Source organism: Pseudomonas sp. S2_A10, assembly GCF_054668465.1.
Map to the genome: position 1 here is coordinate 3,301,506 of NZ_CP162773.1, position 57,300 is coordinate 3,358,805.

The window sequence follows — 57,300 nt, forward strand, 5'->3', positions numbered from 1 at the left end:
TACGTGTTCGACGAAGGTCACCATTTGCCGGACAAGGCCATCGGCCACTTCGCTCACTACACGCGCCTGCGTTCCACCGCCGACTGGCTGGAAACCACCGCCAAGAACCTGACCAAGCTGCTGGCCCAGCATCCGTTGCCGGGCGATCTCGGCAAGCTGATCGAGCAGGTGCCCGAGCTGGCGCGGGAGATCAAGACGCAGCAGCAGTTCATGTTCACCGCCTGCGAGCAGATCGCCGATTTCAAACCGGGCGAAGACGTCGAAGGCCGCGAGCGCCCGCGTCATCGCTTTGTCGGCGGGGTGATTCCCGAGGACATGCGCGAGATGGGCATCGAGCTGAAAAAAGGCTATTCGCGCCTAAACGACCTGTTTCAACGCCTGACCGACCTGCTCAAGGAAGGCATGGACGGCGAGGTCAACATCGGTATCGCCAGCAATCAGGCCGAAGAATGGTATCCGCTGTTCGGCAGCCTGCTGTCCCGCGCTTCCGGCAACTGGGAATTGTGGACCGCGTTCACCGCCGAAGACCCGGAAGACAGCCCGCCCATGGCACGCTGGCTGACCCTGGCCGAAAGCGGCTCGCTGTTCGACATCGAGGTCAACGCCAGCCCGATTCTGGCGGCGGAAACCTTGCGTCGCAGTTTGTGGAACGTCGCTTACGGCTGCTTGGTGACGTCGGCGACGCTGACGGCGCTGGGCACCTTCGACCGTTTCCGCATGCGCGCCGGTCTGCCGAAAAAAGCCGTCACCGCCGTAGTGCCGAGCCCGTTCCATCATGCCGATGCCGGCGTGTTGCGTGTGCCGGACCTGAAGGCCGACCCGCGCGATGCCGCTGCTCACACGGCGGCGATCATTCGCGAACTGCCGGATCTGGTCGACGGTTCCCGTGGCACGCTGGTGCTGTTCTCCTCGCGCAAGCAAATGCAGGACGTATTCGACGGTCTCGACCGCGACTGGCGCAAGCAAGTGTTCATTCAGGGCAACCTGTCGAAACAGGAGACCCTCAACAAGCACAAGGCGCGGGTCGACGGCGGTGATTCCAGCGTGCTGTTCGGGCTGGCCAGTTTTGCCGAAGGTGTCGATTTGCCGGGGGCCTACTGCGAGCACGTGGTGATCGCCAAGATTCCGTTCTCGGTGCCCGATGATCCGGTTGAGGCCGCGTTGTCGGAGTGGATCGAGGCGCGCGGTGGCAATCCGTTCATGGAAATCTCCGTGCCCGATGCCTCGCTGAAACTGGTTCAGGCCTGCGGCCGTCTGCTGCGCACCGAAGAAGACCGCGGCACCATCACCTTGCTCGACCGGCGTCTGGTCACCCAGCGCTACGGCAAGGCGATCCTCAATGCGTTGCCTCCTTTCCGTCGTGAAATATCCTGAGACACGGGTGGGCCGATTGGCCCGCCGCGTTGTCTATCTCTCTGCCACCGCTTTTCCACTGGCCTTGACTGGTCGTTAGGGAGAACTCCGTTCTTATGATCCGCCGTTCGTTGCCCGCTGTTTTCGCCTTGATCTTTGCCGCGCCGTTGCTGGCTGCGCCCGCCGGTCAGCAGACGCTGTTCAACTTCGTACGCCCGGCCGACGTGGTCAAGGTCGCCACGGAAAACGCCGACCTGCCGCAGGCCAATGCCGAACAGACCGCGGAAGGCGAAGTGCTGCGCCGGGTGACGTTCAACCCGGTCGCCCGGCCGACCTTGCGCCTGACCCCGCAGACCGGCGCTTGGGACTGGTCGCAGTCCGACATGATGACCCTGCGTCTGCAGAGTGCGATGAACTGGGCGGTGACGGTTTATGTGCAGATCCAGAGCAACGATGGCCGCACTCTGGTCAGCCGCGTCGATCTGCCGGCCGGCCCCGCGCAGACCTTGCTGGTGCCGCTGGTGGCGTCGACGCCACTGAGCCAGGGCATGAAAGCCGGGCCACCGATGCCGATGACCGTCGATGGCCAACGCATCCTGCTGGCCAGCAGCACGGGCGAGATCGACCGCAGCCAGGTGGTTTCGGTGAGTCTGTCGATGGATCAGCCGAAAGTTGCGCAGAGCCTGTTGCTCGAGCGGTTCGGCGTGCAGGACGGCGAATCGGTGACGCGGGCGGTGTACGGCAATCTGGTCGACGCCTACGGTCAGTCAACCCGTAGTAAATGGCCGGAAAAAGTCAGCAGCGACGAACAACTGAAAAGCGCCGCCAGCAAAGAGCAGCAACAGCTGAATACGTGGCTGGCCGAGCGTGAAAAGGCTTCGCTGGACAAGTTCGGCGGCTGGAACAAAGGCCCGGCGTTCAAGGCCAGCGGCTTCTTCCGCACGGAAAAACGTGATGGCCGCTGGTATCTGGTGACCCCTGAAGGCCACCCGTTCTATTCGCTGGGCGTCAACACCGTCAGCCCGCAAGTCAACCAGACCTACGTGGCTGGTCGTGAGTACATGTTCGAATCGTTGCCGAAGAACGACGACCCGCTGGCCGCGCATTTTGGCGAGGGTGACAACCGTGGCGGCAATGGCGCCGACCAGGGGCGTGGCTACGGCAACGGCCGCTGGTACGACTTCTATGGGGCCAATCTGCAACGCCTGTACGGCGAACCGTGCAAGGCAGACAGCGACAACAAGGCCGGGATTGCCGAAGCGGCGAAGGCGGGGGCGGCTGAGGCCGGCTCGGTGCAGGCTGCTGAAACCGCAGCGGTGCCTGCCGAGCCGAAATCCGGTATTGCCGAAGCGGCGCAGACCGATGCGGTGCAAGCGTCCAGCGAGGAAACCGCTCCGTGCAAAGCCACTATTGATGAAGAACGCTGGACCCGGCACACCCTCGATCGGCTGCAAGCCTGGGGCTTCAACACAGTGGGCAACTGGAGCGCGGCGTCGCTGGCGGATGCTGAGCGCGTACCGTACACCTTGCCGCTGTCGATCGTCGGCGATTACACCAGCATCAGCACCGGCAGCGATTGGTGGGGCGGCATGCCGGATCCGTTCGATCCGCGTTTCGCCATGGCCACCGAGCGCGCCGTGGCCATTGCCGCCCGCGATCACCGTGACGATCCGTGGCTGATCGGTTATTACGCCGACAACGAACTGGCCTGGGCTGGCCCTGGCGACGATCCGAAAGCTCGCTACGCGCTGGCCTACGGCACGTTGAAAATGACCACCGACGTGCCGGCCAAACGCGCCTTTCTCAAGCAATTGCGCGACAAGTACCGCAATCAGGCCGGACTGTCCAAGGCCTGGGGCATTGAGTTGCCGGCGTGGGAGTTGATGGAAGATCCGGGCTTCGTGCCGCCATTGCCGAACCCGGAGCATCCGGAGATCGAAGCGGATTTCAAATACTTCCAGAAGGTCTTCGCCGATACCTATTTCAAGACCATTTCCGATTCGCTGAAATGGCACGCGCCGAACCAGATGCTGCTTGGCGGCCGCTTCGCTATCAGTACGCCTGAAGCCGTGGCGTCCTGCGCGCAGTACTGCGATGTGTTGAGCTTCAACATGTACACGCTCAAGCCGCAGGACGGTTACGACTTCGCCGCACTGGCGGCGCTGGACAAACCGGTGCTGATCACCGAATTCAACTTCGGCTCGGCTGACCGAGGTCCGTTCTGGGGCGGCGTGACGCAGCTGGCCAAGGAGGAAGATCGCGGCCCGGCCTATGCCAACTTCCTCAAACAGGCGCTGAGCGAACCGTCGATTGTCGGCGTGCATTGGTTCCAGTATCTCGACCAACCGGTGACCGGGCGTTTGCTCGACGGCGAGAATGGCCATTTCGGTCTGGTCGGTGTGACCGATCTGCCGTATCAGGGCTTTGTCGAGGCGGTGCGCAAAAGCAATCTGCAGGCGCTGGAGCAACTGGGCAAGGAGGCGCAGAAAACCCCGGCTGCGGAAGTTGAAGGCGGGCGCAAGGCCGAGGCTGGCAAAGCTGCGGAGGCTGCACAGGCGGGTGGGCATTCGGGGAATGGTCACTAGGTTTCAGACCGCGTTATCGTTCTTCGCGAGCAGGCTCGCTCCCACAGGGGAACTGCGCTGCTGTTGAGATCCAGTGTGGGAGCGAGCCTGCTCGCGAAGGGATCACCACAAATTGCCGATCAACCGTCTGGCCCGCGCCTGTTCCCAAATCCCTCAAGGGCTGGAACAATGCGGACCACTTTGTAGAGCGTTTTCGCGGGGGAGTTGCGGGTGCAGATTCAGGGACATTACGAGCTTCAATTCGAAGCGGTGCGCGAGGCTTTCGCCGCACTGTTCGACGATCCCCAGGAACGCGGCGCAGCCCTGTGCATCCAGGTCGGTGGAGAAACCGTCCTCGACCTCTGGTCCGGTACTGCCGACAAGGACGGCGCCGAAGCCTGGCACAGCGATACCATCGCCAACCTGTTTTCCTGCACCAAGACCTTCACCGCCGTTACCGCGCTGCAACTGGTGGCTGAAGGCAAGTTGCAACTCGATGCCCCGGTTGCCCGCTACTGGCCGGAATTCGCCGCTGCCGGCAAAGAATCCGTCACCCTGCGCCAATTGCTTTGCCATCAGGCCGGCTTGCCGGCGCTGCGCGAACTGCTCGCCCCTGAAGCCCTTTACGATTGGCAAACCATGGTCGACGCCCTCGCGGCCGAAGCGCCATGGTGGGCGCCGGGCATCGGTCACGGTTATGCCGCGATCACCTACGGTTGGCTGGTCGGCGAATTGCTGCGCCGCGCTGACGGGCGTGGGCCGGGCGAATCGATCGTCGCTCGGATCGCCAAACCGTTGGGCCTGGATTTCCATGTGGGCCTGGCCGACGAAGAATTTCATCGGGTAGCGCACATCGCCCGTGGCAAGGGCAACGCCGGCGACGCTGCGGCGCAGCGCCTGCTGCAAGTGACCATGCGCGAACCGACGGCCATGACTACCCGCGCGTTCACCAATCCGCCGTCAGTGCTGACCAGCACCAACAAGCCGGAATGGCGCCGCATGCAGCAACCGGCGGCCAACGGCCACGGCAACGCGCGCAGTCTCGCCGGGTTCTATGCCGGCCTGCTCGATGGCAGCCTGCTCGAGAGCGAGATGCTCGAAGAGCTGACCCGCGAGCACAGCCTCGGCGACGACAAGACCTTGCTCACCCGCACCCGTTTCGGCCTCGGCTGCATGCTCGATCAACCGGACGTGCCCAACGCCACCTACGGCCTCGGACCACGCGCGTTCGGTCATCCGGGAGCGGGCGGCTCGATCGGTTTTGCTGATCCGGAGCACGATGTGGCTTTCGGTTTCGTGACAAATACCCTGGGGCCTTACGTTTTGATGGATCCGCGTGCACAAAAGCTGGCGCGGGTGCTTGCCACTTGTCTGTAAAGCTTCAACTGAGGTTCCAGGGTCGGAACCTCGAAGGGATTTTCGTTTCAAAACGGCTGTTTATCCGGGCGAAAGTGCTCTGATTTTTCATTACTTCATTTTGTGGATTTTCAATGTCATCTAAAAAGACCCTCGCCCTGGCCCTGTGTGTAGCGATCACCGGTTGCGCACAGACTCCGAAAAACGATGCAGACGGCGGCAGTTGGTGGCCGTTCGGTTCTCCCGACAAAGTCGCGGCCAAAGATTCGGCCCCGGCTCCGGCTCCTTTGAAACCTGCGGCGACTGCGCCAGTGGCCAAGGCCGAGAGCAGCAACCCGTGGTACTGGCCGTTCGGTTCCAGCGATGAAGCGGTCAAGGCTGATCTGAAAGCCGAGGTTAAACCTGAAGCCAAACCGGTCGAGGTGGCCAAAGCCGAGGCGCAGTCCAATGGCAAATGGTGGTGGCCGTTCGGCGGCAAGGATCAGCCAACCGCCAAAGCCGTGCCGATGCCCGATCCGAAGGTGACTCAGGCCTGGCTGGATGACTACGAACCGCGTCTGCGTGAAGCGGTGAAGGACAGCAATCTGCAACTCGAACGTCGCGACAATGTGCTGGTAGTGACGGCGCCGGTCGAAGGCTCGTTCAACCCGGATCGCCCGGCGATGCTGCTGCCGGTCACCCTTGGCCCGTTCACTCGCGTGGCGAAAATCCTTGAAGCCGATCCGAAAACCGCAGTGCTGGTGCTTGGTCACAGTGATACCAGCGGTGCCGCACCGGCCAACGTCAAGCTGAGCCAGGAACGTGCGCAATCGGTGGCAGCGATCTTCCGCCTCAGCGGCTTGCAGCGTGATCGCCTGATGCTGCGCGGCATGGGTTCCGAAGCGCCGCGTGCGGCCAACGACAGCGTTGAAGGCCGCGCCTTGAACCGTCGTGTCGAGCTGCTGGTGACTCCGCAAAACACCATGGTTGCGCTGCTGAGCAAATACAACATGCCAGCACCGAAGCCTGTAACGATGGTTGCTGCGCAAGACGTCAAGCCAGTGGCCAAACCGGTTACCCCGGCGCCTGCGGCGAAAAAAGCCGCTGTGCCGGCGGCGAAAAAGGCGCCAGCCAAGAAAACCGCCGCCAAGGCTCCTGCGAAGAAGGCCCCGGCCAAGGCTCCAGCGAAAAAAACTGCACCAGCCAAAGCCGCCGCGACCGACAAGAAAGTCGCCGCAGCCGACGCTGCCAAGAAGTGATCCGCTAACGAAAAGGAATCCGCCATGACCCAGGCTCTGGCCGATATGCGTCGCGACTACACCCGTGACGGTTTGACCGAGGCGCAAGCCCCGGCCGAGCCGTTTGCGCTGTTTCACCAGTGGTTCGCCGATGCGGTGAAAACCGAGCAGGCGCCGGTGGAAGCCAATGCCATGACCCTGGCCACGGTCGATGCCGACGGTCGTCCGCATTGCCGCATTCTGTTGCTCAAGGGCCTGGACGAGCAGGGCTTCACCTTCTTCACCAACTACGACAGCGCCAAGGGCCAGCATCTGGCGGCCAACCCGTTTGCCGCCATGACCTTCTTCTGGCCAACCCTGGAGCGCCAGGTGCGCATCGAAGGGCGGGTGGTCAAGGTCACGGCGCAAGAGTCCGACGCGTATTATCAGGTGCGTCCGCTGGGTAGCCGCCTCGGCGCCTGGGCCTCGCCGCAGAGCCGGGTCATCAACGGTCGTGGCGAACTGGAGGATTTGCTCAAGGCCACCGAGCAACGCTTCAGCGACAGCCAGCCGCATTGCCCGGAACACTGGGGCGGTTACCGCTTGTTGCCCGAGCGCATCGAGTTCTGGCAAGGCAGGCCGAGCCGCCTGCACGATCGCCTCAACTACCGCCTCCAGGGCGCCGAATGGATTCTGGAACGTCTGGCACCCTGAGCAGTCTACCGAGCGAGATAAACGCGGATGGCGCAGGATCGTTGATTTGACGCTACCTTGAGTGGACGCACGCGGGCATCTGTACCAGGCCTGAATGGAAGCCAATTTTATCCGGATGGTGTCGTGACAGGCGCCAGGCCACGGGGTTTAATGAACACATGTTCTTTTGGAGTTGATGCTATGCGTAAGTCTGTTCTGCTGGTTGCTTCCTTTTCGACGATGGCGATGTTGCTGACCGGCTGCCAATCGAGCCTCACCGGCGACTCCTACTCCCGTGACGAAGCGCGTCGTGTGCAGACGATTCGCATGGGCACCATCGAATCCCTGCGACCGGTAAAAATCGAAGGCACCAAGACCCCGATCGGCGGCGCAGCAGGCGCAGTGGTCGGCGGCGTCGGCGGCAGCGCTATCGGCGGCGGCAAGGGCAGCATTGTGGCTGCGGTCATCGGCGCAGTGGCCGGCGGCCTGCTTGGCTCGGCCACCGAAGAAGGCCTGACCCGCACCCAAGGCGTGGAAATCACCGTCCGCGAAGACGACGGCAGCATGCGCGCCTATGTGCAGCAGGTTCAGGAGAATGAAGTCTTCCGCGTTGGCGAGCGGGTACGGATCTCCACCGTTGGCGGAACCAGCCGCGTTTCGCACTAAGCGAGAAGCTGGGCAAATGAAAACCCCGATCAGGTGACTGGTCGGGGTTTTTCTTTGTTTGTGAATTGCTCATTCAGTATGTGGCGCAGGTGCCCATGAAGTATTCGAGGCCCTTTGGAAAACTGACGTTGAGCAGGTTTTCCAATGCGGTTACCTGATCCTGAGTCAACAACAGCTCGCCGGGTTCCACCTCATCCAAGGGCTTTGATTCAATGAGCTGAGCCACTTTTTCATTCATCTCGCTGCCTGTGATATCCAGCTCGAATTGCAAGGAGTCGTCTTGGGCTTCGTCAGGGAAAAAACCGGTAATTAAAAGAAAGTGCATGGAGCTAATACTTCCGGGGCTGTTAGCCGTAGTCAAACGAAATTTGATAGTCGTGAACTCTCAAATCGATTTGATGTTGAAAATACGGCTGAATGGTGGCGAGCCAATTTTGAGCGACGTTGAAACTGCCATTGTTGATGTTGTCCGCGGCGGGAATCCCCAAGGCGTTTAACACTGACTCGTCACCACCCAGGTCTTTTGACGACTCTTCCCCCTGAAACTCCAAGGTTGCTGTGTCGTACCATTCCAATCTCAGTTCCAGTCCCATCTACCATTGATCCCGGTAAACGAACGATACCTGATAGTCGTAAGAAGAAAATTGAATGGAATGCTGGAAGTGGGGCTGGAGAGTCTTGATCCAATCGGCTTTTACATCAAATCCGCCGTTATTGAAGCTTTTCGACGGTAGGCCTAATGCTTCCATTAATGAGCCGTCCTCGCCAAAGTCTTTCGACAGTTCCTCCCCCTCACCCAGTTCGGTTTGTTGGTCGTACCATTCGAGTCTGGCTTTGAGTCCCATGTAATCCTCATAAATATTTTTTAATACTACGGTTTTTTTTGGGTGGATCTATCTGTTCACCAGTTCTGTGGTCGTAAGAGCCTAAATGGCTGCCATCACTTGCGCGGTAGCCTTCAAGCTCGCCGTGTAAATAGTCCCATTCATAAATTATTCGGCCTTTTGCATTGATCCAGCGATCCCGGAGCCCACCGTTGAACGGCGTTTTCTTTTTTGCTCTTCTTAAATCGGGAAAGGCTGTGATATCCGACGTTTCGGGAGCGGGGTGATAGGTATGTCCCGCTTCAGCGGTGCCTTTCGCAGAGCTGACAACGATGTAAATCGGTTTTACACCCGAGTCTGTGGGAAACACCAGAATGAAATCTTTGTACTCCGGCGGATAAAGCGGATTCACCAGTATCCCGTCCGCCGCCTTCGTCGGTGGATACACCCAGATATGCGGTGCCTGCGGTGCGGCCTCCAGTGCTGGAATGCCGAGAATGTCCGAGCCATCCACCGCCGGGGTCCAGAGCAGTTCGACGCCTTCACCCAGATCGGCAACGAACCGGTCGCCACGCGCAATGAACTGCACGACATCGACCATTTCCCAATCGCGGTTCTTACCGGTGTAGAAACCGTAACCCTTGAGGCTGCCATCGGCCTGTTGCTCGACGCGCAGGCGCACGCGGGTTCGGGCTTGTTTGAGTGTGCTCAGTTGCTCATCGGTGTAGAGCGCGCTGTCGCCCAGGCTGGATGGCATCAAAAGCGCAATCAGCCCCACCAAAGTCGCAGCCGCCGCAGGGGAGGCGAGCGCCGGTAGCACTTCAAAAGCCGAGCCTGCCAAGGCCAGACTGCCGAACCCGACCGGGATGGTGTTGGCGCTGATTTTCTTGAGAGGAATGCCGCCGCTTGCGTCGGCTTCGCGAGCGCCGAGCAGGATCAGCTCGCCGTAATCCTTCAGGCTGTCGGTCGGCACCATGCCGGAAGGATTGCTGTAATCGATAATCGCATCCGGCAACTTGCAGGACTTGGCGAATACACAGCCGGCACGCACGGCTTCAGGTTTTTTCGCAGCCACTTCACGGCTGCGCTCGAACGCCTCCTGCCGCGCCAGCATCGCGTCGTAAGCGTTTTGCCCGGCTTCGCGCTCGGCCAGTTCTGCGGCCGTCATATACCGCCAGGTAACGTGATGCCCGTCGCCCTGCGGTGGGTTTTGCACCCGGGGAATGTCCTTGTTCCGCGCCACTGATCATCCCTTCGTTCATCATCGACAGCCCCTCGGAAAGGGGCTGCAGGACGTTATCGAAGCGGAGAAAGTGTGGCTGTAGGACGGGTCGCTAATGACGTGGGGATTGTTCGCTGCGTAACTGTCAGGCGAGGAATCTGTGGCGAGGGCCAAGCTCCCTCGCCACAGGGGTCATTGCAGTTGTGAATTCTTGCGACTCGCCGCCGCCGTCACCGCATAACCAATCACCGCCGCGAGAATCGAGCCGGTGAGGATGCCCATGCGATCCATGCCGGCGTAATCACTCACGCCGGGTTCGAAGGCCAGCGAGCCGACGAACAGGCTCATGGTGAAGCCGATGCCGCAGAGGATTGCCACGCCGAGGACCTGGCCCCAGTTGGCGCCTTGGGGCAGGGCGGCGATGCCGATCTTGACCGCCAGCCAGGTCAGGCCGAACACGCCGACGGTCTTGCCCAACAGCAGGCCGATGGCGATGCCCATCGGTACGTCGTGGGTGAAGCTTTCGACGGTGACGCCGCTCAGTGACAGGCCGGCGTTGGCGAAGGCGAACAGCGGCAGGATGCCGTAGGCGACCCAGGGGTGCAGCGCGTGTTCGAGGGTCAGCAGCGGCGACGACTCGGCGTTTTTCGTGCGCAGGGGAATGCAGAAAGCCAGGGTCACGCCGGCCAGTGTCGCGTGGACACCGCTTTTGAGCACGCAGACCCAGAGGATCAGGCCGATGATCATGTACGGCCCGAGCTTGACCACGCCGAGCCGGTTCATCGCCACCAGCGCGGCAATGCACGCAGCCGCCAGGCCAAGGGACAGGGTCGAGAGTTCGCCGGAATAGAAGATTGCGATGATGACGATGGCGCCCAGGTCATCGATGATCGCCAGGGTCATCAGGAACAGTTTCAGCGACACCGGAACGCGTTTGCCAAGCAGGGCCAATACGCCGAGGGCGAAGGCGATGTCGGTGGCGGTCGGAATGGCCCAGCCACTCAGGGCGGCGGGGTTGTCGCGGTTGAGGAACCAGTAGATCAGCGCCGGCACCAGCATGCCGCCGATCGCCGCTGCGCCGGGCAGGACGATCTGCGAAGGCTTGGACAATTGGCCGTCGAGCACTTCGCGTTTGACTTCCAGACCGATCAGCAGGAAGAACATCGCCATCAGGCCGTCATTGATCCACAGCAGCAGAGGTTTGGCGATTTTCAACGCGCCGATCTGCGCCACCACCGGGGTGTCGAGCAGGCCGGTGTACAGCCACGACAGCGGTGAGTTGTTGATGATCAGCGCGAGAACGGCTGCGGCGATCAATAGCAGACCGCTGGCGGCTTCCAACTGAAAGAAACGCGTGAAAGTGCTACGCAGAGGCAAGGTCGCTCTCCATCGAATCAAGAAAAAGGTGAAACACCCTAACCCGTACCGTTAGTTGTTAAAACAAAAGTTATATTCTTTTTTGTTATATGTCGTTACAGGCTGTCTGGCTCGGGCAGCACTGAGCCTAGCAGTTGCCCGACACATTGAGACTCAGCTGTATCTTTGCCGTCTGCGGTATTTTTCCTAAGCTTGCGCCAGACCTTTTTCAGGAGACCGATCTCCTGGCTGATTCAATGAGAACCGAGACCATGAGCGACAACCGACAGTGGGCACGCGAAGCCATCCGCATCATCGAGGCGGACTTCCAGCGCAGCGCCGACACCCACCTGATCCCTTTGCCGCTGCCCGGTTTTGCCGGCATCGAGTTGTATTTCAAGGACGAATCCAGCCACCCGACCGGCAGCCTCAAGCATCGCCTGGCCCGTTCGCTGTTCCTTTACGCGCTGTGCAACGGCTGGCTGAAACCCGGCGCGCCGGTGATCGAAGCGTCCAGTGGGTCGACGGCGATTTCCGAAGCGTATTTCGCGCGCATGCTCGGTTTGCCGTTTATCGCAGTAATGCCGGCGACGACTTCGAAAGAGAAGATTGCCCAGATTGCTTTTTACGGCGGGCAGAGCCATCTGGTGCAGGATCCGACGCAGATCTACGCCGAATCCGAGCGCCTGGCCCGCGAGCATGGCGGTCACTTCATCGATCAGTTCACCTACGCCGAACGTGCCACCGACTGGCGAGCGAACAACAACATCGCCGAGTCGATCTTCCAGCAGATGCGCTACGAAAAGCACCCTGAGCCGACGTGGCTGATTTCCAGCCCCGGCACTGGCGGGACTACAGCGACCCTTGGTCGATACGTGCGTTATCGCCAGCACTGCACCCGCGTGTTGTGTGCCGATGCCGAGCGTTCGGTGTTCTTCGATTTCTATCAGAGCGGTGATGCCAGCCTGCGTCTGGACTGCGGCTCGCGCATCGAGGGCATTGGTCGACCTAGGGTGGAAGCGTCGTTCCTGCCCAAGGTGATCGATGCGATGGTCAAGGTGCCGGACGCCCTGTCGCTGGCGGCCATGCATTATCTGGCGCAGCGTTTGGGGCGGCATGTCGGCGGGTCGAGCGGGACCAATCTGATCGGTGCGCTGATGGCGGCGCAACAGATGAAAGCGGCGAGGCAGTCGGGGTCGATCGTGGCGATCCTGTGCGATGGCGGCGAGCGTTATGCCGACACGTATTACGATCAGCAATGGCTGAAGGCGCAGGGCTATGAACTGGGTGATTTGATTGCAGCGGTGGCGGCGAGTGCCGAGCGCGGGGAGGCGCTGCCGACCTCGGTGCTGCGCGCCAACATCTGAAGAAACGCAAAAACCAATGTGGGAGCGAGCCTGCTCGCGAAGGCGGAATCACATTCAACAACTTCGTTGAGTGACAGACCGCTTTCGCGAGCAGGCTCGCTCCCACAGGGTTTTGTGTTGGGTCAGTTGATGCTGATCAGGCTTCCAGTCCGAGGATATCGCGAGCCACTGCCTCGGCAATGCGAATCCCGTCAACACCCGCCGAGAGAATCCCGCCGGCATAGCCCGCGCCTTCACCGGCCGGGAACAGGCCTTTGACGTTCATGCTCTGCAGCGACTCGTTGCGGGTGATGCGCAGCGGCGATGAAGTGCGCGTCTCGATTCCGGTCAGCACGGCGTCGTGCAGAGAATAACCGCGAATCTGCTTCTCGAACGCTGGCAAGGCTTCACGGATCGCCTCAATGGCAAAGTCCGGCAGCGCCAAGGCCAGATCGCCCAGCGCCACGCCCGGCTTGTACGACGGCTCGACTTCGCCCAGTTCGGTCGATGGAATGTCGTTGATGAAGTCGCCAACCAGTTGCGCCGGAGCCTTGTAGTCGCTGCCGCCAAGGATGAACGCGTGGGATTCCAGGCGCTCCTGCAACTCGATACCGGCGAGCGGGCCGCCCGGATAATCGACTTCCGGGGTAATGCCGACGACGATGCCGGAGTTGGCATTGCGCTCGTTACGCGAGTACTGGCTCATGCCATTGGTGACCACGCGATTGGGCTCGGAGGTCGCCGCGACCACGGTGCCGCCCGGGCACATGCAGAAGCTGTACACCGAACGGCCATTCTTGGCGTGGTGCACCAGTTTGTAATCGGCCGCGCCAAGTTTCGGGTGGCCGGCGTACTTGCCCAGGCGCGCGCGGTCGATCAGCGACTGCGGATGTTCGATGCGGAAACCCACCGAGAACGGCTTGGCTTCCATGAACACGCCACGGCTATGGAGCATGCGGAAGGTGTCGCGGGCGCTGTGGCCGAGGGCCAGAACCACGTGTTTGGAATGCAGGGTTTCGCCGCTGGCCAGTTGCACCCCCACCAGTTGGCCGTCTTCGATCAGCACGTCGCTGACGCGCTCCTGGAAGCGCACTTCACCGCCCAGTTCGCGTATCTGCTCGCGCATGTTTTCGACCATACCGGTCAGGCGGAACGTACCGATGTGCGGCTTGCTGACGTAGAGGATTTCTTCCGGCGCGCCGGCCTTGACGAACTCGTGCAGGACTTTGCGGCCGAGGAATTTCGGGTCCTTGATCTGGCTATACAGCTTGCCGTCGGAGAACGTGCCCGCGCCGCCTTCGCCAAACTGTACGTTGGACTCGGGATTGAGCACGCTTTTGCGCCACAGGCCCCAGGTGTCCTTGGTGCGCTGACGGACTTCGGTGCCGCGTTCGAGAATGATCGGTTTGAAGCCCATCTGCGCCAGCAGCAGGCCGGCGAAGATGCCGCACGGGCCGAAACCGACGACGATCGGCCGCTGACCGAGATCGCTCGGTGCCTGGCCGACGAATTTGTAGCTGACATCCGGCGCCACGTTGACGTTACGGTCGTCGGCGAACTTGCCCAACACTCTGGCCTCGTCGCGTACGTTGAGGTCGATGGTGTAGATGAAGCACAGTTCGGAGGACTTTTTGCGCGCGTCATAGCTGCGCTTGAACAAGGTGAAATCGAGCAGATCATCGCTGGCGATGCCCAGACGCTGCACGATTGCGGCGCGCAGGTCTTCTTCGGGATGGTCGATTGGCAGCTTGAGTTCAGTGATTCGTAACATGGCGGGGATCCGGATTCGCGGGGCGCACAACTGCGCCAGGGCGTTTGAAGGCGGCGATTATAAGCCGCCGCGAGCGGATCCGTGGGGGAAAAACGATCAGTCGTTACGCGCGCCGCCGAAATAGCCGCAGCCGCGCTGGACCTGGCCGTCGATACGCAACTCGGCGCTCATATGCTGCACGCTGCCGGTGCTGCTGTCGACGCAGCGCTGTGGCGCAACCCACAATTCGATGCGCTGGTTGTTGGCTTCGCTGCTGAGATTGAAGCGGCCGTCGCCCAGTTGCTCTTCCACATACGGCACGGCGAGTGGAGCCTGGCCGTCGCGCTCGATGACCATGCCTTTGCCGCTGACCTTGACGTTCCATTCCGGGCCATGGCCGGCAGCGCGCAGGATCAGCAGTTTGAAATTCGGATCGTCGCAGGCCGTGCCCGAGCGCTCGACGCGATACAACTGGCCGAGGTCGAGACGGTCGCCGGAGACCTTGCCGCGCACATCGGCAAACAGCTTGCCCTGCTCGTCGGCAAGGGTGGCGGCCTCTTGCAGGACGCTGGTGCCGCCGATGTCGTTGACCACCAGTTGCCGCTGCTCCTGGCACGGCTGGAACACCAGTTTGCCGTCGGCGGCGGTCAGTTGCCCCTGCATGCGCGTCTGTCCGGCATGGGACACACTTTCACGCTGGCCGTCGAACAACTGGCAGGCGGCAAACATCGGCAGCAGGGCAACGAGGACGAACGAACGGGCAACACGCATCTTTGGCTCTCCAGACAAGTGCTGCCACGTTACGCAGGCTGAGTGCCTATCACAAGGTCTGGTCTGCCACTATTGAGTCGGGCGTGGGAGCATCGCATAGTCTCTTGCACGTTTTTTGATAGATCAGGGAGTGTTAAATGAGATGGAAAATTGCGCTGTTGCTGTTGGCATCTGCAAGCGCTGTCAGCGTCCAGGCAGCCGATTTGGCTTTCTCTTCAGGGGTTGATTTCACAAAGATGGTAATGCTGCTCAAGGATGATCAGGGGCCTAATCCGGATCTTGTCGAACTATCCCTGGTGTTGACACCCGTAGCCACTGCGAGGGCTAAGGCAATCAGTCATGAGGCGATGGGCCAGCCATTGAGTCTTTCGATCAACGGCCAGCACATTTCCACGGCGACAGTGCGATCCGAGCTGGGCGGGGAGTTCAGGATCTCTATGTCGCGGTCTGTCGCCAAACGGCTTTTACCTACCTTGATCGATTAATCATTCAGGCCACGTGAAACGTCTGCCCTGTTTGCAATCCTTCGACACTTTTCGCGTAGGCCAATGCCACTTCCGCAGCAGGAACCGGCTTGAAGCCACGGAAGTAGGGCGCGTATTTGCCCAGGGCTTCGGTCAGTACGGTCGGGCTCACCGAGTTCACCCGCAGGCCACGCGGCAGTTCGATGGCGGCGGCGCGGACGAAGCTGTCGATGGCGCCGTTGACCAGCGCTGCCGAGGCACCGCTGCGAATCGGGTCGTGGCTGAGCACGCCGGTGGTAAACGTGAACGAAGCGCCATCGTTGGCGTACTCGCGGCCGATCAGCAGCAGATTGACCTGACCCATCAGTTTGTCTTTCAGGCCGAGGGCGAAGCTGTCCTCAGTCATGTCGTCCAGCGCTGCAAACGTCACGTTGCCCGCCGCGCAGATCAGCGCATCGAACTTGCCGGTCTGTTCGAACAGCTTGCGGATCGAGGCGCTGTCGCTGATATCCACTTGCAAGTCACCGCTGTTACGACCGATACGAATGACCTCGTGGCGTTGCGACAATTCTTTGTCCACCGCTGAGCCGATGGTGCCGCCTGCGCCTATCAACAGAATTTTCATCGAGCTGTACCCCATGTGTGTGAATGAGGTTTCAGTCTAGGGTGGTTTTTTCAGCGGATAAGCGCACTAATAGGCAACCTTTGGTTTTCAATTGGAAACAATCCATGAGCGAAATGGATGATCTCGCTGCGTTCGCCGTACTGAGCGAGGCCGGCAGTTTTACCCTTGCGGCGCAGCAGTTGGGCTGCAGCAAGGGCCAGTTGTCCAAACGCATCAGCCAGCTCGAAGCGCAGTTCGGTGTGGTATTGCTGCAACGCACCACCCGGCGCTTGAGCCTGACGGCGGCGGGGGCGGCGCTGCTGCCGCAGGCACAGGCGCTGGTGGTCCAGGTCGAACGCGCACGGCAGGCTTTGGCGCGGTTGAAGGACGACATGGCCGGCCCCGTGCGCATGACGGTTCCGGTGTCGCTCGGCGAGACCTTTTTCGATGGCTTGCTGCTGGAGTTTTCCGGGCAATACCCGGAGGTGCAGATCGAGCTGGAGCTGAACAACAGCTATCGCGATCTGTCGCGCGATGGCTTTGATCTGGCGATTCGCGCCGAAGTGGCCAATGACGATCGGCTGGTGGCCAAGCCGTTGTTGGCGTGGCACGAAATGACCTGCGCCAGCCCGGCCTACCTCGAGCGCTTCGGCGAGCCGGCGACGCCCCATGCCTTGGCCGAGCATCGTTGTCTGCTCAACAGCCATTACAGCGGTCGCGAAGAATGGCTGTATCACCAGCAGCACGAGTTGTTGCGGGTGCGGGTATCCGGTCCATTTGCCAGTAATCATTACAGCCTGTTGAAGAAAGCAGCGCTGTCCGGCGCCGGCATCGCCCGTTTGCCTTCGTATCTGCTGCAAGCGGAACTGGCGGACGGCCGCTTGCGCTGGTTGCTGCGCGATTACCAGACCCGACGGATGCCGATGTATCTGGTGCACCCGTATCAGGGTGGTTTGCCCAAGCGCACGCAGGTGTTGGCGGATTATTTGATGGGCTGGTTCAAGCGCAGTGGCGAGGCGCTGGATCGACTCCAGCGCTGACACCGAACCTTTGTAGGAGCTGCCGAAGGCTGCGATCTTTTGATTTTTAGAAGCAAGATCAAAAGATCGCAGCCTTCGGCAGCTCCTACTGTTTCAAGTCAGCCTTGGCATCGGCGGGCAATCAGCTGATCGATCGACAATTTGCCCGGCCCGGTCGCCATCAGGTACAGCAACACCGCCGCCCAGGTGCCGTGGGTCGGGTAGGCATCCGGGTAGACGAACAGTTGGATAGTCAACGTCATGCCGAGCAATGCCAGCGCCGAAAACCGTGTGGCGAAGCCGAGCAGGATCAGTAGCGGAAACACATGCTCGGCAAACGCCGCCAGATGCGCGGCAATTTCCGGCGACAGCAGCGGCAGGTTGTACTCGCTCTGAAACAGCGGAATCGTCGAATCGGCCAAACGTGGCCAGCCCAGTTCAAAAGTGCCGTCAATCAAATCGACGGCCAGTCCTTCGACCTTGGTTTGCCCGGATTTCCAGAACACCGCAGCGATGGAAAAACGCGCGATGAAGGCAATCAGGCTGTGGGGGATTTTTTCCAACAGCGCGATGACGCGCGGGATAAAAGCGTTCATGGCAACTCCTTGTAATTCAGCTGGGTGATCGCGTTATGCGCAATCAGTAAAGCGAGGGTTTGGGCGAGATCGAACGGCGGGCTGTTTTCTGCCGCCGCGAGCAGTGGCGAGCCCTGGAGCAGATGACCAATGAACACGCTCGCACCCGCCTCAAGAGCGAACACCTCAACGTCGAGACCGTTGCGCAGCACCAGGGCATGCTGGCCTTGATGGAGGCCAATGCCCGCCAGACTTGGCTCCTGCTGATGCGCGGCCCAGATCGCCACCACCGCGAAAGCAGAGTCGAGCAGGTGCAGCGAGGGATGCAGTTCGAAACACAGTTCACTCAGCGACTGCGGATCGGCCAGCGCGGCACTGACTTGTTCAGGCCGGATCGGCTGCGCATCGGCGGCGTGGTAGGCAACAGTACGCAAGTGCTCCAGTCGCGCGACGTCTGCGACATAAGGCACGCCGGCAATGGGTTCGAATTGTGCGATGAAGTCGGCGAAGTCCTCGCCATAGAGGCTCATCAACGGACTGTGAGGCGGCTGACTCTGGACGAAAATCGCCGCCATGGCGCGGAAGAATTCCTCGCCGACCAATTGCAGCACCACCGGATAACTGTCGGCCAGGGCATTGATCAGCGAGCTTTGCACGTTGTTGCGATAGACCGCGAAACGCCGCGACGGATCAGCGCCATTGCGGCTGCACAGGCCCTTGGGATGCGGCAGTTGCGCATTGAGCAGGGCGGCGGCGAAGTCCGCTTGCGTGCTCATGCCGCACGCTCCGCGCGGCGCAACAGCGTCTCGGCTTGCTGCGCTTCGGCGAGCAAGACGTCGAAGGCCGGCACCTGATTATCGCGTTCGATCAACGTCGCCACCGGGCCGATACGTTGCAGCACTTGCCGGTACAGATCCCAGACGGCCTGATCAACCGGCGCGCCGTGATCGTCAATCAGCAAGCGGTCGCCAAGGTTGTCGCAATCTTCAGCGAAGCCGGCCAGATGAATCTCGCCGACCGCGTGCAGCGGTAACGCGTCGAGATAGGCCAAAGGATCGCGCTGATGATTGATGCACGACACGTAGACATTGTTGACGTCGAACAACAAGCCGCAGCCGCTGCGGCGGATCACTTCGGCGATGAACTCGGCCTCGTCGATCGTCGAGTGCTCAAATCCCAGATAGGTCGCCGGGTTCTCCAACAGCATCGGTCGTTTCAGAGTGTTCTGCACCTGGTCGATGTGCGCACAGACGCGGCTCAGTGTCGGCGTGTCGTAAGCCAGTGGCAGCAGGTCATTGAGGAACACCGGGCCGTGGCTCGACCACGCCAGATGTTCGGAAAAGGCTTGCGGTTGATAGCGCTCGATCAGCTCGGCGAGGCGTTTGAGGTGCTGGCTGTCCAGCGCGCCTTCGCCACCGATCGACAGCCCCACGCCGTGCAATGACAGCGGGTACTGTTCGCGAATCAGACCGAGAAAATGATGAAACGGGCCGCCGGCCACCATGTAGTTTTCGGCGTGGACTTCGAAGAAGCCGAGGTCAGGTACGGAGCCGAGCACTTCGAGGAAGTGCCCGGTCTTGAGCCCCAGCCCGGCGCGGGCAGGGAGCTCGGTGCGAGCTGCCTGAGTGCGCGGCAGGGACGGTTCGTGATGACTGAACATGGGCGTCACTCAGGCAGGACGTGGATCAGGACTTGGCTTTGAAGGCTTCGAGCTGACCGAAACCGGTCGGCGAGGTTTTGCTTTCGGTGGTGGCGCAGGTGCCTTTCGGAACGAGCTTCCAGGCGTTGGCCTGATAGTCCATTTTCGCCGTGCCGGCGCAGGTAGTCCCGGCACCTGCGGCGCAATCGTTCTTGCCCTTCATGGCCACGCCGAAGCATTTTTCCATGTTGGCATCGGCGGCCTGGGCGGTGGAGACAGTGGCGATGCTCAGAGCGGAACCGAGGGCCAGAACCAGGGCGGTAGCGGACAGGGTACGGGTAGTCGCAGTCATGATGTTTCTCCAGGTTTATCAGGGTTTCTGCAAGTGCTGTTGCGCTTGCTTGTCCCTCTAGAGAACGGGTGGGGGGATGCGTTACAGGTGGGGCGAGAAATTTATTAAAAATTTCGGATTCAGCAGTATCCCTGTGGTAGCGAGCCTGCTCGCGAAGGCGGTGTGTCAGGCACCATTAACGTCGAATGACAGACCGTTTTCGCGAGCAGGCTCGCTCCCACAGGGTTACCTTGGTGGTGCTCAGGAAACAAAAAACGGCCCGAAGGCCGTTTTTCTGTGCAGCGATAACACTCAACCGCCGAGGTACGCCTCGCGCACTTTCGGATCGGTCAGCAGCGCTTCACCGGTGCCTTGCATGACCACGCGGCCGTTCTCCAGAACGTAGGCGCGGTCAGCGATTTTCAGTGCCTGGTTGGCGTTCTGCTCGACCAGGAACACCGTCACACCGTCCTTGCGCAGCTGTTCGATGATGTCGAAGATCTGCTGGATGATGATCGGCGCCAGACCCAGCGACGGCTCGTCGAGCAGCAGCAGCTTGGGCTTGCTCATCAGTGCACGGCCGATGGCGAGCATCTGCTGTTCACCGCCGGACATGGTGCCGCCGCGCTGGTTGAAACGCTCTTTCAGGCGTGGGAAAAGTCCGAGGACCTTGTCCATCTGTTCCTGATAGTCGCCCTTGTCGGTGAAAAATCCGCCCATCGACAGGTTTTCTTCCACGGTCAGACGGGCAAACACTCGACGACCTTCCGGGACCACGGCGATGCTCTTGCGCATGATCTGCGACGAGTCCTGGCCGACCAGTTCCTCACCCATGTAGCGGATGCTGCCGCTGTGCGCCTGCGGCGAACCGCAGAGTGTCATCAGCAGCGTGGATTTGCCGGCACCGTTGGCGCCGATCAGCGTCACGATCTCGCCCTGACGGACTTCGACGTTGACGCTGTGCAGGGCCTGGATCTTGCCGTAGAAGGTGGAAACGTTTTCGAACTGCAGCATTTACGCTTCCCCCAGGTAGGCTTTGATCACTTCAGGATTGTCGCGGATCTGTTCCGGCGTGCCGTCGGCCAGCGGTGTGCCCTGGTTGATCACGACGATGTGGTCGGAAATGCTCATGACCAGTTTCATGTCGTGTTCAATCAGCAGCACGGTGACGTTGTGCTCTTCGCGCAACACACCGATCAGCGCCTTGAGGTCTTCGGTTTCCTTCGGGTTCAGGCCGGCGGCCGGTTCGTCGAGCATGAGGATCCGTGGGCGGGTCATCATGCAGCGGGCGATTTCCAGACGCCGTTGCTGGCCGTAGGCGAGGGTACCGGCGGTGCGGTTGGCGAACTCTTTGAGGTTGACCTTTTCCAGCCAGTACTCGGCAAATTCCATCGCCTCGCGCTCGCTTTTGCGGAAGGCGGGGGTCTTGAACAGGCCGGACAGGAAGTTGGTGTTCAGATGACGGTGCTGGGCGATCAACAGGTTTTCGACCGCAGTCATGTCCTTGAACAAACGCACGTTCTGGAAGGTCCGCACCACGCCTTTGAGGGCGATCTTGTGGCCCGGCAGGCCTTGGATCGGCTCGCCGTCGAGCAGGATGCTGCCGCCGGTAGGCTGATAGAAGCCGGTCAGGCAGTTGAACACGGTGGTCTTGCCGGCGCCGTTCGGGCCGATCAGGGCAACCACCTGTTTTTCCTTGACGGTCAGCGCCACGCCGTTGACCGCCAGCAAGCCGCCGAAGCGCATGCTCAGATTTTCGACTTTAAGGATCTCCCGGCTCATTTGCGCAACTCCATGTGTGGGCGTTGCATCGGCAGCAGACCTTGTGGACGCCAGATCATCATCAGCACCATCAGCGCACCGAACATCAACATGCGGTACTCGCTGAACTCACGCATCATTTCCGGCAACAGGATCATCACGATCGCCGCCAGAATCACACCCAATTGCGAGCCCATGCCACCCAATACGACGATGGCAAGGATGATCGCCGACTCGATGAAGGTGAACGACTCCGGCGTTACCAGCCCCTGACGTGCAGCGAAGAAGCTGCCGGCGAAACCGGCGAACGCAGCGCCCAGGGTGAAGGCGGAGAGCTTGATCACGGTCGGGTTCAGGCCCAACGCGCGGCAGGCGATTTCGTCTTCACGCAGTGCTTCCCACGCACGGCCGATCGGCATGCGCAGCAGACGGTTGATCACGAACAGCGCGGCCAGTGCGAGCAACAGCGCAACCAGGTAAAGGAAGATCACCTTGTTGATCGAGTTGTATTGCAGGCCGAAATACTCGTGGAACGTCTGCAGGCCTTCGGCGGCTTTGCGCTCGAAGGTCAGGCCGAAGAACGTCGGTTTTTCGATGTTGCTGATGCCGTTCGGGCCACCGGTGATGTCGGTCAGGTTACGCAGGAACAGACGGATGATTTCGCCGAAACCCAAGGTCACGATCGCCAGATAGTCGCCGCGCAGACGCAACACCGGGAAGCCCAGCAGGAAGCCGAACGTCGCCGCCATCAGGCCGGCAATCGGCAGGCAGATCCAGAAGCTCAAACCGTAGTAATGCGACAGCAGCGCGTAGCTGTAGGCGCCGACGGCGTAGAAACCGACGTAACCGAGGTCAAGCAGACCGGCCAAACCGACGACGATGTTCAGGCCCAGGCCGAGCATCACGTAGATCAGGATCAGCGTTGCGATATCCACCGCGCCACGGGAGCCGAAGAACGGCCAGACCAGGGCGATCAGAATCAGCGCAATGATGAAATAGCGCTGGGTGGTTGGCAGGGTCAGAAAGTTGCTGGCCTTGGCCGGGATCAGCGGCATGCCCGGCGAGGAGCGCCAGGCCTTGCTGATCTGCTGGTTGAACAGCACGCGCAAGAACATCAGCACCGAGCAGATCGCGATGGTCGCGAGTACCGCAGGGCTGGTGTTGTGCACTTCCAGATTGATGCCGACGATGGTCAGTTTCAGACCCAGTACCGGGTAGGCCACCGCCCACACCAGCAAGGCACTGAACAGTGCCTGTTTAAGATTCCTAGTCATACTTTCTCAACCTCCGGACGGCCCAGAATGCCGGTCGGACGGAACAACAGCACCAGAACCAGCAGGCCGAACGCAACGACGTCCTTGTACTGGTCGCCGAAGATATCGGCACCGAACGCTTCCGCTACACCGAGCACCAAGCCGCCGAGCATTGCCCCGGGGATGCTGCCGATGCCGCCCAGTACCGCAGCGGTGAAGGCCTTGAGGCCGACGAGGAAACCGGCGTTGGGGTTGATCACGCCGTATTGCATGCTCAGCAGCACCGCAGCGACCGCCGCCAGCGCAGCACCGATGACGAAGGTCAGGGCGATGATGTTGTTGGTGTTGATGCCGAGCAGGTTGGCCATCTTGATGTCCTCGGCACAGGCGCGGCAGGCGCGGCCCAGGCGGGAACGGGAGATGAACAGGGTCAGGCCGAGCATGGCGATCAGGGTCACCACGAACACCACGATCTGCATGTAGGAAATCAGCACTTCTTGTGCGCCACCCGGACCGAAGGCGAAGTTGCCCGGGATCAGGTTGGGGATAGCTTTGTCCTTGGAGTCTTGCGCCAGCAGAACGGTGTTCTGCAGGAAGATCGACATACCGATGGCAGAAATCAGCGGGATCAGACGGTTGCTGCCGCGCAGGGGGCGGTAGGCGATCCGTTCGATGCTGTAACCGTAGGAACTGGTGACGACGATGCTGGCGATGAACGCCGCGGTCATCAACAGCGGGACACTGTCGAGTCCCATCATGGTCAGCCCGGCGATGGCGATGAAGGCCACGTAGGAACCGATCATGTACACCTCGCCGTGGGCGAAGTTGATCATTCCAATGATGCCGTAGACCATCGTGTAGCCGATGGCGATCAGGGCATACATGCTGCCAACGTTGAGGCCGTTAACCAGCTGTTGGAAGAAGTGATAGAGGTCAGGCATTACAGCGCTCCTAAAAACCTGTACGCATTTCACTGGTGGAGTCATTTTCCCGCCCGGCCCCGTGGATCTCTATCCACTTCGAATCCGGGTTTTGCCAGCGAACCGCTGATGACGGTTTTGAGATTTTCAGGTGGGTCGACTGGCGGATCACGCCAGCGCGGCCCATACATTCGCAAAACAAAGCCCACGGCACGCCGTGGGCTTTATTGGCAGTCAGTCGGGCAAGGCCTTACTGAGGCGAAACTTCGGTTTTAGGTTTGCCGTTGTGCCACTCGTACACGACAAATTTGAAGTCCTTCAGGTCGCCCTTGTCGTCGAAGCTCAGGTCGCCGGTCGGGGTCTTGAACGAACCGGCGTGGATGGCTTCAGCCACTTTGGTCGCGTCTTCGGACTTGGCCGCCTTGATGCCTTCGGCAATCACGGTCACTGCCGAGTAGGACGGGAACACGAACGGACCGCTCGGATCTTCCTTCTTGGCTTTGAACGCGTCAGCCAGGGCAACGTTGGCCGGATCCTGGTCGAAGGATTTCGGCAGGGTCACCAGCAGGCCTTCGGACGCGTCCTTGGCGATCTGGGTGATCGAGTCGTTACCCACGCCTTCCGGACCCATGAAGCGGGCTTTCAGGCCTTTTTCCTGAGCCTGACGCAGGATCAGGCCCAGCTCCGGGTGGTAGCCGCCGTAGTAGACGAAGTCGACGCCGGCTTGCTTGAGCTTGGCGATGATTGCGGAGAAGTCCTTGTCGCCAGCGTTGACGCCTTCGAAGACGGCAACCTTGGTGCCTTTCTTCTCAAGGGTCGATTTGACGGCGGTGGCAATGCCTTCACCGTACTGCTGTTTGTCGTGCAGCACGCCAACCACTTTCGGTTTCACGTGATCGGCGATGTAGTTGCCGGCGGCAGGGCCTTGGGCGCTGTCGAGACCGATGGTGCGGAAGATCATTTTGTAGCCACGGGCGGTGATGTCCGGGCTGGTGGCAGCCGGGGTGATCATGATCACGCCTTCGTCTTCGTAGATGTCCGAAGCGGGCTGAGTGGAGCTGGAGCACAGGTGACCGACCACGAACTTGACGCCGTCGTTGACGACCTTGTTCGCTACCGCTACCGCTTGTTTCGGATCGCAGGCATCGTCGTATTCAACGGCTTCGAGTTTCTTGCCGTCGACGCCGCCCTTGGCGTTGATCTGCTCGATGGCCATCTTCGCGCCACTGAACTGCATGTCGCCGTACTGGGCTACTGGACCGGTTTTAGGACCGGCGATACCGATTTTGATGGTGTCAGCTGCGAACGAATGGCTGGCAACCCCGGCCAGAACCATAGCGGCAAACAGTTTGGAAATCTGCTTAGTAGCCTTAGTCATAGTGCTCCACTCTTACTGTTGTATTTTTTAGAGTTCTGGCGCCGTAGCAGCAGAACCGGGTCAGATATCTTTGCGATACCCTCCGGAAAATGCCCCGGCAACTGTACCGGTACAGTGTAGAGCGCCGCTTGATCAACTGGGAAGCGGGCGCCACGGGGCAAAACTTGGGGGTGTCGCATTTTTGAATGAAAGAGACAGAATTGCGGCGGGGCAATCGGGGGCATATATCCCAAAAGGCAGCATTCCCTGGCGTTCCTGCTCTTTTCGTTCGGTGCAGCGATTTGCAACCGGGTTTTTCTGACGGACCACCGACGTTATCATTCGCGTCGATTTCTTTTCCGGACAGCTCCCATGAATCAAGAACCTAGCACCCTCTATGCCAAGCTGCTTGGTGAAACGGCATCTATTACCTGGAAAGAGCTGGAGCCGTTCTTCGCCAAGGGTGCCCTATTGTGGGTCGACCCTGACCTGGATTTGATCGCCGCCGCTGAGGCCGTGGCCTCGGATGAAGGCGAGAAAGTCGCGGCCTGGCTGGCCGACGACAAGGTCGCCAAGCTGTCTGAAACGCGGGCGCTGGATATTTTCGAACGTGATCCGCAGCTGTGGGCCGTGGTGGTTTCGCCGTGGATTCTGATCCAGGAAAGGGCGGCCGTTTAATTGCCTGCACTCTTTTGGTGCCTCGATTGCCGCGCCGCAAGTGTGTAGCGGAGTAGCGTGATGGCACCTTGCCGTGGAGAATCGCCACGCCTCACGGTGACGTAAACGTAACGGGAACAGTTTATTGAGCGGCCTGAGGGTTGCTTAATTGTTTCTGGATGTTCGTAAGCTGAATTTGTCGGTGAGGTTGAGGGCGCCTTCGCGAGCAGGCTCGCTCCCACACCGGAATGCACTTTCCTGTGGGAGCGAGCCTGCTCGCGAATGGAGCGACTCGCTGCTGGATCAGACCGAGAACGTCTTCCCGGTATGGTTATTCAGCGAAATGACCTTGGTTTTGCCAATCCGGTGGCGGTAGATCTCGCGCAGGTACTTGATCGACTTCTTCACGCAATCACGCGACAGGCGGATGTCATTGATCGAGACGAACTTGTCTTTATCGTTGATCAGCTCGCGATACTTTTTCTCGTACATCGGTTTGATCGCGTACCAGTTGGTATCGAGGATCTTCGCCGGGTTCTCGAATTCGTTGAGCAGGTCGTCGATCCGCTCCTCGTCGAAGTCTTCCTGAATGATGAAGTCGAGAATCGAGTTGTCCAGCGTTTCGTCGAAACGGTACGGGTTCTTCGCGAAGCAGCGCTTGATGAATGCCACGATCAGTGTGAGGAAGTCGTCCGACAGGCACGGGCTCTTGGCGATCAGGGTGGTCAGCGACAGGTTGGCCGAAGCGCCGATCACCAGCGCGTAGCGCTTGAGCGTGGTGTTGGGGAACAGGCTGTTGAGGTGGGTCTTCAACCGGTTCAGATCCATGTACGACAGTTTGTAGTCTTTCGGCAGCGAGACGATCGAGACCACCGACGAGCAATTCTTGAAGAAGTGCAAATCGTGCAGCGCGGCGGCGTCGTAGCCGGAATTCTTGTACTGCTCAAGCGAAGCGCGATAACGCTTGGATTCGATCGGCAGCAGGCTGATGCCTTCGATGGCCTGAGTGACCTTGTTGAAGTGCGGCAGGTCGATCGAACGGAAGAACAGGTCGTCGATGTTCAGGCGCTGCGGCTCTTTATCGAAGACCTTGAACTTGTCGCTGCTCGGCGGCGGGGTTTCCGGCACCACCGATTCAGCGTAGGCAATCGCCACCGGCCCGGCCAGACTCATGAACAGGTCGTTGGCGTCCAGGCGGATGGTTTCGCCGATGTCGATGCCGGCGCGGCGGAAGTAGTTCTGGTCGTAGTCAGTAGTGACTGCCTGCGCCGTCAGAATATTGAAGATCTGCTGCGAGATGTACTGGTTGGCGTGCTTCTCCATGGCATTGACATCAATGTTCTGGATATTGCCGTCATCGCTTTCTTCGGCGTAACGCATGATGTCGTTGGAGATCAGCATCATCGCGTTCCACGGGCGGATACGTCCCATCACGCTGGCTTCGCTGCTGTCTTCGTTGGCGAAGTTGTAGGAGAAATCCCATTCCTCCGACAGGTATTTGCACAGCAGGCGCCCGGCGTTGATGTGCAGCGCTTCGGACATTTCGCTGCGGTGGTCGGAAATGTTCGGCAGCACGCAGATGCCGCTGGTGAAGATCGGCTCAAAGACAAACGAATGGCCGCTCTTGCCGTCATGCTCGTCCATCGGCTTGGTGTCGAAGGTCTTGTTCATGTACGAGTGCTGCTGCGCCAGACCGAACTCCGAGGCCATGCCCGAACCGGTACCGCCGCCGGCACTGAAGATCGAGAAATACAGGCGCGACTGGTTGGCCTTGATTCCGCAGCTGTCGATCAGGTACGAGTGGATCATTTTCCAGTCGGGGCTGGAGAAGCGCTGGGTGTCCTTGTTGAGGATGATCTTCGCCAGATACTGGCCGAGGATCGGCGCGTTACCGGCGCCACCGGCGTGGACTTCGGACAAGTCCATGATCTTCATTTTGCTGTAGTCGCGCAGGAAGCCGCTTTTCTCGCCCTTGCGCGAGAAACGGATGCGCCCGGCGATGTCCTTGTCGAGGTCGCCAAGCATCACCAGCGGTTCGACCAGAAACACCGGTTTGGTCGATTTGCTGGTGCCGATGCGCAGATTGTTCTTGATCCACTGCGCTGGGCTGTAGCCCTTGTCGGCCAGACGCCGGTCGGTCGGGCGGTCTTCGTTGTTGAATTCGTTGAGGTAGAACTTGCGCGCGTTGTACACCAGCTCCGCCACGTCGAGGGCGATGTTGGAGCCGCAGCGACCGAGGCCGATCAGGCACACCGAGGGAAATTCCTGGTCGTTGTGCTGCTCGTTGTCGCCTTCCTGATGCGCCGGGCGCGGGAACACCGAATCGCGCAGGCCGTCGAGGTTATCGAGGATGCGGTCAGTGTTGGTTTCGGTGAAGTACAGGTATTGCTGGGTCGACAGCGGACGCGAAGGCGGCGTCGGTCTGGATAATGACGCGCTGTTCGCGGCGGGGCTCAGGGTCAGATCGGCTGTTGCACTGGCGGGGTTGTTTTTAGAGGTCATGGTGCGCCATTTACCTGGACTGGGTTGGCCCGCCGAACAGTGCCGGCGAACCTCACGGAATAAGATCTCGCGTCTTGTGTGCGCGAATACGGCCCGGGCGTCGTAGTGCTGGCTGGTCTGATCGCCGGGCGGAATCCTTTCCTGATCGTTGATGAATCGGCCATGATTCGGTGATCTTTAATCGAAAAGAGGCGAAATGATGTCAACGCTACCTTCGTTGGGGTTTGCCGGAATCGGCCTGATGGGCCTGCCCATGTGCCGGCGTCTGCTGGCGGCGGGTTACCCGTTGACGGTGTGGAACCGCAACCCGGACAAGTGCGCACCGCTGGTTGCGGCCGGCGCCCGCCAGGTATCGAGCCCCGCCGAACTGTGCGCACACGCCGACATCGTCATGCTGTGTCTGGCCGATACCGCCGTGGTGCGTGAAGTGGTGTTTGGCACTGGCGGCATCGCCGAAGGGGCGAAAAACGGCCAGCTTTTGGTGGATTTCTCCAGTCTTGAACCGACCGCGACTCGCGAGATGGCCGCAGCGCTGGCCGAGAAAAGCGGCATGGACTGGCTTGACTCCCCGGTGTCCGGCGGCGTGGTCGGCGCCGAGGCCGGCAGTCTGGCGATCATGGTTGGTGGTGCAGCGGCAGATCTTGAGCGCGTACGCCCGGTGCTGCTCAGCCTCGGTCAGCGCGTCACGCACATGGGCGGCGTTGGCGCCGGCCAGGTGACCAAGGCCTGCAACCAGATGATCGTCGCGTGCAATGCGCTGGTGATTGCCGAAGTGGTGGCGTTGGCCGAACAGGCCGGGGTCGATGCCAGCCTGATCGCCGAGGCGCTGGCCGGTGGCTTTGCTGATTCGAAGCCGTTGCAGATCCTTGCCCCGCAAATGGCCGAAAGCCGTTTCGAACCGGTCAAGTGGCACGTGCGCACGCTGCTCAAGGATCTCGACACAGCAGTGAAATTTTCCCGCGAGCAGGGCTCGGCGACGCCAATCAGCGGATTGGCCGCACAGTTGATGCGCCTGCATGGGGCGCAAGGCTTTTTAGCGAAGGATCCAGCGACGCTGGTGCAAATGTATCGCGCGCCAGACTCAACGGATTGACCCCGAGCACGGGTTTGCGCTGGTTGATTTCATCGAGCACCGCGCGCAATTCGTCCAGCGGCACCGGGCGGCTGAGCAGATAACCCTGAATGAAGTCGCAGCCCGAACGCTCGAGAAACTCATATTGCTCCAGGCTCTCGACGCCCTCGGTGACCACCTGCAGATGCAGGGTGTGGGCCATGACGATGATCGCCTGCACGATCTCCATGTCCGCCGTAGCGGTGGGAATGTCGAGGATGAACGAGCGGTCGATTTTCAGGGTGTTCAGCGGCAGGCGCTTGAGGTAGGCCAGCGACGAATAGCCGGTGCCGAAATCATCGATCGACAGCGACACACCGAGGGCGCGGATTTGCCGCAGCAGCACCAGAGTGTCGGCGATATTGCCCATCAAGGCGTTTTCGGTGACCTCCAGTTCCAGGCGTTCCGGGGCAACGCCCGCCGTGTGCAAGGCGTGCTCAATCTCCTCGGCCAGCTCTTCGCGCGCCAGATTCAGCGGCGAGCAGTTCCAGGCGATTTTCAATTCGGCACAACCATGCCGCGACAGCTCGCCAAGATCCTTGCAGGCGCGGCGCAGCACCCAATTGTCCAGTTCGGCGATCAAACCGTTGTTCTCGGCGATACCTATGAAGCGATCCGGTGTGAGCAAACCGTGAACCGGATGCTGCCAGCGAATCAGCGCCTCGAGCTTGGTCACGCGTCCGGTTTTCACTTCGAAGATCGGCTGGTAGTAGAGCATCAGCGCGTTGTCTTGCCGTAGCGCACTGCGCAGTTCTTCTTCCAGTTGCAGCTCGAAACTGGCGCGGGTCTTCAGGCTGGAATTGAAGAAGTGCAGACCGTTGCGCCCGGCGCCTTTGGATTGGTACAGGGCCAGGTCGGCGTGTTTGAGCAGCTCTTCGCAGGTAGTGCCGTCTTCGGGAAACAGGCTGATGCCGATGCTGGTGGTCATCACCATGCGCCGGCCGGCCAGTTCGATCGGCTCTTTCATCTTGTGCATGATGCGCTGCGCCATACCGCGCGCCTCTTCGCGGTCGCGCAGGCTGATGAGGATGCAAAACTCGTCGCCGCCGAACCGCGCGACCACGTCTTCGTGGCTGCGCACTGAGCTTTTGATGTGCTGGGCGATGACTTTGAGCAGCGCGTCACCGGCATCATGGCCGAGGCTATCGTTGATGCGCTTGAAGTGGTCGATGTCGAGAAACATCACCGCGAGCATGCCGCCCTCGCTGGTTTTCTGACTGAGTTTTTCGGCGAACATCTGGTTGAAACCACGGCGGTTGATCAGGTTGGTCAGCGCGTCGTAATTGGCCGCTTGCTGCAAAGACATGCGCGCCTGATCGAGCTGGCTGAGCAGGGCGTTGACCCGGCGCAGGTCGTTTTCCTTGTTCTGCAGTTTCTTGTCGGCGAGGGCGGCGCTGATCGCACTGCCGAGAATCAACAGGATGATCAGCGCCACGGTCAGGCCCAGCTGCAAATGCCCGGTTTCACTGCCGCTCGCTGCCAGGGCACCTTCGGGAAGCACCAGATCCAGCGCAGCCATGCCGGTGAAGTGCATGCTGATGATGCCGGCACCGAGAATCAGCGCCGCGCTGTACTTGAGCAATTGATGCGCGACGCCGCTGCCTTCGCTCAAATAGCGGGCTACCCACAGTGCAGTGAAACTGGCGCCGATGGCAATCAGCACCGACAGCGCGAACAGCCCTGGCTGATAGTAGGCGGTGGCGCTCGACTTCATCGCGGCCATGCCGACGTAATGCATGCCAGCGATGCCCAAACCGATGACACATGCGGTCTTCAGGCAATGCAGCGCGCTCGGCTGCACCTCACTGAGAGTGTGCATGGCCAGCCACGAGGCGAGCAGAGCGATCAGTAACGACAAGAGGGTGATGCCGAGGTCGTACTGAATATCGATGGGGGTCTGGAAGGCCAGCATGCCGATGAAGTGCATGGCCCAGATGCCGCCGGCCAGGCAGGTCGCGCCGATCCAGCGCCAGATTCGCCGCGACCCCGGATCTTCGGCATGCACCAGGCGCTCTGCCATGTCCAGGGTGGCGAAACTCGCCGCGCAGGCGACCAGATAGGCCACCATCACCAACAAAGGGTTGTGGCTGCAATCGAGGAGAATCTGCCCGCTCGCCGGCAGCTCGGCAACAAACTGCAAACCAAGCCACTCCATAGCATGCCCCGTCTCGGATTCATCTGGCCCGTGCGTCAATCAACGCAGGCGAATGGATGGAGTATAGAGGCGGTTTTCACGCTGCAAGGCGTAGTGGCACATTGGTGGTAATGATTTTGCCATTAGCCTCATAGCGATTTGCGCTAAGGCTCAGGCAATGCGCTCCAGCGGCAGATTATTCCAGTGTGGCGGCAAGGGGGGCAGGCCGTGGGCAGCGCGGGCCTTGTCGCAGTCCGGGTTGTGTTCGCCGTTCTCCCACGACGCCTCGAACTCGCGGCAGGTACTCGAGCGCTTGTCATAGATCGTGCAGGCCACGGCACTCCCGACCTCACCCGCCAGGGACATGCAACGCGCCGGTTTGCGATCGGTGCCGATCATTGCCACCCGGCTCGGGGTGATCTGCGCGACCAGTTCATCGGGCACCGTCCCGCCAGAGGATGAGCACTCACCCCAGAAAAAAGACACGCGAAAATGGGAACAGCAGGCACCGCAATTCAGACACGGACTGGCTTCGGACATGGGCGGGGGTATCAAAGGGATTGATCGGAAGATCCGGACGGATCCGGTGGCCATTCTAGGCTTTGCCATGGCGTTGGGAAGGGGGGTGTGAAACTATTTTTTTGTCGCCGGATTTTGCCGCGAAAGCCCCGTATGGCGCCGGATTCCAGACTTATCAAGGGCTTACGTTTCGTTACAGTGCGATGGGTCGATATCAGGCTGACGAATGATGACAGACAGCCCCCGCGCGGCTGACTAGATTGCAGGTTCCGGGCTCGACGCGCTGGCAGTGAAGCCCTCATAACAATAAAGAGACGGACCCATGCAGAACTCGACCCAAGCGGCGAATGCCTGGCGCATTCTGTTCCTGCTGTTCCTCGCCAACCTGTTCAATTTCTTCGACCGCACCATCCCGGCGATCATCATCGAACCGATCCGCATGGAGTGGCACCTCAGCGACTTTCAGCTGGGCATCATCGGCACCGCGTTCACCATCGTTTACGCCATTGCCGGCCTGCCACTCGGGCGCATGGCCGACACCGGTTCACGCAGCAAACTGATGGGCTGGGGCCTGGCCACCTGGAGTGCGCTGACTGCGGTCAACGGTATGGTCGGCAGTTTCTGGAGCTTTTTGATCGTGCGCATGGGCATCGGCATCGGCGAAGCCAGTTATGCACCAGCGGCCAACTCGCTGATCGGAGATCTGTTTCCGGCGCACCGTCGGGCGCGGGCGATGGGTATTTTCATGCTTGGCCTGCCGCTGGGGCTGCTGCTGGCGTTCTTCACCATCGGCGCGATGGTCAAGGCCTTCGACAGCTGGCGCGCGCCGTTCTTCATCGCCGCCGTGCCGGGGCTGATCCTCGCGGTGTTCATGTTCTTCATCAAAGAGCCGAAACGCGGCGCGGCTGAAACCGTGCAGGTCTCGCAAGAGAAAGTCGACAAACCGATCCGCCGCGTTCTCGCTGTGCCGACCTTCCTGTGGCTGGTGATGGCCGGGCTGTGCTTCAATTTCGCGACCTATGCCTGCAACTCGTTTCTGGTGCCGATGCTGCAACGCTATTTCCTCATGCCGTTGCAGGAGGCGGCGGTGGCAACTGGTCTCATCGTTGGCGTGACGGGATTGGTCGGGCTGACCCTTGGCGGCTGGATCGCCGACAAGATCCATCAGCGTTTCGCCAGTGGGCGGCTGTTGTTCGCCGCGTTCAGTCTGATCATTTCGACGTTGTGCACAGCCTGGGCGCTGCATGCCGGGCGCATTGAGATCGGCGTGTTCGTCGCGGTGTTCAGCGTTGGCTGGCTGTTCGCGTACAACTTCTATACCTGCGTGTACACGGCAATTCAGGACGTCGTCGAACCGCGCCTGCGGGCCACGGCGATGGCGTTGTTCTTCGCCGGTCTGTATCTGCTCGGCGGCGGGTTGGGGCCGGTGGTCGTGGGTGGTCTGTCGGATCACTTCGCGCACACGGCGATGCTGGCGGCAGGGGCTGAGCAGATGACCGAAGCGTTCAAGGCTGTCGGCCTGCACGACGCGATGTACCTGATCCCGGTAGCGCTGTTCCTGACCATGGTCTTTCTGTTTCTGGCATCGCGGTGTTTTGTTCGCGATGCACAGCGGATGAAGGAGGGGTTGGTGGCGGTGGTTGAGCCTGAAATTTCTGCGGCGACTGCCTGACCGTTTTCGCGAGCAGGCTCGCTCCCACATGATCGTTCCCACGCAGAGCGTGGGAACGATCGGCCCGCATCACTGCGGGCCTCTTGGTTTTCAGCGGTGGAGCGGGGCGGTTAACCCGCCACCAACACCCGAATCGCTTCCAGGCGCAGCGCCGCTTTGTCGAGCATCGCCAGACCCTGCTCACGCTGAGTGCGCAACGCCTCCAGTTCGCTGTCGCGCACGGTCGGGTTGACCGCTTGCAACGCGGTCAGGCGCGCCAGTTCTTCGTCAGTGTCGGCGGCCAGACGACGGCGCGCTTCAGCCACACGCTCGGCGTGACGCGGGGCGATCTTTTCTTCGCCGGCGTTGATCCGTGGCGTCAACTGATCGCGCTGAGCCTGGATGAACTTGTTGGCGCTGGCGCGGGGCACGCTTTCCAGCTGATCGTTGAGGGTTTCGAACGACACCCGTGGCGACAAGTCGTTGCCATTGGCATCGAGCAGGCAACGCAGCGCCGCCGGTGGCAGGTAGCGACCCAGTTGCAGCGAGCGCGGTGCGACCACTTCGCTGACGTAGAGCAATTCCAGCAACACGGTGCCTGGTTTCAGCGCCTTGTTCTTGATCAGCGCGACGGCGGTGTTGCCCATCGAACCGGACAGCACCAGATCCATGCCGCCCTGCACCATCGGGTGTTCCCAGGTGATGAACTGCATGTCTTCGCGCGACAGCGCCTGGTTGCGGTCGTAAGTGATGGTCACGCCTTCGTCGTCGCCGAGCGGGAAACTGGCGTCGAGCATCTTCTCGCTCGGCTTGAGGATCAGGGCGTTTTCCGAATGGTCTTCGCTGTCGATGCCGAACGCGTCGAACAGGGTTTCCATGTAGATCGGCAGGGCGAACTGATCGTCCTGCTCGAGAATCGCCTCGACCAGCGCTTCACCTTCGCCAGCGCCGCCGGAATTCAATTCCAGCAGACGGTCGCGACCGGTGTGCAGCTCGGCTTCGAGACGCTCACGCTCGGCGCGTGCTTCGTCGATCAGCGCTTGCCACTCGCCGTCATCGGCTTCTTCGAGCAGCGGCAGCAGGCGTGGGCCGAACTGATGCTGCAAGGCGTTGCCGGTCGGGCAGGTGTTGAGGAAGGCGTTGAGCGCTTCGTGGTACCACTGGAACAGGCGCTCTTGCGGGCTGGTTTCCAGGTACGGCACGTGCAGTTCGATGATGTGCTTCTGGCCGATCCGGTCGAGACGGCCGATGCGCTGCTCGAGCAGGTCCGGGTGCGACGGCAGATCGAACAGCACCAGATGGTGAGCGAACTGGAAGTTGCGACCTTCACTGCCGATTTCCGAGCAGATCAGCACTTGCGCGCCGAACTCTTCATCAGCGAAGTAGGCGGCGGCGCGGTCACGCTCGAGGATGTTCATGCCTTCGTGGAACACCGTGGCCGGGATGCCGGAACGCACGCGCAACGCGTCTTCCAGGTCCATCGCGGTTTCGGCGTGGGCGCAGATCACCAGCACCTTGGTGCGCTTGAGCATTTTCAGCTGATCGATCAGCCACTCGACGCGCGGATCGAATTTCCACCAGCGCTCTTCTTCGCTGGCGTCCGGCTGCGCCTGGAAGCTGACTTCCGGGTACAGCTCGGCGTGTTCGCCCAGCGGCAGTTCGAGGTATTCGTCCGGGCACGGCAACGGGTACGGATGCAGTTTGCGCTCCGGGAAACCCTGCACGGCCGCGCGGGTATTACGGAACAGCACGCGACCGGTGCCGTGGCGATCGAGCAGCTCACGCACGAGGCGGGCGCTGGCTTCAGTGTCGCCATCGTTGACGGCGGTGAGCAGGGCTTCACCTTCGTTGCCGAGGAAACCGTGAATGGTCTTGTGCGCTTCGGCCGAGAGACGGCCCTTGTCGAGCAGTTCCTGCACGGCTTCGGCGACCGGGCGATAGTTGTCGCTCTCGGCGCGGAACGCGGCCAGGTCGTGGAAACGATTCGGGTCGAGCAGGCGCAGACGGGCGAAGTGGCTGTCCTGACCGAGTTGTTCCGGGGTGGCGGTGAGCAGCAGCACGCCGGGAATCACTTCGGCCAGTTGCTCGACCAGCGAATATTCCGCGCTGGCCTTGTCTTCATGCCAGACCAGGTGATGCGCTTCGTCGACCACCATCAGGTCCCAACCGGCAGCGAACAAGGCGTCCTGCGCCTTCTCGTCGTCGACCAGCCACTCCAGCGCGACCAGCGCCAGTTGCGTGTCTTCGAACGGGTTGGTGGCATCGCTTTCGATAAAGCGTTCTTCGTCGAACAGCGCGACCTGCAGATTGAAACGGCGGCGCATCTCCACCAGCCACTGATGCTGGAGGTTTTCCGGGACCAGAATCAGCACGCGATTGGCGCGGCCCGAGAGCAGTTGGCGATGGATCACCAGACCGGCCTCGATGGTTTTACCCAGACCCACTTCGTCCGCCAGCAATACGCGCGGGGCGATACGGTCGGCGACTTCGCGGGCGATGTGCAGCTGGTGCGCGATCGGTTGCGCACGCACGCCACCCAGGCCCCACAGCGAGGACTGCAACTGGCGGCTGGTGTGTTCAAGGGTGTTGTAGCGCAGGGAGAACCACGGCAGCGGGTCGATCTGTCCGGCGAACAGGCGGTCGCTGGCCAGACGGAACTGAATGAAGTTCGACAGCTGGGTTTCCGGCAGGGTGACGACTTCGTTCTGCCCGTTGAGGCCGTGATAGACCATCAGCCCGTCGACGTCGTCGACCTGCTGCACGGTCATCTTCCAGCCTTCGAAATGGGTGATGGAGTCGCCCGGCGAGAACCGCACGCGGGTCAGGGGCGCATTCCGTAGCGCGTACTGGCGGGTTTCGCCAGTGGCCGGGTAAAGCACGGTCAGCAAGCGGCCGTCCTGTGCCAGAACGGTGCCTAAACCAAGCTCTGCTTCGCTGTCACTGATCCAGCGTTGCCCCGGTTGATACTGCTGCGCCATGCTGCCTGACTCCCACCTTGAAAAAGCGGGCTATCTTAACGGAATGAGGGCTTCAGGGCCAAAGATTACTGGCGTAGGAGCTGCCGAAGGCTGCGATCTTTTGATCTGTGGGAACACTTGGGTTTTGCGTTGTCCCATGAAAGATCGCAGCCTGCGGCAGCTCCTTCGGGTGCGAGGTGCATCACACAATTACGACAGGCGGCTCAAGGCGCCTGCACCCCAGCCGATAGCCTGCAGACAGGAGACCTTTATATGTTGCCGCCGATGCTCCCCTTGAGCGCCGTGCCGATCACTTCCCAGCAGGATCCGATCCGACAGCGGCCGGACATCCCGCCGGTGGTGCCGGTGCAGGAAAGCTCCAACGAAAGCACGATCGATCTGCAGAAGCGTGATCCGGAAGAGGATCGTCTGCTGGCGCGAGAAGAACAGCGCCGCCAACAGGAACGTGACCGCCGACGTCGCGAGGCCGATGAGGATCCGGAAGAGCATCTGGCCGTGCCGGGCACTGAGCTCAATGCCGATAACACCGTGCCGGTGGTGCCGCTGATAGACGATCAGCCGCGTCAGGGCTTGTGGGTCGATATCGAGATTTGAACAGTGACTGGTCAGCGCCTGCGCCAGGCGGCATGATTGGCGCAATCCTGTCGGTGACGGCAGCTGTGATCTCTTCTGCGATGTGCCGGACGCCATGAGCCAAGACGACAAACTGATCGACCTCAGCACTGAACGCGCCAAGCGAGTGCATGACCTCAACGAAAAGCGCCTGAACGAAGTGCGCCAGGCTTTCGAGCAGGCGATGCCGTTGGGAAAAGCCAAGAAAAAGTCGAAGAACAAGCCGAAAAAGCGTTGATCTCCCGCTGCATTGGTTGATGCAGATCAGTTATTTCCCCTCCTTTATTTCCCTTCGTTGCGGATATTGATCCTGGTCAATATGTGCGCCTGTGTGTTTGTTAATTTGAATCCATCGCAGCAAAGCAAAGCAGGGCCGGGAGGTCAGTCATGTTTTTCGATAACGTGGTGTTTGCCGGGGTTCTCACGGTGGGGCTCATGGTGCTGTTTTTTGCAGGGTTTGGATTTTTTATCTGGAAGGATGCGCATAAGCGGCGCAAGTGAGTTCTTCTGGATTGATGGGCACGCAAGGCATTTTGGGGCGACTTCGGTTGCCCCTTTTTTTTGTGCCTTGGCGGCCTTTGGGCCGACCAGGCTGTTGGGGGTTTGGGTGAATATCCGTTGCTTCGGTAGCGGCTGCTGGCGGTTTCGCCTGACGGCGACTTACTTTTTTACAAGCGCCTAAAAAAGTAAGCAAAAAACGCTAGCTCCTGCGTTCGGCCCTCGCAGGCTCGGGTTCCTTCGTTTCGGGACTGATCCGGGCGCAGCGGCTCCGGTTTGCTTCGCTGCACCTCCTTCCGCTGTGTCTGGCTGCGCCAGACGGTCGCTGCGCTCCCACGCCCGGATCAATCCCTCCGCTCAGCCTTCCGACGTCGCCCGTAGATCAAAAGCACTCGAGCTTGCGCTCATTGTTGAGTGGTTAGAAGCGTCGCATGGCTTGAGATTTTCGGTGGATTCGCCCCTCACCCCAGCCCTCTCCCGAGGGAGAGGGAGCCGATTTTTGCGGTGTTCAAAACCTGCATTCGACTCGGTATCGCAAGTCGGCGTGTTTCGCCCAAACACCTCGGTCAGTCCCCTCTCCCTCTGGGAGAGGGCTAGGGTGAGGGGCTCTTGATCTGGCTTTGGCTTTTGCTTTTGATCTTTTGCCCCTTCGGCAGGCTTCGTTACGGGATCGATCCGGGGGTGGGAGCGTAGCGACTGTACGACGCAGTCGTACACAGCGAGTGTAGGTGCAGCGAAGCCAACCGGAGCCGCTGCGCCCGGATCGGTCCCGTAACGAAGGTACCCCGAGCTCCAGCGAGCGGGCCGTACGCCGGGGCAAAGCCTTTTGGGTTACCTTTTTGGCGTCTGAAAAAGGTGACTCGCTGTAAGAGCGAAACCGCCAGCGGCAGCACCCGCAGCAACGGATATGCCCCCAATCCAAAAAACAAAAAAGGCGCGATTCCAAAGAATCGCGCCTCCTTCACAAGCAACAATCGATCAACTACCCAAAGCCTTCGAAGCCAACCAGAACAACCCGGCCGACAGCGCCACGGTCGCTGGCAAGGTCAACACCCAGGCCAGCAGAATAGTCTTGACCGTGCCACCCTGCAGGCCGCTTTTATTGGCAACCATGGTCCCGGCCACACCCGAAGACAACACATGAGTGGTCGACACCGGCAGGCTGAAAATGTTGGCCATGCCGATCAAACTGGCGGTGGTGATCTGCGCCGACATGCCCTGGGAATAGGTCATGCCCTGCTTGCCGATCTTCTCGCCAATGGTCAGCACCACACGCTTCCAGCCGACCATGGTGCCCAGGCCCAGTGCCAGGGCGACCGCCAGAATCACCCAGAACGGGGCGTATTCAGTGGTGGTGGTCAGGTCTTTGCGCAGCTTGTCGAGGTCAGCCTTTTCACGGGCTTCCAGGCCTGGCAGCTTGCCGACTTTCTTCGCCGTGTCGTCCAGGCAGAGCAGGTAGCGACGCACTTCGATGCGGCTGTCCGACGACAGCGAATGGTAGTCCGCTACACCTTTGAGGGTATGCAGCAGGGCGGTGATGGTCGGTTCGGTCTGCTGCGGGTTGCAGCGGAATTTCTCCGGCAGGTCGCCTTCCACGCTCTTGCCCAGGGCCAGGAATTCACCCAGCGAATCGGCGTTGCGCTGGTAGAACTGGCTCAGGTGCAGGGTCGCGTCGCGGGTGCGTTCGATCTGGTAGGTGGTGCTGTTCAGGTCGAGTACGAACTGCGCCGGGACGATACCGATCAGCACCAGCATGATCAGGCCGATGCCTTTCTGGCCGTCGTTGGAACCGTGCACGAAGCTCACGGCCATGGCCGAGATCACCAGGACCAGACGATTCCAGAACGGTGGGTGCTTTTTGTCGTCGATCTTGCGGCGTTGTTCCGGCGTCTTGTGCATCTTCGACAGCGGGCGCCACCATTTCAGGCCGATCAGCACCAGCGCGGCGATGAGGAAGCCGGCCATCGGCGAGAACACCAGCGAGGCGCCGATGTCGATCGCTTTCTGCCAGTTCACGCCATCTCTCAGCGGGATGTCGTTGATCAGCGCGTTGGCCAGACCGACACCGAGGATCGAGCCGATCAGGGTGTGCGAGCTGGAAGCCGGGATACCGAAGTACCAGGTGCCCAAATTCCAGGCGATTGCCGCGGCGAGCAACGAGAACACCATCGCCAGGCCATGGCCGGTGTTCACATTGATCAGCAGTTCAACCGGCAGCAAGTGGACGATGGCATACGCCACGCCAACGCCGCCCAGCAGCACGCCGAGGAAATTGAACACACCGGAAAAGAACACCGCCAGGTGTGGCGGCATGGCTTTGGTGTAGATAACAGTGGCTACCGCGTTAGCGGTGTCATGAAATCCATTGATGAACTCGAAGGCGAGGACAAACGTCAGGGCGAGCAAGAGGCTCACAAGCACCCAAGCATCCAGTCCGCTGAATAAATCGATCATGAAGGTTTTCTGACCCGGTCGTAAGGGGGCGCGATTATGCCAGAAAAGACAGGAAATCGATGCCCCGTCTGCTCACTGGTCACACCCTTCTTCGATTTAATTTGTTGCAGGGCGTGAAAACCAAGCAGCACGCAGGGTTTTTCAACTACTTGATTTTATTGAATAAACTATATTTTCGAGCCGTTTTTTCAGACATCGCAAAGGCTCAAACGCTTGTCTGAAATATCTCTGAAACCTGTGGGACGCTCGTTCATAAGCCGTAGAACAGCGATGCAGCCGCTGCCCGCGGTTAGCGGGCGCGCGAGGTGTCGTCTTCCACCGCGCTGTGGCTCAGGCGGACGCCGACTTTCGAATGCTCAACCGCCGTGGCTCATGGCTCTTCGGCTTTGAGTTCCTTTTCGATCTTTTCGATTTCCTGCTTGAACACCTGATCCTGAACAGTAGGGCGCTTGCGCCATGCCTTGCGTTCCGGTTCCGGCTGAGCGGCGTAGGTGGTGACTTCCCCGCCGTAAACTTCCTTGTAACGTTGTTCCTGGCGCTCTAGTTCCGCGCGCAGTTCGTCTTTCGTCACGGTGCTACCTGTATGAGTTGAATTGAATATCCGGTGAAACACACTGCAACGAGTCAATTGAGCGAACCCGCCAGTCATCCACAGCCCGATCAGGCGCGGAGACATTGCAGAGGCGATCAAGACTTCCGTGTTACAGGCGGCTACGGCACCAGATAAAAACTGACGCAGCATCAGTTTCCTGTTTCAGCGAGCGCTGGCGTTGCATGTGTGATGGGCGCCGGGCGCTGGCCGGAGCTGAGACGAAGGACCTCGTTTCAGCAAGTCGCGGGCTTTTGATTAAAGCGCCGCGACTAGGGTGCATTATAGCGGCCGATTCGGGAATGACTATCTTTGCCAAGTTAAAAACGGTTCTGAATGTGTGAGGGTTTTGTTACCGGCAACTTTTACCGCTAGTTAAGTGTAAAGACCGCGTTATAGAACAGGCGTTCTGTTTTTGGCGCCATTAACTGGAACAACTAAGTTGCGAGCAGAATCGCTAAAGCTGCCTCAAGGATGAAGAGGAGGGCGGGCGGCTGGATTGCGATTATCGGTCGGCGGTTCGATAATCGCCCAATGTTGGCGCCGCGATGCTTGTGCATCGCGCGGCGAGCCGTTTGACTAGGCATCGATGCGTGCCGGACAAGGACAAGAAATGAACGATCAAATGCGCAACTCCTTCACGTCGGTGGCGCCGCCCATCGTCGCTTCGCCGGCCAAGCGCATTCTGGCGCTGACCGGTGATCCGGATTTCATGACGTCCCTGGCCCGTGGTCTGGCGGTGGTGCAGGCGTTTCAGGAACGTAAACGCCACCTGACCATCGCGCAGATCAGTCATCGCACGGAAATTCCCCGCGCCGCCGTGCGCCGTTGCCTGCACACGCTGATCAAACTCGGCTACGCCACCACCGACGGGCGCACCTATTCGCTGCTGCCGAAAGTGCTGACCCTCGGCCACGCCTATCTGTCCTCAACCCCGCTGGCCGTTTCCGCACAGCCGTATCTCGACCGTATGAGCGAGCAATTGCACGAAGCCTGCAACATGGCGACGCTGGAGGGCGATGACATTCTCTATATCGCGCGTTCGGCGACCACTCAGCGATTGATCTCGGTCGACCTTTCCGTCGGTGGGCGGTTGCCGGCGTATTGCACGTCGATGGGGCGGATTCTGCTAGCGGCACTGGATGACACCTCCCTGGGCGAATACCTCGACCACGCCGAACTGGTGGCCAAGACCAGCCGCACCATTCATACCCCGGACGCGTTGCTCGAATGTTTGCAGCAGGTGCGTCAGCAGGGCTGGTGCATTGTCGATCAGGAACTGGAACAGGGCCTGCGCTCGATCGCTGTGCCGGTGTACGACGCCTCCGGGCAAGTGGTCGCCGCGCTGAATGTCAGCACCCACGCCGGGCGAGTCAGCCGCGCCGAGCTGGAGCAGCGCTTCCTGCCCGGCCTGCTCAGCGCCAGCCGCGACCTCAGTGCGCAGTTGTTCGCCTGAGGAAGCTGTTCGATAAACGCACAGTGTTGCGTTTATCGAATTGACGCTAAAACCCTCGGATCATTAATGTCGCGGCAGCGTCATCCGGCGCTGATGTGAATGAGCTCGCCGGACTGTCGACCCCATAATAATGACAAGAGGCAACTCACCATGCGCTCGCTCCCCGACTGTCCGTATCCCACCCGTTGTTGCCGGGTTCACCGCAACGCCTGATAACAACCTTCTATTCTTGTGACCGTGCCTTCCTTTGGCCGGCCGCCGTTCGACTGCGTTTTTTGCGTGGAATAAAAATAATGAACCAGCCTCAGTCCGCTGTGGGTAACTGCCTCGATGTGCAGACCTTTATCAACGCCCAACCGATCTCGCGCTATCAGTGGCGAGTGGTGATCCTGTGTTTCCTGATCGTATTTCTCGACGGCCTCGACACCGCCGCCATGGGCTTCATCGCCCCGGCGCTGTCGCAAGACTGGGGCATTGATCGCGCCAGCCTCGGCCCGGTGATGAGTGCCGCGCTGATCGGCATGGTCTTCGGCGCCCTCGGCTCCGGCCCTTTGGCTGACCGCTTCGGGCGCAAAGTCGTACTCGTTGGTGCGGTGATTCTGTTCGGCGGCTTCAGCCTGGCCTCGGCTTACAGCACCAACGTTGAACAACTGCTGGTGTTGCGCTTCCTCACCGGCCTCGGTCTCGGCGCGGGCATGCCCAACGCCACGACGCTGCTCTCGGAATACACCCCGGAGCGCAAGAAGTCGCTGCTGGTGACCAGCATGTTCTGCGGCTTCAACCTCGGCATGGCCGGCGGCGGTTTCATCTCGGCAAAACTGATCCCGGCGTTCGGCTGGCACGCGCTGTTGATGATCGGCGGGATCCTGCCGCTGATCCTCGCGGTGGTATTGGTGTTCTGGCTGCCGGAATCGGCGCGCTACCTGGTGGTACGCAACCGCGGCACCGACAAAGTTCGCAAGACCTTGGCACCGATCGACCCGGTTACCGTCGCCCAGGCCGCGAGCTTCAGCGTGCCGGAACAGAAAACCGTCAAGGCGCGTAACGTTTTCGCAGTGATTTTCTCCGGCACTTACAGCACCGGCACGCTGCTGTTGTGGCTGACCTATTTCATGGGCCTGGTGATCGTCTACCTGCTGACCAGTTGGCTGCCGACGCTGATGCGCGACAGCGGCGCGAGCATGGAACAGGCCGCGTTCATCGGTGCGTTGTTTCAGTTTGGTGGGGTGTTGAGCGCGGTCGGGGTGGGCTGGGCGATGGACCGCTTCAATCCGCACAAGGTCATCGGCATTTTCTACCTGCTGGCCGGGGTGTTTGCCTACGCGGTAGGGCAAAGCCTGGGCAACATCACCTTGCTGGCGACGCTGGTGCTGGTCGCAGGCATGTGCGTCAACGGCGCGCAATCGGCGATGCCGTCATTGGCAGCGCGCTTCTACCCGACCCAGGGCCGTGCGACCGGGGTGTCGTGGATGCTCGGCATCGGCCGCTTTGGCGCGATCCTCGGCGCGTGGATGGGCGCAACCTTGCTGGGCCTGGGCTGGAATTTCGAGCAAGTGCTGACCGCGCTGGTGATCCCGGCGGGGTTGGCGACGGCGGCGGTGCTGATCAAGGGCATGGTCAGTCATGCGGATGCGACCTGAATCGGGCGCAGATCGTTATTGAACAGGCTGGCCCCTTCGCGAGCAGGCTCGCTCCCACATTCTGGAATGCATTCCAAGGTGGGAGCGAGCCTGCTCGCGAAGCTTTTGATCTGATTGTTAGCTGAACAACAATCCGTTCGATAAACGAACACTCAGTCGATTATCGGATTGTTTGGCGATTTTCCCGAGCTTAATCTTCAGTGACTCCGGCGCTGAACCTCGCGCCTTTTTATCACTGGCGATTCCTTACAAGAACAGGAGCCCGCTCCATGGCTGAGATCCTTTCGCTGCACGACGCGGTGAAGCAATTCGTCAACGACGGCGACACCGTCGCCCTCGAAGGCTTCACTCACCTGATCCCTACGGCAGCGGGTCATGAAATCATTCGTCAAGGCAAGAAAGATCTGACGCTGGTGCGGATGACGCCTGATCTGATCTACGACCAACTGATCGGCGCCGGTTGCGCGCGCAAACTGATTTTCTCCTGGGGCGGCAACCCAGGTGTGGGTTCGCTGCACCGTCTGCGTGACGCGGTCGAAAAGCAGTGGCCGCACGCGCTGGAAATTGAAGAACACAGCCACGCCGACCTCGCCAACGCCTACGTTGCCGGCGCGTCCGGCCTGCCGTTCGCGGTGCTGCGTGCCTACGCCGGCTCCGACCTGCCGAAGGTCAATCCGCTGATCAAAACCGTGACCTGTCCGTTCACCGGCGAAGTGCTGGCGGCAGTGCCATCGGTGCGCCCGGACGTCACCGTGATTCACGCGCAGAAAGCCGACCGCAAGGGCAACGTGTTGCTCTGGGGCATTCTCGGTGTGCAGAAAGAAGCCGCGCTGGCCGCCAAACGCTGCATCGTCACCGTGGAAGAAATCGTCGACGACCTCAACGCACCGATGAACGCTTGCGTGCTGCCGACCTGGGCCTTGAGTGCGGTCTGTCACGTGCCGGGCGGCGCGCATCCGTCCTACGCCCACGGTTACACCGAGCGTGACAATCGTTTCTATCAGGCGTGGGACCCGATCGCTCGCGACCGTGAGACGTTTACCGCGTGGATCAACGAATACATCCATGGCTGCGCTGACTTCAGCGAATTCCAGGCCAAATTGGCCGCTGCTTCGGAGGCCAAGTAATGACTTACACCACCAATGAAATGATGACCGTCGCGGCGGCCCGGCGACTGAAGAACGGCTCGGTATGCTTCGTCGGCATCGGCCTGCCATCGAAAGCCGCCAACCTCGCGCGCCTGACTTCATCGCCGGACGTGGTGCTGATTTACGAATCCGGCCCGATTGGCGCTAAGCCGAGCGTACTGCCGCTGTCCATCGGTGACGGTGAGCTGGCCGAGACCGCCGACACCGTGGTGCCGACCGGTGAGATTTTTCGCTATTGGTTGCAGGGCGGGCGCATCGACGTTGGCTTCCTCGGCGCCGCGCAGGTCGACCGTTTCGGCAACATCAACACCACCGTGGTCGGCGACTACCACGCGCCGAAAGTGCGCCTGCCGGGTGCCGGTGGCGCGCCGGAGATTGCCGGTTCGGCGAAAAGCGTGCTGATCATCCTTAAACAGTCGGCGCGTTCGTTTGTCGACAAGCTCGATTTCATCACCTCGGTCGGTCACGGCGAAGGTGGCGATTCGCGTAAACGGCTGGGCCTGCCGGGCGCTGGGCCGGTGGGCATCATCACCGACCTGTGCATCATGGAACCGGAGGAGGGTACCCACGAATTCGTGGTCACCGCGCTGCATCCGGGCGTGACCCGCGAGCAAGTGGTCGCCGCCACCGGTTGGGCGATTCGTTTTGCCGACTCTGTTGAAACCACCGCTGAGCCGACCGAAGTCGAGCTGACGGCGCTGCGTGATCTTGAAGCGCGCACCGCTGCCGCCCACGGTCAGGCACCGGGAGAAGCATGATGCGTGACGTGTATATCTGCGACGCGATTCGCACCCCCATTGGCCGCTTCGGTGGCGCATTGTCCGCCGTGCGCGCCGACGACCTGGCCGCCGTGCCGATCAAGGCCCTGATGGAGCGCAATCCATCGGTGGACTGGAACGCCGTCGATGAGGTGTTCCTCGGCTGCGCCAATCAGGCCGGCGAAGACAACCGCAACGTTGCGCGCATGGCGCTGCTGCTGGCGGGACTGCCGGACAGCGTGCCCGGCGTTACGCTCAATCGCCTCTGCGCTTCGGGCATGGACGCGATCGGCACCGCATTCCGCGCTATCGCCAGTGGCGAAATGGAGCTGGCGATTGCCGGTGGCGTCGAATCGATGTCCCGCGCGCCGTTCGTGATGGGCAAGGCCGACGCGGCGTTTTCGCGCAACATGAAACTGGAAGACACCACCATCGGCTGGCGTTTCATCAACCCGCTGATGAAGGCGCAGTACGGCGTCGATGCCATGCCGCAAACCGCTGACAACGTCGCCGACGACTATAAGGTCTCGCGCGCAGATCAGGACGCCTTTGCCTTGCGCAGTCAGCAACGTACCGCCGCCGCGCAGGCCGCCGGTTACTTCGCCGAAGAAATTGTTGAAGTACGGATTGCCCACAAGAAGGGCGAAACCGTGGTTAGCCAGGACGAACATCCGCGCGCCGATACCACGATTGAAGCGTTGACCAAGTTGAAACCGGTCAACGGCGCGGACAAAACCGTCACCGCCGGCAATGCCTCGGGGGTCAACGATGGTGCTGCTGCGCTGATTCTGGCTTCGGCCGAAGCGGTGAAAAAACACGGCCTGACCGCCCGCGCAAAAGTGCTCGGCATGGCCAGCGCCGGTGTCGCACCACGGGTGATGGGCATCGGCCCGGTGCCGGCGGTGCGCAAACTCGCCGAGCGCCTTGGCGTCGCGGTCAGCGATTTCGACGTGATCGAGCTCAACGAAGCGTTCGCCAGCCAGGGCCTCGCGGTATTGCGCGAGTTGGGTCTGGCCGACGATGCGCCGCAGGTCAACCCGAATGGCGGCGCGATTGCCCTCGGTCACCCGTTGGGCATGAGCGGTGCGCGGCTGGTGCTGACCGCCCTGCATCATCTGGAAAAGACTGGCGGCAAGAAAGGTCTGGCGACCATGTGCGTCGGTGTTGGCCAGGGTCTGGCCCTGGCCATCGAACGTGTCTGACGCACTGCGGCACTTACAAGAACTGAGGAAAGCGAAATGACTGACAAGCCTGGTTACCGTCGCCCACAGGCAGGCACTCAGCCTGACTACCTGCACCCGACGTATCAATCCACCAACCTGCGCTCGCCGTCCAAGCCGTTGGTGCACCTGCCCCATTCACTCTCGGAAATCACCGGGCCGACCATCGGCGCCGAACACGTTGCCGAGAAGGACAATGACCTGACCGCTCAGCACGACGGCGAGCCGCTGGGCGAGCGCATCATCATTCACGGCCGCGTGCTCGACGAAGACGGCCTGCCGGTGCCGGGAATTCTGGTGGAGATCTGGCAGGCCAATGCCGCCGGTCGTTACAACCATGCCCGCGACCTGCACGACGCGCCGCTGGACCCGAACTTCACCGGCACCGGCCGCACCGTCACCGATGCCGATGGCTGGTACCAGTTCCAGACCATCAAGCCCGGCGCCTATCCGTGGGGCAACCACCACAACGCCTGGCGCCCGGCGCACATCCACTTTTCCCTGTTTGGGCCGAGCATTCTTACGCGTCTGGTCACGCAGATGTACTTCCCCGGCGACCCGCTGCTGGCGTATGACCCGATCTACAACTGCGTGCCGGACACTTCGGCCAAGGAACGCCTGATCGCTGCTTTCGATCTGGAAAAAACCATTCCGTCCTACGCCCTCGGTTACCGCTGGGACATCGTGCTGCGCGGCCGTGAAGCCACGCCGATGGAGAAATAAGATGACGCTCTATGCGACCACGTCCCACACCGTCGGGCCGTATTACCACATCGGCCTGACCTGGCTGAACCGCGAAACCCTGGCCAACGAGCTGACCCTCGGCGAGCGCGTGGCGATCACCGGCCAGGTGGTCGACGGCAATGGCGATGTCGTCAACGACGCCATGCTCGAAGTCTGGCAGGCCAACGCCGCCGGCAAGTACGACCACCCGGAAGATCAGCAGGACAAACCGCTCGACCCGAATTTCGAAGGCTTCGGCCGGGTACCGGTGGACGCCGAAGGGCGCTTCCGTTTCACCACGATCAAACCGGGCACCGTGCCGGGGTTGAAAGGCTCGACCCAAGCGCCGCATCTGGTGGTGCTGGTGTTTGCCCGTGGTCTGGTCAAGCATTTGCTGACGCGGATTTATTTTGAAGGTGAACCGGCGAACGTGGCTGATCCGTTGCTGGAATGTGTGCCGGCGGAGCGTCGCGCAACGTTGCTGGCCAAGCAGGATGCCTCGGGTGTTTACCAGTGGAATGTGGTCCTGCAGGGCACCGATGCCGAGACGGTGTTCTTCGATTATTGAGAGAACACCCCAAATCCCCTGCAGGACAGAGTCCCTGTGGTGAGGGGATTTATCCCCGCTGGGCTGCGAAGCAGCCCCAAAAACCAGTCGGCGCGGTATTCAGATGAACCGCGTGTATCTGATTTGCGAGTGCTTTGCACTCGAGCGGGGATAAATCTCCTCGCCACAAAGGCTGATCCATACGTGGGTGATGATCCGATGCGGAACGGGACTGTTGCAAAGTATGTCTAGACTGTGACTGTCCCTATCGAGTGAAAAAACAATGACAACCACCACCTCTCACTACACCGGCGAAGAGCGCAGCAAGCGCATCTTCGCCATCGTCGGCGCTTCCTCCGGCAACCTCGTCGAATGGTTCGACTTCTACGTCTACGCCTTCTGCGCGATCTATTTTGCCCCGGCGTTCTTCCCTTCCGATAACCCCACTGTGCAACTGGTCAACACCGCTGGCGTATTCGCCGCCGGGTTCCTGATGCGGCCGATTGGTGGCTGGATTTTCGGCCGGGTCGCTGACAAGCACGGGCGCAAGAACTCGATGCTCATCTCGATTCTGATGATGTGCTTCGGCTCGTTGCTGATCGCCTGTTTGCCGACCTACAAGGACATCGGCGTCTGGGCGCCAGTGCTGTTGCTGTTTGCGCGTTTGCTGCAAGGTCTGTCGGTCGGCGGCGAGTACGGCACCACCGCGACTTACATGAGCGAAGTCGCGCTCAAGGGCCAGCGCGGATTCTTCGCTTCGTTCCAGTACGTGACGCTGATTGGCGGACAACTGCTGGCGGTGTCGCTGGTGGTGGTGCTGCAACAGTTCCTCACTGAAGAAGACCTGCGTGCCTACGGCTGGCGGATTCCATTCGTGGTCGGTGCGGTGGCGGCGCTGATTTCGCTGTTCCTGCGTCGTTCGCTGAAGGAAACCACCAACAAAGAAACCCGCGCACACAAAGACGCCGGCAGCATCACTGCACTGTTTCGCGATCACAAAGCGGCGTTCATCACCGTGCTCGGCTACACCGCTGGCGGCTCGCTGATTTTCTACACCTTCACCACCTACATGCAGAAATACCTGGTGAACACCGCCGGGATGCACGCCAAGACCGCCAGCTACATCATGACCGGCGCGCTGTTCCTGTATATGTGCATGCAGCCGCTGTTCGGCATGCTCGCCGACAAGATCGGCCGGCGTAATTCGATGCTCTGGTTCGGCGCCCTCGGCACGCTGTTCACCGTGCCGATTCTGCTCAGCCTGAAAAGCATCAGTAGCCCGTTCCTCGCCTTCGTGCTGATCACCCTGGCGCTGGCGATCGTCAGTTTCTACACCTCGATCAGCGGGCTGGTGAAAGCCGAGATGTTCCCGCCGGAAGTCCGCGCGCTTGGTGTCGGCCTGGCTTACGCGGTGGCGAATGCAATCTTCGGCGGTTCGGCGGAATTCGTTGCCTTGAGCCTCAAGGCTGGCGGCATGGAAAACGCCTTCTACTGGTACGTCACGGCGATGATGGCGGTGGCTTTCCTGTTCAGCCTGCGTTTGCCCAAGCAGGCGAAGTATTTGCACCACGATCTGTAAACCCATGTGCGCGGGCTGCGAGGCCCGCGCCGGCAAGGACTGTTTATGACTCAGCGACCGGGCAATCAATTGTTCGATGCCTACTTCACCGCCCGCGATATGCGCGAAGTGTTCTGCGATCAGGGCCGGGTGCAGGCGATGCTTGATTTCGAAGCGGCGCTGGCCCGGGCCGAGGCGCGGGTCGGGCTGATTCCTTCATCGGCCGTGGCACCGATTGCCGCAGCGTGCGACGCGGGCCTGTATGACTTCGCGGCGCTGGGCGAGGCGATTGCCACGGCCGGCAATTCGGCGATTCCACTGGTCAAGGCCTTGGGCAAGCAGATCGCCTCGAGCGATGCCGAGGCCGAGCGCTATGTGCATCTGGGTGCGACCAGCCAGGACGTGATGGATTCCGGGCTGGTCTTGCAATTGCGCCAGGCGCTGGCGCTGATCGAAAACCAACTGGCACAACTGGCCGACTCGCTCGCCGCTCAGGCACAACGTTTCGCCGCCACGCCGCTGGCCGGGCGCACCTGGCTGCAACACGCGACGCCAGTGACCCTCGGTATGAAAATCGCCGGTTGGTTGGGCGCCGTGACGCGCAGCCGTCAGCGTCTGCAACAACTGAAGCCACGGCTGCTGGTGCTGCAATTCGGTGGCGCCTCCGGCACGCTCGCGGCGCTGGGGGAACAGGCGTTGCCGATTGCCGAAGCCTTGGCCGAGGAACTGCAACTGACCCTGCCCGAGCAACCGTGGCACGCCCAGCGTGACCGCATCGTCGAGTTCGGCGCGGTGCTTGGCCTGATCGCCGGCAGCCTCGGCAAATTCGGCCGCGACATCAGCCTGTTGATGCAGACCGAAGCGGCGGAAGTGTTCGAGCCCGCCGCACCGGGCAAGGGTGGTTCGTCGACCATGCCGCACAAACGCAATCCAGTCGGCGCGGCGGTGCTGATCGGCGCGGCCACGCGGGTGCCGGGGCTGGTGTCGACGCTGTTCAGCGCGATGCCGCAGGAACACGAACGCAGCCTCGGTTTGTGGCACGCCGAATGGGAAACCCTGCCGGAGATCTGCTGCCTGGTGTCCGGTTCGCTGCAACAGGCACGTTTGCTGGCCGACGGTCTGGAAGTCGATGCGGCGCGCATGGCCCGCAACCTCGAATTGACCCAAGGCCTGGTGCTGGCCGAAGCGGTGAGCATCGTCCTCGCCCAACGCGTCGGCCGCGACACCGCGCATCACCTGCTCGAACAATGCTGCAAACGCGCCGTGGCCGAGCAGCGCCATCTGCGTGCGGTGCTGGCTGACGAGCCGCAAGTCACCGCCGAACTCAGTGGCGCTGAACTCGATGATCTTCTGAACCCCGCGCATTACCTTGGCCAGGCGCAAGCCTGGGTCGAGCGCGCGGTGGCTGAACACAACGCTTTGAATGTCTGAAGGAGAGGGCTGTGGCTTTCGTTCAACTCGCCGATGGCGAACTGCACTATCAAATAGAAGGCCCGGCCGCTGCGCCGGTGCTGGTGCTGTCCAACTCGCTGGGCACCGACCTGCACATGTGGGACGCGCAGATGCCGGCGTTCACCGAGCATTACCGCGTGCTGCGTTTCGACACGCGCGGCCATGGGCAATCGCTGGTCACCGAAGGGCCGTACAGCATCGAGCAATTGGGCCATGACGTACTCGGTCTGCTCGATGCGCTGCACATCGAGCGCGCGCATTTCTGCGGGCTGTCGATGGGCGGGCTGATCGGTCAGTGGCTGGGGATCAACGCAGGCCATCGTCTGCACAAATTGATCGTGTGCAACACGGCGGCGAAAATCGGCGATCCGTCGGTATGGAATCCACGCATCGAAACCGTGTTGCGTGACGGCCCGGCGGCGATGGTCGCACTGCGTGATGCCTCGATTGCGCGCTGGTTCACCCCGGACTTTTCCGCAGCGCATCCCGAGGCGGCGAAGAAGATTACCGACATGCTCGCCGCGACCAATCCACAAGGTTATGCGGCCAACTGCGCGGCCGTGCGAGATGCCGATTTTCGTGAACAACTGGCTTCGATCAACGTGCCGTTGCTGGTGATTGCCGGCAGCGAAGATGCGGTGACGCCGCCGTCCGGCGGGCACTTCATTCGCGACCATGTGCGCGACGCCGAGTACGCCGAGTTCCATGCGGCGCATTTGTCCAACGTGCAGGCCGGCGCCGATTTCAGCGACCGTGTGCTGGCGTTTTTGCAGGCTCAGTGAGGAAGATTTTGTGGACGAGAAACAACGTTACGACGAAGGCATGCAAGTACGCCGCGCGGTGCTGGGCGATGCCCACGTCGATCGCAGCCTGACCACGCTGACCGAGTTCAACTCGGAGTTCCAGGAAATGATCACCCGCCACGCCTGGGGCGACATCTGGACCCGCCCGGGCCTGCCCCGGCACACCCGCAGCCTGATCACCATCGCCATGCTGATCGGCATGAACCGCGAGGGCGAACTGAAACTGCACCTGCGCGCAGCGGCCAATAATGGTGTGAGCCGTGGCGAGATCAAGGAAGTGATCATGCAGAGCGCGATCTACTGCGGCATACCGGCGGCGAACGCGACGTTTCATCTGGCCGAATCGGTGTGGGATGAACTCGGGGTTGAATCCCGCGAGTGAGGTTGTTGCACTGACGCCTTCGCGAGCAGGCTCGCTCCCACATTGGAATGCATTTCCCTGTGGGAGCGAGCCTGCTCGCGAAAGCGGTAGCGGCCGTAACGAATCACACCCTGGCGACAATAAATATTCGCTTGAATGCAAACAACGTATGCCCATCCCCCTCTTGCGGATAATGCTCATGCACCCGCATCAGGTAGTGATAGATAAACCGCGCCTGTTCCGCTGAACTCAACGCCTGCATCACCGGCCGCAGCGCCGAGACCTTCACCCAGTCATACACCGGCGACTTGCCGTCAACCACCTGCAACTGCTCGGTCTCCCAGATATCCAGCGACATAGTCATGGGCGCGAGCAACCGATAGTAATCCTCCAGTGCCAATAACGGCCGCGCCGCCATGCGCTGGCGCAGTTCAGGTGTGCCCAGTGGTGTGCCACCGGGGCCGCCGTTTTCGAGGGTGTCGAGCATCAGCCGATACCACAGCGCATCGCGCCAGTCCGGCATGTGCGCCGCCAGACAGCCGCCGGGATTCAGATAACCGAGCAGGCGCGGCAGCAGTTTTTCATGGCCTTCGATAAAGTGCAGCACGGCGGCTGCGAACAGCAGATCCGCCGGTTGCTCAGGTTGCCAATCAAGCAGGTCGCAATGTTTCCACAACGCCCGGATCGGCAGGCAGCGTGCCTCAACGAGCATCTGCGCGGAGCTGTCGACGCCCTGCAACTGCGCGCGCGGCCAGCGTTTGGCCAACAACTGCGTGGCAATGCCGGTGCCGCAGCCCAGATCGTAAATACGTTGGGGATTTTGCAGTTCGATACGGTCGAGCAATTCGTTGACCGGACGTTGTCTGAGACGGGAAAACTGCTGGTACGCCTTGGCGTCCCAATCGGGTGCAGTGGTGCGGCGTGTGATCATGAGGTGATCCTCCGGTGATCAAATGGTGTCTTCCGATGACAACCTGGTGCACAGCTGGAGACCGACTACGAAACGGAAGCGTGAAGGGTTGGAGCACCTGAGTCCTTCAGGTTTGCTCACTGTAACCGCCGCCCGCAAAAGCGCTACATGGCCTGACCAATGGCATGCATCTGTGATGGGAATCAAATGTGGGAGCGAGCCTGCTCGCGAAGGCCATTTCATATTCGACACAGATGTCGACTGAAGCAGCGCTTTCGCGAGCAGGCTCGCTCCCACAGTGGAGCATGTTTGGTTAAAGCAGGCTGATCGGGTAGCTGACGATCAATCGGTTCTCGTCGAACTCGTTGTTGCTGAAGTCGCGGCGCATGGTCGAGTTGCGCCATCTGACGTTCAAATCCTTCAACGTGCCGCTCTGCACCGTGTAACCGAGTTCCGATTCGCGACCCCATTCCTTGCCGTCGGTGATCGTCCCGGTGTGCACGTTGTCGCCGCTGATGTAGCGGTTCATCAGGGTCAGGCCGGGGATGCCCATGGCGGCGAAGTTGTAGTCGTGACGCAACTGCCAGGAGCGTTCCTGAGCGTTGTCATAACTGGCGTTGTAGCTGTCGTTGGCCAGAGTCCCGCCACTGGTGCCGTTGACGCGCATCCAGGCGCTGTCGCCGGTGAGTTTCTGCAGGCCGAGGTAGAACGTGCTGCCGCCGTACTTGGCCGAAAACATCCCGTACCAGGTCTTGTTGTCCAGATCGCCGGCACGCGCGCTGCCATCTTCCTTGCCATAGAAAAAGCCGAGGTTGGCGCCCAGCGTCCAGTCACCGAGCGGCTGACTGTGCAGCACATTGAGGTACTGCTGGCTGTAGATGTCCTTGAGTTGCGCATTCCATAAGCCGATCTGTGTGCGCTTGTCGTTGAACAGGTATTCGCCGCCCTGGAAGTTGAAACGGTCAGAGGTGAACGCGGCTTTGCCGGTCATCGACATGTCGCTCATGCTGCTGTCGTCGCGCGGGCTGTTGGCGCGGAACTGGCCGCCATAGAGGGTCAGGCCGGCGATTTCCTTGGAGGTGATCTGGCCGCCACGGAAGGTTTGCGGCAGCGAGCGACCGTCGTCCGAACGCAGAATCGGCAATACCGGCATCCACTCGCCGACCTTGACCTCGGTCTGCGAAAGTCTGGCCTTGAAGGCGACGTTGGTGCGACCGAAGTTGTCCGCCGGGCGCCCGTCATGGTCCAGCGGCAACAACTGCGTACCGCCCGTGCCTTTACCGCCATCGAGCTTGATCGAATACAGCCCGAGTACGTCCATGCCGAAACCGACGGTGCCTTGGGTAAAGCCGGATTTGGCGTCGAGGATGAAACTCTGCGTCCATTCTTCAGCCTTGCCCTGGGTTTTGGTCGGGTTGGTGAAGTTGCGGTTGATATAGAAGTTGCGCAGGTTGAGGTTGACCTTGGCGCCTTCGATGAAGCCGGCTTCTTCGGCGCTTGCCGGCAGGGCCAGACCGGCGATGGCCAGGGCGATCACAGCGGGCAATGCGTAGGGCACAGGGAAAACTGTCATGGACTTGGGTCTCTCTTGTTTTTTTAGGGCGAACGGCTGCGCTGTCGCGGCGGGTGCGGCGCAGGCAACGTGATGCAGGTCTGAGATGCAGCGGTGGCGGTCAGCCGGGCGGGGCAGGGCGCTGGAGCATGGTGTCGAACCTTGTTGTTATTGGTTTTCTGGTTCGAATGGTGAAGGGACTGTGTGTTCAGGTTCAATTGCTGAAAGCGGGTTTTGGGCGGTTATCGAACAGCAAAAGATCGCAGCCTTCGGCAGCTCCTACAGGGCAACGCATTTCAAATGTAGGAGCTGCCGAAGGCTGCGATCTTTTGATCTTCAAAAAACAAAAAGCCCACCAATAAGGTGGGCTTGATGTATTCAGCCGAGGATCAGAACAGCTTCATCTTCGGCGCTTCTTCTTTCAGCGCTTCGTTCTGCGCGGTCTGCGCATTCCAGCCACCACCCAGGGCCTTGTACAGGTTGACCGCACTGGTCAGCTGCGCGAGGCGGTCGGTGATCAGCGCTTGTTGTGCGCTGAACAACTGACGCTGGGCATCGAGGAAGGTCAGGTTGCTGTCGACGCCGATGCGATAGCGACGTTCGGCCAAGCGGTAGTAATCCTGGTTGGCCTGCACGAAGTCACGCTGCGCTTGCAACTGCTCGGTGTAGGTCTGGCGCGCGGCCAGGCCGTCGGCGACTTCCTGGAAGGCCGTTTGAATGGACTTCTCGTAGTTCGCCACGCCAATGTCCTTCTGGATCTTGGCGTAGTCGAGGCTGGCGCGCAGGCTGCCGGCGTTGAAGATCGGCAGGTTGATCTGCGGCTGGAACAGCCACGTCCCCGAGCCACCCTTGAACAGACCGGACAGATCCGGGCTCAGGCTGCCCGCGTTGGCGGTCAGGCTGATGCTCGGGAAGAACGCTGCCCGCGCCGCGCCGATGTTAGCGTTGGCCGCCTTCAGGTTGTACTCGGCCTGGAGGATGTCCGGACGACGTTGCAGCAGGTCCGAAGGCAGACCGGCCGGTACGTCGCTGAGCAGATCATCAGACAGCGGTTTGGCGGCTTGCAGATTGGCCGGGATACCGGTGCCGAGCAGCAGGGTCAGGCTGTTTTCGTCCTGCGCGACCTGGCGGGTATAACGCGCCAATTGTGCCCGGGCGTTTTCCACGGAAGTGCGCGATTGCGCCAGGTCCAGCGCCGAAGCCACACCGACTTCGTTGCTGCGGCTGGTCAGCTTGTAGCTTTCTTCGAAGGCACCGAGGGTGTCCTGCGTCAGCTTGAGCAGTTCCTTGTCCGCTTGCCAGGTCAGGTAGGCATTGGCGACGTTGGCGACCAGACTGATCTGCGTACTGCGGCGTGCTTCTTCGGTAGCGAAGTACTGTTGCAACGCTTGCTCGCTCAGGCTGCGCACCCGACCGAACAGGTCGAGTTCGTAGGCGCTGACGCCGACGGTAGCCGAGTAGGAGCTGCTGATCATCGACTCGCCGGTCTGCGAGGCACGGGCCGGCAGACGCTGGCGGCTGCCGGCGGCATTGGCCGACACTGCCGGGAACAGGTCTGCGCGCTGGATGCGGTACTGCGCCGCGTAAGCGTCGATGTTCAGCGCCGCGACACGCAGGTCGCGGTTGTTTTCCAGGGCGACCTGGATCAGCTGTTGCAGTGCCGGGTCATGGAAAAACTGCTTCCAGCCCTGTTCGGCAGCGGCTTGCGCCGGAGCCTGGGCCGGCGAATATGCCGGCCCCTGCGGGTACTGGCCTGCGACCGGAGCCTCAGGCTGCTGATAGTCAGGTATCAGCGAGCAACCGCTCAGCACGAAGGCGGCGACTGCGATGGAGAGTAGCGACTTGCTCATTGGCCAGCCTCTTTAGGAGTTTCAGTAGTCTCATCCGCGTCGGTCTTTTTACGCTGACCGATGGACGACACAGTAACGAAGAACAGTGGGACCCAGAAGATCGCCAGGATCGTGGCCGTGAGCATACCGCCAATCACGCCGGTACCGATCGCGTGCTGACTGCCTGAACCGGCGCCGGTGGAAATCGCCAGCGGCACAACACCGAGAACGAAGGCCAGCGAGGTCATGATGATCGGGCGCAGACGCATGCGGCAGGCTTCGATTGCCGCTTCACGCAGGCTGCGTCCCTGTTCATGCAGTTCCTTGGCGAATTCGACGATCAGAATGGCGTTTTTAGCCGCCAGACCGATGGTCGTCAACAAGCCCACCTGGAAGTACACGTCGTTGGACAGACCGCGCAGGCTGGTAGCCATCAGTGCACCGATGATCCCCAGCGGTACCACGAGCATGACCGCGATCGGAATCGACCAGCTCTCATACAGCGCCGCCAGACACAGGAACACCATCAGCAGCGACAGGGCGTACAGCGCTGGCGCTTGCGAGCCGGACAGACGTTCCTCGTAGGACAGACCGGTCCAGGAGATACCGACACCGGCC

The 57,300-nt window shown here is 60.8% G+C and carries 53 protein-coding genes (2 of these 53 running past the window's edge); 26 read left to right on the forward strand and 27 right to left on the reverse strand.

The window, feature by feature from the left end; genetic code table 11:
• The 6 genes from dinG to AB4N41_RS14865 all read left to right on the forward strand — a co-directional run.
• Positions 1–1,374, forward strand: the 3' portion of a protein-coding gene (gene dinG / locus AB4N41_RS14840; RefSeq protein WP_150636400.1) for an ATP-dependent DNA helicase DinG. It extends 771 nt beyond the left edge of the window; only the last 1,374 of its 2,145 coding nucleotides appear in the window; its start codon lies beyond the left edge, outside the window; it ends in the stop codon at positions 1,372–1,374.
• Positions 1,375–1,469: 95 nt separating this feature from the next.
• The gene (locus tag AB4N41_RS14845; RefSeq protein WP_460137843.1) at positions 1,470–3,938 is read left to right on the forward strand and encodes a beta-galactosidase; all 2,469 of its coding nucleotides are present in this window, start codon (positions 1,470–1,472) and stop codon (positions 3,936–3,938) included.
• Positions 3,939–4,148: 210 nt separating this feature from the next.
• A complete protein-coding gene (locus AB4N41_RS14850; RefSeq protein ID WP_252877604.1) occupies positions 4,149–5,294 on the forward strand; it encodes a serine hydrolase domain-containing protein in 1,146 nt (381 codons plus the stop codon).
• Positions 5,295–5,407: 113 nt separating this feature from the next.
• The gene (locus AB4N41_RS14855) at positions 5,408–6,511 is read left to right on the forward strand and encodes an OmpA family protein (protein WP_252877605.1); all 1,104 of its coding nucleotides are present in this window, start codon (positions 5,408–5,410) and stop codon (positions 6,509–6,511) included.
• A gap of 24 nt (positions 6,512–6,535) precedes the next feature.
• Positions 6,536–7,183 (forward strand): pyridoxamine 5'-phosphate oxidase, encoded by a 648-nt coding sequence (gene pdxH / locus AB4N41_RS14860; RefSeq protein ID WP_024011915.1) that lies wholly within the window; start codon positions 6,536–6,538, stop codon positions 7,181–7,183.
• Positions 7,184–7,363: 180 nt separating this feature from the next.
• Positions 7,364–7,828, forward strand: a complete 465-nt coding sequence (locus AB4N41_RS14865) for an outer membrane lipoprotein (RefSeq protein WP_016771369.1) — start codon at positions 7,364–7,366, stop codon at positions 7,826–7,828.
• Between the two features lie 73 nt (positions 7,829–7,901).
• On the opposite strand, the gene AB4N41_RS14870 is transcribed toward AB4N41_RS14865, so the two are convergent.
• From AB4N41_RS14870 to nhaA, 5 genes are all read right to left on the reverse strand, one after another.
• Entirely contained in the window at positions 7,902–8,153 is a 252-nt protein-coding gene (locus tag AB4N41_RS14870) for a pyocin S6 family toxin immunity protein (protein ID WP_122705009.1), read from the reverse strand.
• Positions 8,154–8,175: 22 nt separating this feature from the next.
• Entirely contained in the window at positions 8,176–8,421 is a 246-nt protein-coding gene (locus AB4N41_RS14875) for a colicin E3-like toxin immunity protein (RefSeq protein WP_095180547.1), read from the reverse strand.
• Positions 8,422–8,673, reverse strand: a complete 252-nt coding sequence (locus tag AB4N41_RS14880; protein ID WP_095180548.1) for a colicin E3-like toxin immunity protein — start codon at positions 8,671–8,673, stop codon at positions 8,422–8,424.
• Between the two features lie 7 nt (positions 8,674–8,680).
• Positions 8,681–9,895 (reverse strand): S-type pyocin domain-containing protein, encoded by a 1,215-nt coding sequence (locus AB4N41_RS14885; protein ID WP_095180549.1) that lies wholly within the window; start codon positions 9,893–9,895, stop codon positions 8,681–8,683.
• Between the two features lie 171 nt (positions 9,896–10,066).
• Positions 10,067–11,251 (reverse strand): Na+/H+ antiporter NhaA, encoded by a 1,185-nt coding sequence (gene nhaA, locus AB4N41_RS14890; protein WP_122505756.1) that lies wholly within the window; start codon positions 11,249–11,251, stop codon positions 10,067–10,069.
• Between the two features lie 251 nt (positions 11,252–11,502).
• Here nhaA and AB4N41_RS14895 point away from each other — a divergent pair, with 251 nt between their 5' ends.
• Positions 11,503–12,597, forward strand: coding sequence for a PLP-dependent cysteine synthase family protein (locus AB4N41_RS14895; RefSeq protein WP_056783376.1), 1,095 nt, complete (start codon positions 11,503–11,505; stop codon positions 12,595–12,597).
• A gap of 136 nt (positions 12,598–12,733) precedes the next feature.
• On the opposite strand, the gene AB4N41_RS14900 is transcribed toward AB4N41_RS14895, so the two are convergent.
• Positions 12,734–14,347: an NAD(P)/FAD-dependent oxidoreductase gene (locus AB4N41_RS14900; protein WP_041478036.1), complete on the reverse strand. Its 1,614-nt coding sequence runs from the start codon at positions 14,345–14,347 to the stop codon at positions 12,734–12,736.
• 96 nt (positions 14,348–14,443) lie between these two features.
• A complete protein-coding gene (locus AB4N41_RS14905) occupies positions 14,444–15,097 on the reverse strand; it encodes a COG3650 family protein (protein ID WP_130902004.1) in 654 nt (217 codons plus the stop codon).
• 137 nt (positions 15,098–15,234) lie between these two features.
• Here AB4N41_RS14905 and AB4N41_RS14910 point away from each other — a divergent pair, with 137 nt between their 5' ends.
• The gene (locus AB4N41_RS14910) at positions 15,235–15,582 is read left to right on the forward strand and encodes a hypothetical protein (RefSeq protein ID WP_252877606.1); all 348 of its coding nucleotides are present in this window, start codon (positions 15,235–15,237) and stop codon (positions 15,580–15,582) included.
• Positions 15,583–15,586: 4 nt separating this feature from the next.
• Here the strand turns inward: AB4N41_RS14910 and AB4N41_RS14915 are convergent, their stop codons facing one another.
• On the reverse strand, positions 15,587–16,186 hold the full coding sequence (locus AB4N41_RS14915; protein WP_252868912.1) for a short chain dehydrogenase: 600 nt from the start codon (positions 16,184–16,186) through the stop codon (positions 15,587–15,589).
• A gap of 104 nt (positions 16,187–16,290) precedes the next feature.
• Between AB4N41_RS14915 and AB4N41_RS14920 the strand changes: the two genes are divergently transcribed.
• Positions 16,291–17,205, forward strand: a complete 915-nt coding sequence (locus AB4N41_RS14920) for a LysR family transcriptional regulator (protein WP_252877607.1) — start codon at positions 16,291–16,293, stop codon at positions 17,203–17,205.
• Between the two features lie 98 nt (positions 17,206–17,303).
• Here AB4N41_RS14920 and AB4N41_RS14925 read toward each other — a convergent pair whose 3' ends face one another.
• From AB4N41_RS14925 to AB4N41_RS14965, 9 genes are all read right to left on the reverse strand, one after another.
• Positions 17,304–17,780: a DoxX family protein gene (locus tag AB4N41_RS14925; protein ID WP_252877608.1), complete on the reverse strand. Its 477-nt coding sequence runs from the start codon at positions 17,778–17,780 to the stop codon at positions 17,304–17,306.
• On the reverse strand, positions 17,777–18,535 hold the full coding sequence (locus AB4N41_RS14930) for an HvfC/BufC N-terminal domain-containing protein (RefSeq protein WP_252877609.1): 759 nt from the start codon (positions 18,533–18,535) through the stop codon (positions 17,777–17,779). Before AB4N41_RS14930 ends, AB4N41_RS14925 begins: the two co-directional genes overlap by 4 nt.
• Positions 18,532–19,419, reverse strand: a complete 888-nt coding sequence (bufB, locus tag AB4N41_RS14935; RefSeq protein ID WP_252877610.1) for an MNIO family bufferin maturase — start codon at positions 19,417–19,419, stop codon at positions 18,532–18,534. The genes AB4N41_RS14930 and bufB overlap by 4 nt, the downstream gene beginning before the upstream one ends.
• A gap of 25 nt (positions 19,420–19,444) precedes the next feature.
• A complete protein-coding gene (locus AB4N41_RS14940) occupies positions 19,445–19,750 on the reverse strand; it encodes a BufA1 family periplasmic bufferin-type metallophore (protein WP_016771358.1) in 306 nt (101 codons plus the stop codon).
• A 291-nt stretch (positions 19,751–20,041) separates the two neighbouring features.
• The gene (locus tag AB4N41_RS14945; RefSeq protein WP_003222380.1) at positions 20,042–20,743 is read right to left on the reverse strand and encodes an ABC transporter ATP-binding protein; all 702 of its coding nucleotides are present in this window, start codon (positions 20,741–20,743) and stop codon (positions 20,042–20,044) included.
• Complete coding sequence (gene livG / locus AB4N41_RS14950) at positions 20,744–21,511, reverse strand: high-affinity branched-chain amino acid ABC transporter ATP-binding protein LivG (RefSeq protein WP_016771357.1); 768 nt, start codon at positions 21,509–21,511, stop codon at positions 20,744–20,746.
• A complete protein-coding gene (locus tag AB4N41_RS14955) occupies positions 21,508–22,764 on the reverse strand; it encodes a high-affinity branched-chain amino acid ABC transporter permease LivM (protein WP_016771356.1) in 1,257 nt (418 codons plus the stop codon). The genes livG and AB4N41_RS14955 overlap by 4 nt, the downstream gene beginning before the upstream one ends.
• Positions 22,761–23,684: a high-affinity branched-chain amino acid ABC transporter permease LivH gene (livH, locus tag AB4N41_RS14960; RefSeq protein ID WP_016771355.1), complete on the reverse strand. Its 924-nt coding sequence runs from the start codon at positions 23,682–23,684 to the stop codon at positions 22,761–22,763. Before livH ends, AB4N41_RS14955 begins: the two co-directional genes overlap by 4 nt.
• A 229-nt stretch (positions 23,685–23,913) precedes the next feature.
• A complete protein-coding gene (locus AB4N41_RS14965; RefSeq protein ID WP_016771354.1) occupies positions 23,914–25,041 on the reverse strand; it encodes a branched-chain amino acid ABC transporter substrate-binding protein in 1,128 nt (375 codons plus the stop codon).
• 351 nt (positions 25,042–25,392) lie between these two features.
• Here AB4N41_RS14965 and AB4N41_RS14970 point away from each other — a divergent pair, with 351 nt between their 5' ends.
• On the forward strand, positions 25,393–25,698 hold the full coding sequence (locus tag AB4N41_RS14970) for a DUF2288 domain-containing protein (RefSeq protein WP_016771353.1): 306 nt from the start codon (positions 25,393–25,395) through the stop codon (positions 25,696–25,698).
• Positions 25,699–25,980: 282 nt separating this feature from the next.
• Here AB4N41_RS14970 and AB4N41_RS14975 read toward each other — a convergent pair whose 3' ends face one another.
• Positions 25,981–28,179: a hypothetical protein gene (locus tag AB4N41_RS14975; protein ID WP_236168012.1), complete on the reverse strand. Its 2,199-nt coding sequence runs from the start codon at positions 28,177–28,179 to the stop codon at positions 25,981–25,983.
• A 196-nt stretch (positions 28,180–28,375) separates the two neighbouring features.
• Here AB4N41_RS14975 and AB4N41_RS14980 point away from each other — a divergent pair, with 196 nt between their 5' ends.
• The gene (locus tag AB4N41_RS14980) at positions 28,376–29,272 is read left to right on the forward strand and encodes an NAD(P)-dependent oxidoreductase (RefSeq protein WP_252877611.1); all 897 of its coding nucleotides are present in this window, start codon (positions 28,376–28,378) and stop codon (positions 29,270–29,272) included.
• Here AB4N41_RS14980 and AB4N41_RS14985 read toward each other — a convergent pair.
• Positions 29,163–31,445, reverse strand: coding sequence for a putative bifunctional diguanylate cyclase/phosphodiesterase (locus AB4N41_RS14985; protein ID WP_150636432.1), 2,283 nt, complete (start codon positions 31,443–31,445; stop codon positions 29,163–29,165). The two genes, AB4N41_RS14980 and AB4N41_RS14985, sit on opposite strands and share 110 nt — an antisense overlap.
• Before the next feature lie 150 nt (positions 31,446–31,595).
• Entirely contained in the window at positions 31,596–31,964 is a 369-nt protein-coding gene (locus tag AB4N41_RS14990; RefSeq protein ID WP_252877612.1) for a YkgJ family cysteine cluster protein, read from the reverse strand.
• Positions 31,965–32,265: 301 nt separating this feature from the next.
• Between AB4N41_RS14990 and AB4N41_RS14995 the strand changes: the two genes are divergently transcribed.
• A complete protein-coding gene (locus tag AB4N41_RS14995; protein ID WP_217864180.1) occupies positions 32,266–33,615 on the forward strand; it encodes a spinster family MFS transporter in 1,350 nt (449 codons plus the stop codon).
• Between the two features lie 110 nt (positions 33,616–33,725).
• Here AB4N41_RS14995 and rapA read toward each other — a convergent pair whose 3' ends face one another.
• Positions 33,726–36,572 (reverse strand): RNA polymerase-associated protein RapA, encoded by a 2,847-nt coding sequence (gene rapA, locus AB4N41_RS15000; RefSeq protein ID WP_252868915.1) that lies wholly within the window; start codon positions 36,570–36,572, stop codon positions 33,726–33,728.
• Positions 36,573–36,824: 252 nt separating this feature from the next.
• On the opposite strand from rapA, the gene AB4N41_RS15005 reads away from it, so the two are divergent.
• From AB4N41_RS15005 to ccoM, 3 genes are all read left to right on the forward strand, one after another.
• A complete protein-coding gene (locus AB4N41_RS15005; RefSeq protein WP_024011931.1) occupies positions 36,825–37,166 on the forward strand; it encodes a hypothetical protein in 342 nt (113 codons plus the stop codon).
• Positions 37,167–37,260: 94 nt separating this feature from the next.
• Complete coding sequence (locus tag AB4N41_RS15010; protein ID WP_016771347.1) at positions 37,261–37,422, forward strand: hypothetical protein; 162 nt, start codon at positions 37,261–37,263, stop codon at positions 37,420–37,422.
• Between the two features lie 149 nt (positions 37,423–37,571).
• Positions 37,572–37,685, forward strand: coding sequence for a cytochrome c oxidase subunit CcoM (gene ccoM / locus AB4N41_RS15015; RefSeq protein WP_016771346.1), 114 nt, complete (start codon positions 37,572–37,574; stop codon positions 37,683–37,685).
• Positions 37,686–38,660: 975 nt separating this feature from the next.
• Here the strand turns inward: ccoM and AB4N41_RS15020 are convergent.
• Positions 38,661–40,136, reverse strand: a complete 1,476-nt coding sequence (locus AB4N41_RS15020) for an inorganic phosphate transporter (protein ID WP_016771345.1) — start codon at positions 40,134–40,136, stop codon at positions 38,661–38,663.
• 370 nt (positions 40,137–40,506) lie between these two features.
• Positions 40,507–40,707 carry a hypothetical protein gene (locus AB4N41_RS15025; protein ID WP_008080067.1) on the reverse strand — a complete coding sequence of 67 codons (201 nt, stop codon included), beginning with the start codon at positions 40,705–40,707 and terminating at the stop codon, positions 40,507–40,509.
• Positions 40,708–41,338: 631 nt separating this feature from the next.
• Between AB4N41_RS15025 and pcaR the strand changes: the two genes are divergently transcribed.
• The 11 genes from pcaR to pcaC all read left to right on the forward strand — a co-directional run bounded on the left by pcaR (position 41,339) and on the right by pcaC (position 52,412).
• A complete protein-coding gene (gene pcaR, locus AB4N41_RS15030; protein ID WP_460137845.1) occupies positions 41,339–42,181 on the forward strand; it encodes a pca regulon transcriptional regulator PcaR in 843 nt (280 codons plus the stop codon).
• Positions 42,182–42,474: 293 nt separating this feature from the next.
• Complete coding sequence (locus tag AB4N41_RS15035; RefSeq protein WP_073475852.1) at positions 42,475–43,821, forward strand: 4-hydroxybenzoate transporter PcaK; 1,347 nt, start codon at positions 42,475–42,477, stop codon at positions 43,819–43,821.
• Between the two features lie 269 nt (positions 43,822–44,090).
• On the forward strand, positions 44,091–44,948 hold the full coding sequence (locus AB4N41_RS15040) for a CoA transferase subunit A (RefSeq protein WP_024011937.1): 858 nt from the start codon (positions 44,091–44,093) through the stop codon (positions 44,946–44,948).
• Complete coding sequence (locus tag AB4N41_RS15045) at positions 44,948–45,727, forward strand: CoA-transferase subunit beta (protein WP_016771341.1); 780 nt, start codon at positions 44,948–44,950, stop codon at positions 45,725–45,727. Before AB4N41_RS15040 ends, AB4N41_RS15045 begins: the two co-directional genes overlap by 1 nt.
• On the forward strand, positions 45,724–46,929 hold the full coding sequence (pcaF, locus tag AB4N41_RS15050) for a 3-oxoadipyl-CoA thiolase (RefSeq protein WP_191622378.1): 1,206 nt from the start codon (positions 45,724–45,726) through the stop codon (positions 46,927–46,929). Before AB4N41_RS15045 ends, pcaF begins: the two co-directional genes overlap by 4 nt.
• Positions 46,930–46,965: 36 nt before the next feature.
• Positions 46,966–47,670, forward strand: coding sequence for a protocatechuate 3,4-dioxygenase subunit beta (gene pcaH / locus AB4N41_RS15055; RefSeq protein WP_076566301.1), 705 nt, complete (start codon positions 46,966–46,968; stop codon positions 47,668–47,670).
• A gap of 1 nt (position 47,671) precedes the next feature.
• The gene (gene pcaG, locus AB4N41_RS15060) at positions 47,672–48,238 is read left to right on the forward strand and encodes a protocatechuate 3,4-dioxygenase subunit alpha (RefSeq protein ID WP_041478915.1); all 567 of its coding nucleotides are present in this window, start codon (positions 47,672–47,674) and stop codon (positions 48,236–48,238) included.
• Positions 48,239–48,500: 262 nt separating this feature from the next.
• Entirely contained in the window at positions 48,501–49,796 is a 1,296-nt protein-coding gene (locus AB4N41_RS15065; RefSeq protein ID WP_041478914.1) for an MFS family transporter, read from the forward strand.
• 45 nt (positions 49,797–49,841) lie between these two features.
• Positions 49,842–51,206, forward strand: a complete 1,365-nt coding sequence (locus AB4N41_RS15070; protein ID WP_150636440.1) for a 3-carboxy-cis,cis-muconate cycloisomerase — start codon at positions 49,842–49,844, stop codon at positions 51,204–51,206.
• Positions 51,207–51,217: 11 nt separating this feature from the next.
• The gene (gene pcaD / locus AB4N41_RS15075; protein ID WP_460137847.1) at positions 51,218–52,009 is read left to right on the forward strand and encodes a 3-oxoadipate enol-lactonase; all 792 of its coding nucleotides are present in this window, start codon (positions 51,218–51,220) and stop codon (positions 52,007–52,009) included.
• Between the two features lie 10 nt (positions 52,010–52,019).
• Complete coding sequence (gene pcaC, locus AB4N41_RS15080; protein WP_007917093.1) at positions 52,020–52,412, forward strand: 4-carboxymuconolactone decarboxylase; 393 nt, start codon at positions 52,020–52,022, stop codon at positions 52,410–52,412.
• 103 nt (positions 52,413–52,515) lie between these two features.
• Here pcaC and AB4N41_RS15085 read toward each other — a convergent pair whose 3' ends face one another.
• From AB4N41_RS15085 to emhB, 4 genes are all read right to left on the reverse strand, one after another.
• Positions 52,516–53,322: a methyltransferase domain-containing protein gene (locus AB4N41_RS15085; protein WP_305382363.1), complete on the reverse strand. Its 807-nt coding sequence runs from the start codon at positions 53,320–53,322 to the stop codon at positions 52,516–52,518.
• 292 nt (positions 53,323–53,614) lie between these two features.
• A complete protein-coding gene (locus tag AB4N41_RS15090; protein ID WP_305382365.1) occupies positions 53,615–54,874 on the reverse strand; it encodes an OprD family porin in 1,260 nt (419 codons plus the stop codon).
• 368 nt (positions 54,875–55,242) lie between these two features.
• A complete protein-coding gene (gene emhC, locus AB4N41_RS15095) occupies positions 55,243–56,703 on the reverse strand; it encodes an efflux RND transporter outer membrane subunit EmhC (RefSeq protein WP_024011945.1) in 1,461 nt (486 codons plus the stop codon).
• A protein-coding gene (gene emhB, locus AB4N41_RS15100; protein ID WP_252879566.1) for an efflux RND transporter permease subunit EmhB crosses the window boundary here: on the reverse strand, positions 56,700–57,300 show its 3' portion. The gene runs 2,564 nt beyond the window's last position; only the last 601 of its 3,165 coding nucleotides appear in the window; its start codon lies off the right edge, out of view — the gene reads right to left on this strand; its stop codon occupies positions 56,700–56,702. Before emhB ends, emhC begins: the two co-directional genes overlap by 4 nt.

Coding starts and splice junctions, on each gene's coding strand:
- AB4N41_RS14925 (WP_252877608.1), bottom strand. CDS start 17,780: ATGAACGCTTTTATCCCGCGCGTCATCGCGCTGTTGGAAAAAATCCCC.
- AB4N41_RS14975 (WP_236168012.1), bottom strand. CDS start 28,179: ATGACCTCTAAAAACAACCCCGCCAGTGCAACAGCCGATCTGACCCTG.
- pcaH (WP_076566301.1), top strand. CDS start 46,966: ATGACTGACAAGCCTGGTTACCGTCGCCCACAGGCAGGCACTCAGCCT.
- livH (WP_016771355.1), bottom strand. CDS start 23,684: ATGCCTGACCTCTATCACTTCTTCCAACAGCTGGTTAACGGCCTCAAC.
- AB4N41_RS14920 (WP_252877607.1), top strand. CDS start 16,291: ATGAGCGAAATGGATGATCTCGCTGCGTTCGCCGTACTGAGCGAGGCC.
- AB4N41_RS14905 (WP_130902004.1), bottom strand. CDS start 15,097: ATGCGTGTTGCCCGTTCGTTCGTCCTCGTTGCCCTGCTGCCGATGTTT.
- AB4N41_RS14855 (WP_252877605.1), top strand. CDS start 5,408: ATGTCATCTAAAAAGACCCTCGCCCTGGCCCTGTGTGTAGCGATCACC.
- AB4N41_RS15090 (WP_305382365.1), bottom strand. CDS start 54,874: ATGACAGTTTTCCCTGTGCCCTACGCATTGCCCGCTGTGATCGCCCTG.
- AB4N41_RS15005 (WP_024011931.1), top strand. CDS start 36,825: ATGTTGCCGCCGATGCTCCCCTTGAGCGCCGTGCCGATCACTTCCCAG.
- AB4N41_RS14965 (WP_016771354.1), bottom strand. CDS start 25,041: ATGACTAAGGCTACTAAGCAGATTTCCAAACTGTTTGCCGCTATGGTT.
- AB4N41_RS14940 (WP_016771358.1), bottom strand. CDS start 19,750: ATGACTGCGACTACCCGTACCCTGTCCGCTACCGCCCTGGTTCTGGCC.
- AB4N41_RS14955 (WP_016771356.1), bottom strand. CDS start 22,764: ATGACTAGGAATCTTAAACAGGCACTGTTCAGTGCCTTGCTGGTGTGG.
- AB4N41_RS15065 (WP_041478914.1), top strand. CDS start 48,501: ATGACAACCACCACCTCTCACTACACCGGCGAAGAGCGCAGCAAGCGC.
- AB4N41_RS15070 (WP_150636440.1), top strand. CDS start 49,842: ATGACTCAGCGACCGGGCAATCAATTGTTCGATGCCTACTTCACCGCC.
- bufB (WP_252877610.1), bottom strand. CDS start 19,419: ATGTTCAGTCATCACGAACCGTCCCTGCCGCGCACTCAGGCAGCTCGC.
- AB4N41_RS14875 (WP_095180547.1), bottom strand. CDS start 8,421: ATGGGACTGGAACTGAGATTGGAATGGTACGACACAGCAACCTTGGAG.
- pcaG (WP_041478915.1), top strand. CDS start 47,672: ATGACGCTCTATGCGACCACGTCCCACACCGTCGGGCCGTATTACCAC.
- AB4N41_RS15010 (WP_016771347.1), top strand. CDS start 37,261: ATGAGCCAAGACGACAAACTGATCGACCTCAGCACTGAACGCGCCAAG.
- rapA (WP_252868915.1), bottom strand. CDS start 36,572: ATGGCGCAGCAGTATCAACCGGGGCAACGCTGGATCAGTGACAGCGAA.
- AB4N41_RS14985 (WP_150636432.1), bottom strand. CDS start 31,445: ATGGAGTGGCTTGGTTTGCAGTTTGTTGCCGAGCTGCCGGCGAGCGGG.
- AB4N41_RS14900 (WP_041478036.1), bottom strand. CDS start 14,347: ATGTTACGAATCACTGAACTCAAGCTGCCAATCGACCATCCCGAAGAA.
- AB4N41_RS14970 (WP_016771353.1), top strand. CDS start 25,393: ATGAATCAAGAACCTAGCACCCTCTATGCCAAGCTGCTTGGTGAAACG.
- AB4N41_RS15020 (WP_016771345.1), bottom strand. CDS start 40,136: ATGATCGATTTATTCAGCGGACTGGATGCTTGGGTGCTTGTGAGCCTC.
- AB4N41_RS15040 (WP_024011937.1), top strand. CDS start 44,091: ATGGCTGAGATCCTTTCGCTGCACGACGCGGTGAAGCAATTCGTCAAC.
- pdxH (WP_024011915.1), top strand. CDS start 6,536: ATGACCCAGGCTCTGGCCGATATGCGTCGCGACTACACCCGTGACGGT.
- ccoM (WP_016771346.1), top strand. CDS start 37,572: ATGTTTTTCGATAACGTGGTGTTTGCCGGGGTTCTCACGGTGGGGCTC.
- AB4N41_RS15045 (WP_016771341.1), top strand. CDS start 44,948: ATGACTTACACCACCAATGAAATGATGACCGTCGCGGCGGCCCGGCGA.
- AB4N41_RS14895 (WP_056783376.1), top strand. CDS start 11,503: ATGAGCGACAACCGACAGTGGGCACGCGAAGCCATCCGCATCATCGAG.
- AB4N41_RS15085 (WP_305382363.1), bottom strand. CDS start 53,322: ATGATCACACGCCGCACCACTGCACCCGATTGGGACGCCAAGGCGTAC.
- AB4N41_RS14845 (WP_460137843.1), top strand. CDS start 1,470: ATGATCCGCCGTTCGTTGCCCGCTGTTTTCGCCTTGATCTTTGCCGCG.
- AB4N41_RS14945 (WP_003222380.1), bottom strand. CDS start 20,743: ATGCTGCAGTTCGAAAACGTTTCCACCTTCTACGGCAAGATCCAGGCC.
- AB4N41_RS14915 (WP_252868912.1), bottom strand. CDS start 16,186: ATGAAAATTCTGTTGATAGGCGCAGGCGGCACCATCGGCTCAGCGGTG.
- AB4N41_RS15035 (WP_073475852.1), top strand. CDS start 42,475: ATGAACCAGCCTCAGTCCGCTGTGGGTAACTGCCTCGATGTGCAGACC.
- pcaR (WP_460137845.1), top strand. CDS start 41,339: ATGAACGATCAAATGCGCAACTCCTTCACGTCGGTGGCGCCGCCCATC.
- pcaF (WP_191622378.1), top strand. CDS start 45,724: ATGATGCGTGACGTGTATATCTGCGACGCGATTCGCACCCCCATTGGC.
- livG (WP_016771357.1), bottom strand. CDS start 21,511: ATGAGCCGGGAGATCCTTAAAGTCGAAAATCTGAGCATGCGCTTCGGC.
- AB4N41_RS14930 (WP_252877609.1), bottom strand. CDS start 18,535: ATGAGCACGCAAGCGGACTTCGCCGCCGCCCTGCTCAATGCGCAACTG.
- AB4N41_RS14910 (WP_252877606.1), top strand. CDS start 15,235: ATGAGATGGAAAATTGCGCTGTTGCTGTTGGCATCTGCAAGCGCTGTC.
- AB4N41_RS14980 (WP_252877611.1), top strand. CDS start 28,376: ATGATGTCAACGCTACCTTCGTTGGGGTTTGCCGGAATCGGCCTGATG.
- AB4N41_RS14995 (WP_217864180.1), top strand. CDS start 32,266: ATGCAGAACTCGACCCAAGCGGCGAATGCCTGGCGCATTCTGTTCCTG.
- AB4N41_RS14990 (WP_252877612.1), bottom strand. CDS start 31,964: ATGTCCGAAGCCAGTCCGTGTCTGAATTGCGGTGCCTGCTGTTCCCAT.
- emhC (WP_024011945.1), bottom strand. CDS start 56,703: ATGAGCAAGTCGCTACTCTCCATCGCAGTCGCCGCCTTCGTGCTGAGC.
- AB4N41_RS14880 (WP_095180548.1), bottom strand. CDS start 8,673: ATGGGACTCAAAGCCAGACTCGAATGGTACGACCAACAAACCGAACTG.
- AB4N41_RS14870 (WP_122705009.1), bottom strand. CDS start 8,153: ATGCACTTTCTTTTAATTACCGGTTTTTTCCCTGACGAAGCCCAAGAC.
- AB4N41_RS14865 (WP_016771369.1), top strand. CDS start 7,364: ATGCGTAAGTCTGTTCTGCTGGTTGCTTCCTTTTCGACGATGGCGATG.